This window comes from Streptomyces fractus (genome assembly GCF_049844455.1).
Classification (GTDB): domain Bacteria; phylum Actinomycetota; class Actinomycetes; order Streptomycetales; family Streptomycetaceae; genus Streptomyces; species Streptomyces fractus.
Genome location: NZ_JBMYHI010000002.1, coordinates 5,003,700 through 5,060,439, shown reverse-complemented (window position 1 = coordinate 5,060,439; position 56,740 = coordinate 5,003,700). Strand labels below are relative to the sequence as shown.

General features: G+C 71.2%; 49 protein-coding genes and 1 tRNA gene (2 of these 50 only partly in view). 18 read left to right on the top strand and 32 right to left on the bottom strand.

Translation table 11 applies throughout. From position 1 onward, the window contains the following. The 3 genes from ACP4E5_RS24865 to topA form a co-directional block, all read right to left on the bottom strand. Positions 1-509 carry the 5' portion of a DNA polymerase III subunit delta' gene (locus tag ACP4E5_RS24865; RefSeq protein WP_425832244.1) on the bottom strand. 697 nt of this gene lie to the left of the window's left edge, so the window shows 509 of its 1,206 coding nt (coding positions 1-509); it begins with the start codon at positions 507-509; its stop codon lies off the left edge, out of view. Positions 510-642: 133 nt separating this feature from the next. After that, positions 643-3,759 carry a dTMP kinase gene (gene tmk / locus ACP4E5_RS24860; protein WP_425832242.1) on the bottom strand — a complete coding sequence of 1,039 codons (3,117 nt, stop codon included), beginning with the start codon at positions 3,757-3,759 and terminating at the stop codon, positions 643-645. A 104-nt stretch (positions 3,760-3,863) separates the two neighbouring features. Next, positions 3,864-6,695, bottom strand: a complete 2,832-nt coding sequence (topA, locus tag ACP4E5_RS24855; RefSeq protein WP_425832240.1) for a type I DNA topoisomerase — start codon at positions 6,693-6,695, stop codon at positions 3,864-3,866. 388 nt (positions 6,696-7,083) lie between these two features. Here topA and ACP4E5_RS24850 point away from each other — a divergent pair, with 388 nt between their 5' ends. Both ACP4E5_RS24850 and ACP4E5_RS24845 read left to right on the top strand, forming a co-directional pair. Continuing rightward, positions 7,084-7,653, top strand: coding sequence for a TM2 domain-containing protein (locus tag ACP4E5_RS24850; RefSeq protein ID WP_425832238.1), 570 nt, complete (start codon positions 7,084-7,086; stop codon positions 7,651-7,653). 3 nt (positions 7,654-7,656) lie between these two features. Further along, entirely contained in the window at positions 7,657-8,073 is a 417-nt protein-coding gene (locus tag ACP4E5_RS24845; protein WP_425832236.1) for a DUF2752 domain-containing protein, read from the top strand. 31 nt (positions 8,074-8,104) lie between these two features. On the opposite strand, the gene ACP4E5_RS24840 is transcribed toward ACP4E5_RS24845, so the two are convergent. The 6 genes from ACP4E5_RS24840 to bldG all read right to left on the bottom strand — a co-directional run bounded on the left by ACP4E5_RS24840 (position 8,105) and on the right by bldG (position 14,609). Beyond that, on the bottom strand, positions 8,105-8,302 hold the full coding sequence (locus tag ACP4E5_RS24840; RefSeq protein ID WP_425832234.1) for a hypothetical protein: 198 nt from the start codon (positions 8,300-8,302) through the stop codon (positions 8,105-8,107). A 131-nt stretch (positions 8,303-8,433) separates the two neighbouring features. Then, positions 8,434-9,966: a DUF7059 domain-containing protein gene (locus ACP4E5_RS24835; RefSeq protein ID WP_425832232.1), complete on the bottom strand. Its 1,533-nt coding sequence runs from the start codon at positions 9,964-9,966 to the stop codon at positions 8,434-8,436. 192 nt (positions 9,967-10,158) lie between these two features. Beyond that, positions 10,159-10,740: a small secreted protein gene (locus ACP4E5_RS24830; protein WP_327662774.1), complete on the bottom strand. Its 582-nt coding sequence runs from the start codon at positions 10,738-10,740 to the stop codon at positions 10,159-10,161. A 252-nt stretch (positions 10,741-10,992) separates the two neighbouring features. Further along, a complete protein-coding gene (locus tag ACP4E5_RS24825; protein ID WP_425832230.1) occupies positions 10,993-13,404 on the bottom strand; it encodes a sodium-translocating pyrophosphatase in 2,412 nt (803 codons plus the stop codon). A gap of 313 nt (positions 13,405-13,717) precedes the next feature. Then, the gene (locus tag ACP4E5_RS24820; protein ID WP_425832228.1) at positions 13,718-14,152 is read right to left on the bottom strand and encodes an ATP-binding protein; all 435 of its coding nucleotides are present in this window, start codon (positions 14,150-14,152) and stop codon (positions 13,718-13,720) included. A 115-nt stretch (positions 14,153-14,267) separates the two neighbouring features. Next, positions 14,268-14,609 (bottom strand): anti-sigma factor antagonist BldG, encoded by a 342-nt coding sequence (gene bldG / locus ACP4E5_RS24815; protein ID WP_003975386.1) that lies wholly within the window; start codon positions 14,607-14,609, stop codon positions 14,268-14,270. 82 nt (positions 14,610-14,691) lie between these two features. On the opposite strand from bldG, the gene ACP4E5_RS24810 reads away from it, so the two are divergent. Then, complete coding sequence (locus ACP4E5_RS24810; RefSeq protein ID WP_425832223.1) at positions 14,692-17,166, top strand: DEAD/DEAH box helicase; 2,475 nt, start codon at positions 14,692-14,694, stop codon at positions 17,164-17,166. Between the two features lie 103 nt (positions 17,167-17,269). On the opposite strand, the gene ACP4E5_RS24805 is transcribed toward ACP4E5_RS24810, so the two are convergent. From ACP4E5_RS24805 to ssd, 7 genes are all read right to left on the bottom strand, one after another. Further along, complete coding sequence (locus ACP4E5_RS24805) at positions 17,270-17,659, bottom strand: Rv3654c family TadE-like protein (protein ID WP_425832221.1); 390 nt, start codon at positions 17,657-17,659, stop codon at positions 17,270-17,272. Next, positions 17,656-18,021 carry a TadE family type IV pilus minor pilin gene (locus ACP4E5_RS24800; RefSeq protein WP_425832219.1) on the bottom strand — a complete coding sequence of 122 codons (366 nt, stop codon included), beginning with the start codon at positions 18,019-18,021 and terminating at the stop codon, positions 17,656-17,658. The genes ACP4E5_RS24805 and ACP4E5_RS24800 overlap by 4 nt, the downstream gene beginning before the upstream one ends. After that, positions 18,008-18,244: a DUF4244 domain-containing protein gene (locus tag ACP4E5_RS24795; protein WP_425832217.1), complete on the bottom strand. Its 237-nt coding sequence runs from the start codon at positions 18,242-18,244 to the stop codon at positions 18,008-18,010. Before ACP4E5_RS24795 ends, ACP4E5_RS24800 begins: the two co-directional genes overlap by 14 nt. A gap of 60 nt (positions 18,245-18,304) precedes the next feature. Then, entirely contained in the window at positions 18,305-19,087 is a 783-nt protein-coding gene (locus tag ACP4E5_RS24790) for a type II secretion system F family protein (protein WP_425832215.1), read from the bottom strand. A 5-nt stretch (positions 19,088-19,092) separates the two neighbouring features. Then, positions 19,093-19,779 (bottom strand): type II secretion system F family protein, encoded by a 687-nt coding sequence (locus ACP4E5_RS24785; protein ID WP_425832213.1) that lies wholly within the window; start codon positions 19,777-19,779, stop codon positions 19,093-19,095. Positions 19,780-20,034: 255 nt separating this feature from the next. Further along, positions 20,035-21,198 carry a TadA family conjugal transfer-associated ATPase gene (locus tag ACP4E5_RS24780; RefSeq protein WP_425832211.1) on the bottom strand — a complete coding sequence of 388 codons (1,164 nt, stop codon included), beginning with the start codon at positions 21,196-21,198 and terminating at the stop codon, positions 20,035-20,037. 76 nt (positions 21,199-21,274) lie between these two features. Beyond that, entirely contained in the window at positions 21,275-22,351 is a 1,077-nt protein-coding gene (gene ssd / locus ACP4E5_RS24775; protein WP_425832209.1) for a septum site-determining protein Ssd, read from the bottom strand. Between the two features lie 566 nt (positions 22,352-22,917). On the opposite strand from ssd, the gene ACP4E5_RS24770 reads away from it, so the two are divergent. Then, positions 22,918-23,769 (top strand): HAD family hydrolase, encoded by an 852-nt coding sequence (locus ACP4E5_RS24770; protein WP_425832207.1) that lies wholly within the window; start codon positions 22,918-22,920, stop codon positions 23,767-23,769. Between the two features lie 345 nt (positions 23,770-24,114). Here the strand turns inward: ACP4E5_RS24770 and ACP4E5_RS24765 are convergent, their stop codons facing one another. Further along, entirely contained in the window at positions 24,115-24,939 is an 825-nt protein-coding gene (locus ACP4E5_RS24765; RefSeq protein WP_425832205.1) for a Fic family protein, read from the bottom strand. Between the two features lie 101 nt (positions 24,940-25,040). Here ACP4E5_RS24765 and ACP4E5_RS24760 point away from each other — a divergent pair, with 101 nt between their 5' ends. Further along, complete coding sequence (locus ACP4E5_RS24760; protein WP_425832203.1) at positions 25,041-26,021, top strand: ATP-binding protein; 981 nt, start codon at positions 25,041-25,043, stop codon at positions 26,019-26,021. A 173-nt stretch (positions 26,022-26,194) separates the two neighbouring features. On the opposite strand, the gene ACP4E5_RS24755 is transcribed toward ACP4E5_RS24760, so the two are convergent. Next, positions 26,195-27,502, bottom strand: a complete 1,308-nt coding sequence (locus tag ACP4E5_RS24755) for a polysaccharide deacetylase family protein (RefSeq protein WP_425832201.1) — start codon at positions 27,500-27,502, stop codon at positions 26,195-26,197. A 337-nt stretch (positions 27,503-27,839) separates the two neighbouring features. Here ACP4E5_RS24755 and ACP4E5_RS24750 point away from each other — a divergent pair, with 337 nt between their 5' ends. The 5 genes from ACP4E5_RS24750 to ACP4E5_RS24730 all read left to right on the top strand — a co-directional run bounded on the left by ACP4E5_RS24750 (position 27,840) and on the right by ACP4E5_RS24730 (position 35,491). Beyond that, on the top strand, positions 27,840-30,221 hold the full coding sequence (locus ACP4E5_RS24750) for a bifunctional SulP family inorganic anion transporter/carbonic anhydrase (RefSeq protein WP_425832199.1): 2,382 nt from the start codon (positions 27,840-27,842) through the stop codon (positions 30,219-30,221). Positions 30,222-30,407: 186 nt separating this feature from the next. Further along, positions 30,408-32,366, top strand: a complete 1,959-nt coding sequence (acs, locus tag ACP4E5_RS24745) for an acetate--CoA ligase (protein WP_425832197.1) — start codon at positions 30,408-30,410, stop codon at positions 32,364-32,366. Positions 32,367-32,563: 197 nt separating this feature from the next. Further along, the gene (nhaA, locus tag ACP4E5_RS24740; protein WP_425832195.1) at positions 32,564-33,967 is read left to right on the top strand and encodes a Na+/H+ antiporter NhaA; all 1,404 of its coding nucleotides are present in this window, start codon (positions 32,564-32,566) and stop codon (positions 33,965-33,967) included. Positions 33,968-34,031: 64 nt separating this feature from the next. Continuing rightward, a complete protein-coding gene (locus ACP4E5_RS24735; RefSeq protein ID WP_425832193.1) occupies positions 34,032-34,541 on the top strand; it encodes a phage holin family protein in 510 nt (169 codons plus the stop codon). After that, the gene (locus ACP4E5_RS24730) at positions 34,538-35,491 is read left to right on the top strand and encodes an alpha/beta fold hydrolase (protein ID WP_425832191.1); all 954 of its coding nucleotides are present in this window, start codon (positions 34,538-34,540) and stop codon (positions 35,489-35,491) included. The genes ACP4E5_RS24735 and ACP4E5_RS24730 overlap by 4 nt, the downstream gene beginning before the upstream one ends. A gap of 350 nt (positions 35,492-35,841) precedes the next feature. On the opposite strand, the gene ACP4E5_RS24725 is transcribed toward ACP4E5_RS24730, so the two are convergent. The 3 genes from ACP4E5_RS24725 to nth all read right to left on the bottom strand — a co-directional run bounded on the left by ACP4E5_RS24725 (position 35,842) and on the right by nth (position 38,819). Further along, a complete protein-coding gene (locus ACP4E5_RS24725) occupies positions 35,842-37,041 on the bottom strand; it encodes a MarP family serine protease (protein ID WP_425832189.1) in 1,200 nt (399 codons plus the stop codon). Positions 37,042-37,113: 72 nt separating this feature from the next. Beyond that, entirely contained in the window at positions 37,114-37,884 is a 771-nt protein-coding gene (locus ACP4E5_RS24720) for an NUDIX hydrolase (protein ID WP_425832187.1), read from the bottom strand. 77 nt (positions 37,885-37,961) lie between these two features. Then, positions 37,962-38,819, bottom strand: coding sequence for an endonuclease III (gene nth / locus ACP4E5_RS24715; RefSeq protein WP_425832185.1), 858 nt, complete (start codon positions 38,817-38,819; stop codon positions 37,962-37,964). A gap of 431 nt (positions 38,820-39,250) precedes the next feature. On the opposite strand from nth, the gene ACP4E5_RS24710 reads away from it, so the two are divergent. Continuing rightward, on the top strand, positions 39,251-39,925 hold the full coding sequence (locus tag ACP4E5_RS24710) for a Crp/Fnr family transcriptional regulator (RefSeq protein WP_425832183.1): 675 nt from the start codon (positions 39,251-39,253) through the stop codon (positions 39,923-39,925). 109 nt (positions 39,926-40,034) lie between these two features. Beyond that, positions 40,035-40,928, top strand: a complete 894-nt coding sequence (locus ACP4E5_RS24705; protein WP_425832181.1) for a sigma-70 family RNA polymerase sigma factor — start codon at positions 40,035-40,037, stop codon at positions 40,926-40,928. A gap of 40 nt (positions 40,929-40,968) precedes the next feature. On the opposite strand, the gene ACP4E5_RS24700 is transcribed toward ACP4E5_RS24705, so the two are convergent. From ACP4E5_RS24700 to sp36, 4 genes are all read right to left on the bottom strand, one after another. Further along, complete coding sequence (locus tag ACP4E5_RS24700) at positions 40,969-41,799, bottom strand: MBL fold metallo-hydrolase (protein ID WP_425832179.1); 831 nt, start codon at positions 41,797-41,799, stop codon at positions 40,969-40,971. Then, a complete protein-coding gene (locus ACP4E5_RS24695) occupies positions 41,796-42,686 on the bottom strand; it encodes an NUDIX hydrolase (protein WP_425832177.1) in 891 nt (296 codons plus the stop codon). The genes ACP4E5_RS24700 and ACP4E5_RS24695 overlap by 4 nt, the downstream gene beginning before the upstream one ends. Positions 42,687-42,779: 93 nt before the next feature. Next, positions 42,780-43,250, bottom strand: a complete 471-nt coding sequence (locus ACP4E5_RS24690) for a RidA family protein (RefSeq protein ID WP_425832175.1) — start codon at positions 43,248-43,250, stop codon at positions 42,780-42,782. After that, entirely contained in the window at positions 43,247-43,411 is a 165-nt protein-coding gene (sp36, locus tag ACP4E5_RS24685; RefSeq protein ID WP_107498797.1) for a Sp36 family protein, read from the bottom strand. Before sp36 ends, ACP4E5_RS24690 begins: the two co-directional genes overlap by 4 nt. Before the next feature lie 85 nt (positions 43,412-43,496). Here sp36 and bagA point away from each other — a divergent pair, with 85 nt between their 5' ends. Both bagA and bagB read left to right on the top strand, forming a co-directional pair. Then, positions 43,497-44,510, top strand: a complete 1,014-nt coding sequence (bagA, locus tag ACP4E5_RS24680; RefSeq protein WP_425832173.1) for an ATPase BagA — start codon at positions 43,497-43,499, stop codon at positions 44,508-44,510. Continuing rightward, positions 44,507-45,766: an ATPase BagB gene (gene bagB / locus ACP4E5_RS24675; RefSeq protein ID WP_425832171.1), complete on the top strand. Its 1,260-nt coding sequence runs from the start codon at positions 44,507-44,509 to the stop codon at positions 45,764-45,766. The genes bagA and bagB overlap by 4 nt, the downstream gene beginning before the upstream one ends. A gap of 89 nt (positions 45,767-45,855) precedes the next feature. On the opposite strand, the gene ACP4E5_RS24670 is transcribed toward bagB, so the two are convergent. Further along, positions 45,856-46,200, bottom strand: a complete 345-nt coding sequence (locus tag ACP4E5_RS24670) for a WhiB family transcriptional regulator (RefSeq protein ID WP_425832169.1) — start codon at positions 46,198-46,200, stop codon at positions 45,856-45,858. Positions 46,201-46,650: 450 nt separating this feature from the next. On the opposite strand from ACP4E5_RS24670, the gene ACP4E5_RS24665 reads away from it, so the two are divergent. Further along, complete coding sequence (locus ACP4E5_RS24665) at positions 46,651-48,894, top strand: transglycosylase domain-containing protein (protein ID WP_425832167.1); 2,244 nt, start codon at positions 46,651-46,653, stop codon at positions 48,892-48,894. A gap of 138 nt (positions 48,895-49,032) precedes the next feature. On the opposite strand, the gene ACP4E5_RS24660 is transcribed toward ACP4E5_RS24665, so the two are convergent. Further along, entirely contained in the window at positions 49,033-49,497 is a 465-nt protein-coding gene (locus ACP4E5_RS24660; RefSeq protein WP_425832165.1) for a GatB/YqeY domain-containing protein, read from the bottom strand. A gap of 77 nt (positions 49,498-49,574) precedes the next feature. Here ACP4E5_RS24660 and ACP4E5_RS24655 point away from each other — a divergent pair, with 77 nt between their 5' ends. Further along, a complete protein-coding gene (locus tag ACP4E5_RS24655; RefSeq protein WP_425832163.1) occupies positions 49,575-50,540 on the top strand; it encodes a metallophosphoesterase in 966 nt (321 codons plus the stop codon). A gap of 111 nt (positions 50,541-50,651) precedes the next feature. Next, a tRNA-Pro gene (locus ACP4E5_RS24650) sits at positions 50,652-50,725 on the top strand. Positions 50,726-50,807: 82 nt separating this feature from the next. Here ACP4E5_RS24650 and ACP4E5_RS24645 read toward each other — a convergent pair. Both ACP4E5_RS24645 and ACP4E5_RS24640 read right to left on the bottom strand, forming a co-directional pair. Beyond that, positions 50,808-51,554, bottom strand: a complete 747-nt coding sequence (locus ACP4E5_RS24645; RefSeq protein WP_425832161.1) for a bestrophin-like domain — start codon at positions 51,552-51,554, stop codon at positions 50,808-50,810. Between the two features lie 37 nt (positions 51,555-51,591). Then, the gene (locus ACP4E5_RS24640) at positions 51,592-52,842 is read right to left on the bottom strand and encodes a hypothetical protein (RefSeq protein WP_425832159.1); all 1,251 of its coding nucleotides are present in this window, start codon (positions 52,840-52,842) and stop codon (positions 51,592-51,594) included. A gap of 292 nt (positions 52,843-53,134) precedes the next feature. Between ACP4E5_RS24640 and ACP4E5_RS24635 the strand changes: the two genes are divergently transcribed. Beyond that, on the top strand, positions 53,135-54,607 hold the full coding sequence (locus tag ACP4E5_RS24635; protein WP_425832157.1) for a GDSL-type esterase/lipase family protein: 1,473 nt from the start codon (positions 53,135-53,137) through the stop codon (positions 54,605-54,607). 32 nt (positions 54,608-54,639) lie between these two features. Here ACP4E5_RS24635 and ACP4E5_RS24630 read toward each other — a convergent pair whose 3' ends face one another. The 3 genes from ACP4E5_RS24630 to ACP4E5_RS24620 all read right to left on the bottom strand — a co-directional run. Continuing rightward, entirely contained in the window at positions 54,640-55,452 is an 813-nt protein-coding gene (locus ACP4E5_RS24630) for a bestrophin-like domain (protein WP_425832155.1), read from the bottom strand. A gap of 111 nt (positions 55,453-55,563) precedes the next feature. Then, positions 55,564-56,295, bottom strand: a complete 732-nt coding sequence (locus tag ACP4E5_RS24625) for a response regulator (protein WP_425832153.1) — start codon at positions 56,293-56,295, stop codon at positions 55,564-55,566. 42 nt (positions 56,296-56,337) lie between these two features. Then, positions 56,338-56,740 carry the 3' portion of a sensor histidine kinase gene (locus ACP4E5_RS24620; protein ID WP_425832151.1) on the bottom strand. It continues 923 nt past the right edge of the window, so 403 of the gene's 1,326 nt are visible here — the last part of the coding sequence; the start codon falls outside the window, past its right edge — the gene reads right to left on this strand; its stop codon occupies positions 56,338-56,340.

The window sequence follows — 56,740 nt, the reverse complement described above, 5'->3', positions numbered from 1 at the left end:
ACCGAAGGCGCGCACAGCAGCCACACCGTGCGCGGCGCGGGCTCCTCCACCGCCTTCAGGACCGCGTTCGCCGACTTCTCGTTGAGCCGCTCGGCGTCCTCCACGAGGATCACCTGCCAGCGGCCGACCGCCGGTGCCGTGTACGACTTGCGGACGGTGTCGCGCATGTCCTTGACGAGGATCTCCGCGCCGACCGCGGCCACCGTCGACACGTCCGCGTGCGTGCCGAGCAGCGCGGTGTGGCAGCCGTCGCAGAAGCCGCAGCCGGGGGCGCCGCCGAGCGCCCGGTCCGGGCTGACGCACTGGAGCGCCGCGGCGAACGCGCGGGCCGCGGTCTCCCGGCCCGCTCCCGGCGGACCGGTGAACAGCCAGGCGTGGGTCATCTTCGACGCGGCCGGCGGCGGCGTGTTCGCGGCGGCGGCCGTCACCAGGGCGTCCGCGTCCCGCGCGGCCGCGCTCAGCTCCGCGATCACCCGGTCCTGACCCACCAGGTCGTCCCACACGGCCATGCGGTCACCGTCCCTTGCTCCTGCCGATCCCAGCGCACCCATTGTGCCGGTCGCCACTGACATCACCGGAACCGTGCCCGGGCCTCGGGGCTCCGCCCCGGACCCCGCGCCTCAAGCGCCGGCGGGGCTTGATCTACCGGCGCCGACCGCCCCGGTCGTCCTCGTCCTCACGCCCGCCGAGCAGCTCGTCCGCCAGCGACGGCAGGTCGTCCAGCGGCGTCTCCTCCGCCCAGTCGGGCCGGGGCCGCCGCGGCCTGCCGTTCTCGTCGACCTGGGGCAGCTCCGCCGTGCGCTCGTTGGGCCCGTCCGGGCCGGAACCTGCGGGCCGCTCGTCGCGGAAGTAGCCGCTCGGCACCCGGTCCGCGGGACCGGACACCTGCGGAAGGACCGCCGTCTCGTCCGCCGCGCCGGGCGCGGGAGGCTGCGGCAGCTGCGTCGTCTCCTCGGCGTCCGCCGCGTCACTCACCTGCGGCAGCACCGTGGTCTCGTCCGCGTCCCGCACCTGCGGAAGCACCGTGGTCTCCTCGGCGTCGGGCCGCACGATCGGCGTCGGCACCGTCGTCTCGTTGTCCACAGGGGCGTCCGCCGGGGCGTCGTCCGGCGCCTCGCTCGGCAGCTCGACCTTGCGGAGGTTCGCGGTCGGCGCGCCCGCACTGCGCTGCGCCTGCTCCGCGGCCTGCGCCGCGAGCCGCCGCGCCTCCTCCGCGCGCAGCAGCGCCTCTTCGGCCTTGCGCTGCTTCTCCAGGCGCCGCTCCTCGGCCTCGGCCCGCAGCCGCGCCTCGTCCTCGGCCTGCTTACGCAGCCGCTCCTGCTCCGCGGCGCGTGCCTCCTGCTCGGCCTTGAGGCGGGCCCGCTCCTCCTCGGCCCTGCGGCGCTCCTCCTCGGCGCGCTGCCGGGCCTCCTCGGCCTGCCGCTCGGCCTCCAGGCGCTGCGCCTCCTCCAGCTCGCGGCGCTTGCGCTCCTCCTCCTCGGCGCGCAGCTTGGCGAGCTGCTCCTGGCGCTCGCGCTCCAGGCGCTCCTCCTCCGCCTTGCGGGCGGCCTCTTCCTCGGCCTTGCGGCGCGCCTCTTCCTCGGCGGCCTTCCGGGCCTCCTCCTGCGCCTTGATCTCGGCCTCGGAGAGCGGGAGGAGTACGTCGAGGCGGTGCCGGATGACGGTCGAGACGGACTCGGGCTCCTGCCCGGCGTCGACCACCAGGTAGCGACCGGGGTCGCCCGCGGCCAGCGTCAGGAAACCGGAGCGCACGCGCGTGTGGAACTCCAGCGGCTCCGACTCGAGCCGGTCGGGCGCCTCCGTGAACCGCTCGCGCGCGGCCTCCGGGTCGACGTCGAGCAGCACGGTCAGGTTCGGTACGAGGCCGCTCGTGGCCCAGCGGTTGATGCGGGCGACCTCGGTCGGCGACAGGTCACGACCGGCGCCCTGGTAGGCGACGGACGAGTCGATGTACCGGTCGGAGATGACCACGGCGCCGCGCTCCAGGGCGGGCCGGACGACCGTGTCGACGTGCTCCGCGCGGTCGGCGGCGTAGAGCAGCGCCTCGGCCCGGTGGGAGAGACCCGCGGACGACACGTCCAGCAGGATGGACCGGAGCCGCTTGCCGACCGGCGTCGCGCCCGGCTCGCGCGTGACGACGACCTCGTGGCCCTTGCCGCGGATCCACTCCGCGAGCGCCTCGACCTGCGTCGACTTGCCGGCGCCGTCCCCGCCCTCCAGGGCGATGAAGAAGCCGGTCGCGGCCGGGGCCTGCACCGGGTCGTTCCCGCCGCGCAGCGCGTCCCGCAGGTCGTGCCGCAGCGGCACCCCGCTGCGGTCGTCGGCCTTGGCCAGCACGAGCGCGGCGACGGGCAGCAGCAGCGCGCCCACGAGCATCAGCGTGAACGCGGCGCCCCCGTGCGCGAAGACGAACTTTCCGCTCTCCAGGTGATGCGGCCCGATGAGCGCGGCGAGGACCGGCGCCAGCAGCGCGCCGAGCGCGACACACACGCGTACGACGGCCTGCAGGTGCTCGGTGGTGCGCGCCCGCCGGTTGTCCTCGGTCTCCTGGTCGAGCAGCGTGTGCCCGGTGTTGGCCGCGATGCCCGCGGTGACGCCGGCGAGCGTCACGACGAGGATCACGGTCGTCACGTCGGGCACCAGGCCCGCCACGAGCAGGCCGACGCCCGTGAGCGCGATGGCGAGGGCGAAGAGGCGGCGCCGCGAGAGCGGCGGCAGCACCTTGGGCGCGACGCGGATACCGACGACGGTGCCACCGGACAGGCCGAGCACGAGCAGGCCGAACGTGACCGGGCCACCGCCCAGGTCCTTGGCGTGCAGCACGGACACGGCGACCGCCGCCGCGATCGCCCCGGCGACGCAGGAGCAGGCGAGCACGAGCAGCCGGATCGCGCCCGTGCGCCCCTTGTCCACGCCCGTGCCGGTGCTGGGCCTGCGCAGCCCCTCGAGCGGCGACCGCGCGCGCGGGGTCTGCGTATCGGGCAGCTCCAGGAAGAACACGACCGACAGGGAGGCGGCGAAGAGCCCCGCCCCCACGTAGGACGACAGCGCCACCTGGTGCGAGGCGAACCAGTCCACGCCCGCGCCGAGCAGGTTCTGCACCAGGGTCACGACGACGAGGCCGGCCGCGCCCAGCGGCACGGCGACGAATCCGGTGCGCAGCGACAGCCGCCGCAGCGCGTCCGTGTGATCGGGCAGCGGCCGCACCGCCGCGCCCTCCAGCGGGGGCGGGGGCAGCAGCGCGGGCGCCGCGCTCGCCTTGGCGACGGTCCAGAACCGCTCGGCGACACCGCCGACGAAAGCCGTCACGAGGAGCATCGCCAGCGCGTTGTCCGGCGTCCAGTCGGCCCACAGCGGGGCGACGATGAGCAGCGCGGCCCGCAGTCCGTCGGCGCCGACCATGGTCCAGCGCCGGTCGAGCGGACCGCCGGGCGTCGTCAGCGAGGTCAGCGGCCCGAGCAGGACGGCGCCGAACAGCAGCGTCGACAGGATGCGCGCACCGAACACGGCGGCGACGGCGAAGGCCACGCCCCGGTATCCGCCGCCGAACGACTCCTCGGGGATGGCCGTCTGTACGGCGAGCACCACGAGTACGAGGAGCCCGATCACGTCGCCGACTCCGCCGACGAGTTGCGCCGACCACAGTCGCTTCAACTGCGGTACGCGCAACAGTGCGCGCACCGCTCGCTCTCGGGAGTCCGCTACCAGGGCGTCGTCGGGGGCCGTGTTCTGGTCCGTTGGCTGCTCGGCACGGGTCATTCGTCCAGCCTATAGGGACCCGCTGACACACCGAAGGCGTGTTCCCGCTGAGAACGCCTCCCCGCGTGAGACGCGGGGAGGCGGTCATTCCGCTGAGCGGTCGGCTACTCCGCCGGAGCCGTCTTCTTGGCGGCCGTCTTCGCGGTCGTCGTCTTCTTGGCCGCGGTCTTCTTCGCCGTGGTCGTCTTCTTGGCGGCCGTCTTCTTCGCCGTCGTCTTCTTCGCGGCGGTCTTCTTGGCGGGCGCCTTCTTGGCCGCGGTCTTCTTCTTGGCCGGGCCCTTCGCCCGCTTCTCGGCGAGCAGTTCGAACCCGCGCTCCGCCGTGATGTCCTCCACGGAGTCCGCCGAGCGCAGCGTCGCGTTGGTCTCGCCATCGGTGACGTACGGGCCGAAGCGGCCGTCCTTCACCACGACGGGCTTCTCGCTGACCGGGTCGGTGCCGAGCTCCTTCAGCGGCGGCTTGGCGGCCGCGCGCCCGCGCTGCTTCGGCTTGGAGTAGATCTCCAGGGCCTCTTCCAGCGTGATGTTGAAGAGCTGCTCCTCGGTCTCCAGGGAGCGCGAGTCCGTGCCCTTCTTCAGGTACGGGCCGTACCGGCCGTTCTGCGCGGTGATGTCGACGCCCTCGGCGTCCTGGCCGACGACGCGCGGCAGCGACATCAGCTTCAGGGCGTCGGCCAGCGTCACCGTGTCGAGCGCCATGGACTTGAAGAGCGAGGCGGTCCGCGGCTTCACCGCGTTCTTGCCCGTCTTCGGGGTGCCCTCGGGGAGCACCTCGGTGACGTACGGGCCGTAGCGGCCGTCCTTGGCGATGATCTGGCGCCCGGTCTCCGGGTCGGAACCCAGTTCGAAGTCGCCGCTCGGCTTGGCGAGCAGCTCCTCGGCGTACTCCACCGACAGCTCGTCGGGCGCGAGGTCCTCGGGGACGTCGGCGCGCTGGTGGTTCTCGGAGTCGCGCTCGCCGCGCTCGATGTACGGGCCGTAGCGGCCGACGCGCAGCACGATGTCGTTACCCACGGGGAACGACGAGACCTCGCGGGCGTCGATCGCGCCCAGGTCGGTCACGAGCTCCTTGAGGCCGCCGAGGTGGTCCCCGTCGCCGTTCCCGGCGTCGGCGGCGCCGCCCTGGCCGTCCGAACCCTCACCGAAGTAGAAGCGCCGCAGCCACGGCACGGCCTGCGCCTCGCCACGCGCGATGCGGTCGAGGTCGTCCTCCATGGAGGCGGTGAAGCTGTAGTCGACCAGCCGGCCGAAGTGCTTCTCCAACAGGTTGACGACGGCGAACGACAAGAAGGAGGGCACGAGCGCCGTCCCCTTCTTGAAGACGTAACCGCGGTCCAGGATGGTCCCGATGATGGACGCGTACGTGGACGGGCGGCCGATCTCGCGCTCTTCGAGCTCCTTGACGAGCGAGGCCTCGGTGTAGCGCGCCGGCGGCTTCGTGGCGTGGCCGTCGACCGAGATCTCCTCGGCGGACAGGCCGTCGCCCTCGGCGACCTGCGGCAGCCGGCGCTCGCGGTCGTCCAGCTCCGCGTTCGGGTCGTCGGCGCCCTCCACGTAGGCCTTCAGGAAGCCGTGGAAGGTGATCGTCTTGCCGGACGCGCTGAACTCGGCGTCGCGGCCGTCGGCGGACGTGCCACCGATCTTGACCGTGACGCTGTTGCCGACCGCGTCCTTCATCTGGGAGGCGACGGTGCGCTTCCAGATCAGCTCGTACAGCTTGAACTGGTCGCCGGTCAGGCCGGTCTCGGCGGGCGTGCGGAAGCGGTCGCCGGAGGGGCGGATCGCCTCGTGCGCCTCCTGCGCGTTCTTGACCTTGCCGGCGTACGTACGCGGCTTGTCCGGCAGGTAGTCGCTGCCGTACAGCTGCGTGACCTGCGAACGGGCGGCCGCGACGGCCGTGTCCGACAGCGTCGTCGAGTCCGTACGCATATAGGTGATGAAGCCGTTCTCGTACAGCTTCTGGGCGACCTGCATGGTCGCCTTCGCGCCGAAGCCCAGCTTGCGCGAGGCCTCCTGCTGCAACGTCGTCGTCCGGAACGGGGCGTACGGCGAGCGGCGGTACGGCTTGGACTCGACGGAACGCACGGAGAACTGCGTGTTCTCCAGGGCGGCGGCGAGCGCCCGGGCGTTCGACTCGTCCAGGTGCAGCGTGTTCGTCGAACCGGACTTCACCTGACCCAGGGAGTCGAAGTCGCGGCCCTGCGCGATGCGCTTGCCGTCGACCGCGCTCAGGCGGGCGGTCAGCGAGGACGGGTCGGAGGAGTCACCGGCGCGGCCCGTCGCGAACGTGCCGGTCAGGTCCCAGTACTCGGCCGAGCGGAAGGCGATGCGGTCGCGCTCGCGCTCGACGACGAGGCGGGTGGCGACGGACTGGACGCGGCCCGCCGACAGGCGCGGCATGACCTTCTTCCACAGGACCGGCGAGACCTCGTAGCCGTAGAGACGGTCGAGGATGCGGCGGGTCTCCTGGGCGTCGACCAGCTTCTTGTTCAGCTCGCGGGGGTTCGCGACGGCGGCGCGGATCGCGTCCTTGGTGATCTCGTGGAAGACCATCCGGTGGACCGGGATCTTCGGCTTGAGGACTTCCTGGAGGTGCCACGCGATGGCCTCGCCCTCGCGGTCCTCATCGGTGGCGAGGAAGAGCTCGTCGGACTCCTTCATGAGGTCCTTGAGCTTCTTGACCTGCGCCTTCTTGTCGCTGTTCACGACATAGATGGGCTGGAAGTCGTGCTCGACGTCCACCCCGAGGCGGCGGACCTCGCCGGTGTACTTGTCCGGGACCTCGGCCGCGCCGTTGGGGAGGTCGCGGATGTGCCCGACGCTCGCTTCGACGACGTATCCGGGGCCGAGATAGCCCTTGATCGTCTTCGCCTTGGCGGGCGACTCGACGATGACGAGTCGGCGGCCGCCCTGTGCGGTCTCGCTGGTCGGGGACAACTTCGCTCTTCTCTCCGGTCGGCGGTTCGGGGCCGTATCGATGGCTTTCTCCCGCGGGATCGTGCCGTTTCCACGGCACTGCTGCGGAGTGTGACGGTACCTCCCGCCGGTGTGTCAAACGGGAAAAGCACGCAGCAGCCACTCGGAACGGTAACCCGACTCTTCGTGATCCTGCCCCCGGACCGGCGAGCGGACGCCTGGACTCCGGGGCCAAGGGGCCGCGGCTGGTGTGCCGGGTTCCTGTGGCGAACGTCCCCATTACGCAGCGGTCCCGTGCCCTCGGACTCGCCCGTTTATCCCTTCCTGACAAGATGGCGCGTGGCTGGGGGAGCCCGCGGGGAGCCCTCGGCTCGTCCCCCACGGCACCACTATCCAGGAGCTTCCCGACATGTCCGAGAACAATCCGTACGGCCAGCCCCCCAAGGATCCCTCGGGCGGCAATCCGTACAACCAGCCTCCGTCGGACCAGCCGGGCCAGCAGGGCGCGAGCCCGTACGGCTACCCGCAGCAGGGCTCGCAGCCCGGCTACGGCACGCCGCCCCCTGGTCAGCCCGGTCAGCCCAGCTACGGCTACCCCTACCCCGGCTCCGCCCCGGCCGGCGGCGGCGCGTACCCGCCCTCGCCGGGCCCCGGCATGGGTGGTCCGCACATGGGCGCCCCGCACATGGGTCCCGGCATGGGCATGCCCTACGACCCGGCCGCGCCCTACGGCTACGACCCGTACGGCCGCCCGTACTCGGACAAGACGAAGCTCGCCGCGGGTCTCCTCGGTATCTTCCTCGGCGCGTTCGGCGCGGGCCGCTTCTACACCGGGCACACCGGCATGGCCGTCGCCATGCTCATCGTGTCGATCGTGACCTGCGGACTCGGCCATATCTGGGGCCTGATCGACGGCATCATGATGCTCGCCGGCGGCAACGCCACCGACTCCCAGGGCCGCCTGCTGCGGGACTCCTGACCGATGCCCCGCGCCGCGTCACCCACCGCTCGCCTCAGGAGCGCGCTCGGCGCCCCCGCGGCGGCCCCGCTCGGGGTGCTCGCGGCGGGGGCCGTCGCCGCGCTGTATCTGTACGGCACGGACCCGCACCAGCCGGGCCACGTCCTGCCGGGCTGCCCCTTCCGGTTCGCCACGGGCCTGCTCTGCCCGGCGTGCGGCGGGACGCGGATGGTCTACGACCTGATGCACGGTCAGTACGTCAGGGCCTGGCACGACAACGCCGCGCTGCTGCTCGCCGCCCCCTTCGTCCTTGCCCTGCTGGGGTGTTGGACGTACGCGGGGCTGCGCGGCCGCCGCTGGTCACCGCCGATCGGCGGTCGCGGCGCGGCCGCGATCGTGACCGGGGCGCTGGCCTGGGCGGTGCTGCGCAACGTGCTCTGAGCTGCGCCCTCGTGGGGCCGGGCGGCCGGGTCTAGACCTGGCCGAAGCACCACACGGCGAGCGCCAGCGACCCCGCCCCGGCCACCGCCGCGAGCACGGCGGACGTCACAGGGCGCGCCCCGTGTGCCACCGGCTCGCGGTGCGCCGTGCGCGCCCCGGTCCACGCCAGCAGGCCCGCCCCGAACAACCCGAACACCGCGCCTGCGAACACCGCGGGAACACTCTCCATCGCCCTGCCTCCCCCACCTACGCACCGATTCCGGTACTCACCGGTACTCAGGCGGGCGACGCTTGCACCGGTGGCCGAACCCCGGGTGAACTCCCGGGCGCCACAAGGAGAAGAGGAGTGGTCGGCCGGTTTCAGTCGACGGGCGTGAACGGTTCCAGGAACCCCTGCTCGACCAGCGTGCGGATCTGCGCGGGCGTGCGGTCGCGCAGCGACACCGGGTCCTCGCCCATGAGTTGGGCGATGGCGTCCAGGATCGTCCCGGCGCTCAGCGTCCCGTCGCAGACGCCCGCGAACCCGGCGCCGACCGTGTCCACCTTCGTCGCGCGGCGCATCCCCCGCCCCTGCCGCAGCACGACGTGCTCCGGGTCCTCGGCGCCCGGCAGCCCGACCTGCTCCTGCACGACCTCCCCGGACAGCTTGAAGTGCGCCCCGAGCAGCGCCGCGTCGTCGTGCGCCCGCAGCCAGTCGACCCGCTCGAAGTGCGCGCGCACGGTGTCGCCGAGCGGCTGCTCGACGGGGTGCGGCCACTCCTCGACGACGATCGAGGGCTCGTCGGAAGCGGAACCGGTCTTCCTGAGCGTGATCCAGCCGAAGCCGACGGCCCGCACCTTGCGCGCCTCGAACTCGTCGAGCCACGCGTCGTACCGCGCCGCGTACGCGGCCGGATCGCCCCGGTGGTCACCGGCGTCACGCAGCCACAACTCGGCGTACTGCGCGACGTCCTGAACCTCGCGCTGCACGATCCAGGCGTCACAGCCGCGCGGCACCCAGGAGCGCAGCCGCTCGGCCCACTCCTCCCCCTCCACGTGCTGCCAGTTGGCCAGGAACTGGGCGTACCCCCCGTCGTTCAGGTGCTCCCCTGCCCCTTGAACGACCGAGCGGCACAGATCGTCCCCGCTCATGCCGCCGTCGCGGTAGGTGAGCCGAGCTCCCGGCGAGATCACGAACGGCGGGTTGGAGACGACCAGGTCGTACGTCTCGTCGCCCACGGGCTCGTACAGCGACCCCTCCCGCAGCTCGGCCTGCTGAGCGCCCGACAGCGCGAGGGTCAGCGCGGTCATGTGCAGCGCGCGCGGGTTGAGGTCGGTCGCGGTGACCCGCGTGGCGTGGCGCGCCGCGTGCAGCGCCTGGATCCCGGATCCGGTGCCGAGGTCGAGGGCCGAGCGAACGGGCGTACGCACGGTGATCCCGGCGAGCGTGGTGGACGCCCCGCCGACGCCGAGCACGACGCCTTCCTCGCTGCTGCCGATGCCTCCGGCGCCACCGACGGCGCACCCGAGGTCGGACACGATGAACCAGTCCTCGCCCTCGGGGCCGCCGTACGGGCGTACGTCGACGCTCGCCGCGACCTCGTCGCCCCCGACGGCCCGCAGCCAGCCGCTCTCCAGGCACGCGTCGAGCGGCAGCACGTCGGCCACGCGCTCGCGCGGCGCGGGCTGCTGCAACAAGAAGAGCCGCACGAGCGTCTCCAGGGGCCGCTCGCCACGGGTGGCCCGCAGGGCGGGCACGGTCTCGCTGCGCGCGAGCGCCGCGTAGGCGGACGCCCCGAGCAGTTCGAGCAGCCCATCGGCGGTGAACTCGGCAGAAACCAGAGCGTCACGCAGATCCTGAGCGACATCGGCACGGTCAACGGCGGGCAGCGATACAAAACCGGAAGAACTCACACCCCCATTGTGACGCTCCCACGCCTGTGGGCAGGCGTTCCGCACGGTGAATGGGGTCTCCCCTGCTCGAGCGAAGCCGAGAGCTTGGGGAAGGGTGGGCACAGCCCACGGTTCAGCGCCACGCAAACACGACAACGCCCCCGGCGCCGCGCAGAAGAGCGCAACCCCGGGGGCGCGAAACGAAGCCGGAACCTAGGACCCCGACGGCGTAGCGGAAGCGCTCTTGCAGCTCTCCTGCTTCGCCATCGCCTTGCCCACGTCCCCCTCCTCGAGGTTCTTGAGCGCGTCGCTGCCGTCCTGGCTCAGCGTGTCCAACTGGCCGGCGATGTCCTTCAGCCCATCCGCGAACTTCGCCTGGTCGCCCGTGTCGAGCTTGTCGACCTTCTTCTTCAGGTCGGCGTACGACGTCGAGATCTTGTCCAGTTCCTTGACGGCGTTCTGCTGCTTCTTGTCACCGCCGTCGACCGGCGGGGCCCCGGCCTTGTCGACCGCGTCACCGATCGCCTTGTACGCGTCGGACATGTCCTGGAACGCCTGCGAGTCGGTCTTCTGGACCTGCTCGGGTTCGCTGTTGTCCGAGGTCTCCTTCTGGATCGCGGTGTTCGCGGCCTCGATCTTCTTGGCCTGCGGCTGGACCTTGTCGCAGACCTGCTTGGCCCAGGAGTCGAGCTTCTCGTTGCTGTCGTCGCTGCAGCCCGACAACGCCAGTACCAGTACCGCACCGCCGGACAGTGCGGCAGCAAGCTTCTTGTTCACCGGATTGGTCCCTTCCATGGCTCTCGGCCCCGGAACTTACACGCCACGCACACGACAATCGCACGCCGGGTGTCCCATACGACCACTTTATTGGCCTTTAACAGCCATTTGCACCAAGAGAGATAAGGCTCACGGAAACCGGAAGGGCCCGCCTCGCAGACGTAAGAAAACTACGCCAGAACACACCGATGGGCGGACAGCCCGTCAAAAGACGCTGTCCGCCCACCTGTTGTCGCACTGACGCGCGATCAGGTCACGTACGCGGGTTCCTCACGTACGTGTCGAGGAGACCACGGCAGGATCCGACTGCTCCGGCACCCGTCCGGCCCCTTCCGCACCCTCGTCCTCGTCCCCGCCGACCGCGATGCCGCGCCGCTTGGACATGTACACGGCACCGACGATCACGGCGAGCGCCACGACGGCGGCCGCGATCCGCACGCCCACGCTCGCGTCGTCCCCGTAGCTGAATTTGACGATCGCGGGCGCGATGAGCAGCGCCACGAGGTTCATCACCTTCAGGAGCGGGTTGATGGCGGGGCCCGCGGTGTCCTTGAACGGGTCGCCGACCGTGTCGCCGATGATCGTCGCCTCGTGCGCCTCGCTGCCCTTGCCGCCGTGGTGCCCGTCCTCGACGAGCTTCTTGGCGTTGTCCCACGCGCCGCCGGAGTTGGCGAGGAAGACGGCCATCAGCGTGCCCGTCCCGATCGCCCCCGCGAGATACGCGCCGAGGGCACCGACGCCGAGCGTGAAGCCGACCGCGATGGGCGCGAGGACGGCGAGCAGGCCGGGCGTGGCGAGCTCCCGCAGCGCGTCCTTCGTGCAGATGTCGACCACACGCCCGTACTCCGGCTTCTCCGTGTAGTCCATGATCCCGGGGTGCTCGCGGAACTGCCTGCGCACCTCGTAGACCACCGAACCGGCCGACCGTGAGACGGCGTTGATGGCGAGCCCGGAGAAGAGGAACACGACCGCGGCCCCGGCGATGAGCCCCACCAGGTTGTTGGGCTGCGAGATGTCCATCACCAGGTTCATCGGCGCGCCCGAGCCGACCTTCTCGCCGACGTCCGAGGCCGCGGTACTGATCGCGTCCCGGTACGAGCCGAACAGCGCGGCGGCCGCCAGTACGGCGGTCGCGATGGCGATGCCCTTGGTGATGGCCTTGGTGGTGTTGCCGACGGCGTCCAGGTCGGTGAGCACCTGCGCGCCCGCGCCCTCGACGTCACCGGACATCTCGGCGATGCCCTGCGCGTTGTCGGAGACCGGGCCGAAGGTGTCCATGGCGACGATGACGCCGACGGTGGTGAGCAGCCCCGTGCCGGCCAGGGCGACCGCGAACAGGGCGAGCATGATCGACGTACCGCCGAGCAGGAACGCGCCGTACACGCCGAGCCCGATCAGCACCGCCGTGTAGACGGCCGACTCCAGGCCGATGGAGATACCGGCGAGCACCACGGTGGCGGCTCCGGTCAGCGAGGACTTGCCGATGTCCTTGACCGGGCGCCGGCTCGTCTCCGTGAAGTACCCGGTGAGCTGCTGGATGAGGGCGGCGAGCACGATGCCGATCGCCACGGCGACGACCGCGAGGATCCGAGGGTCGCCCGCCTTGCCGCTGATGGCCGCGTCCGTGACTCCGTCCAGGTCGCCGTACGAACCCGGCAGATAGGTGTAGACGGCGATGGCCACGAGCACGATCGAGATCGCCGCGGAGATGAAGAACCCGCGGTTGATGGCGCTCATCCCGGAGCGGTCGGCCCGGCGTGGCGCGACGGCGAAGATGCCGATCATCGCCGTGATGACACCGATCGCGGGCACGATCAGCGGGAACGCCAGGCCGGCGTCACCGAAGGCCGCCTTGCCGAGGATCAGCGCGGCGACCAGCGTGACGGCGTACGACTCGAAGAGGTCGGCGGCCATTCCCGCGCAGTCTCCGACGTTGTCGCCCACGTTGTCGGCGATGGTCGCGGCATTGCGCGGATCGTCCTCCGGAATGCCCTGCTCGACCTTGCCGACCAGGTCGGCGCCGACGTCGGCGGCCTTGGTGAAGATGCCGCCCCCGACACGCATGAACATCGCGATCAGCGCCGCCCCGAGCCCGAATCCCTCCAGGACCTTGGGCGCGTCGGCCGCGTAGACGAGCACGACACAGGAGGCGCCGAGCAGGCCGAGCCCCACCGTGAACATGCCGACGACGCCGCCCGTACGGAAAGCGATCTTCATGGCTTTGTGCGAGACCGCGGTGAGATCCTTTTCGGGCTCGCCTTCCGCCGGGGTCGCTTCTCGCGCGGCCGCGGCGACGCGCACATTGCTGCGCACCGCGAGCCACATTCCGATATAGCCGGTGACGGCCGAGAACACCGCGCCGATCAAGAAGAAGATCGACCGGCCGGCCCGCTGATTCCAGTCGTCCGCCGGAAGCAGCATGAGCAGGAAGAACACCACGACGGCGAATACGCCGAGGGTCCGCAGTTGTCGGCCCAGATAGGCTTTCGCGCCTTCCTGGACCGCGCCGGCGATCTCCTTCATCGAGTCCGTGCCCTCGCCGGCCGCGAGCACCTGGCGCACCAGGACTCCGGCGACGGCGAGCGCCGCGAGCGCGACGACGGCGATGACGACGACGATCAATCTGTTGTCGTCGGTCAGAACTGCGGCTGCGAACGTAGCAGGGGTAGAGGGCTCCGCCATTCGTCCTCCTTGACGCTTGGACTGAGCTCAAGATGTGGACGGATTGTAGGGAGCGGACCCTGATCAAAACAGGGCGCGGCAAACGGAATTGTTTCCTACCCAGCAAATGTTCGGCGAACCTCAAGGCGAACGTGAATGCGGAATCGCTAACACCCTGAGGGCATTAGCGGAGATCATTAATTGACCGATCCCTTGATCGACCTCAGGAAACGCCGTAGGAGTCCCTCGGGAATCCCTCAGTAAGCACGGAAGAGGCCCTGTCCACCGGAAGGTGAACAGGGCCTCCAAAAGATCTCCGGCCGCGCGCGGAGCGCTACGGCAGCGTCGCCGGCAGGGTCGGCCAACTCATCCGAATGAGTCCGCCGTCGGTGTCCGCGGTGACTTCGACATCGTCCACGAGGCCGCTGATGACGGCGAGACCCATCTCGTCCTCACCCTCGGCCTCCAGGTCGTCGGCGGAGCCCGCGCCTCCGGCCGCGGCCGACGGGGGAACCGTGCGCGGCGCCTCGTCACCGACCTCGATGGAGAACTGCTTCTCCTCCTCGATCAGGGCCACCCGCACCGGCGCCGAGATGCCGCTGCTCTGGTGCAGCCCGACGGCACGGCTGCAGGCCTCACCGACGGCGAGCCTGACCTCGTCGAGCACGGCCTCGTCCACGCCCGACCTGCGCGCCACGGCGGCCGCCACCAGACGGGCCGTCCTGACGTGCTCGGGCAGAGGGCTGAAGCGGAGTTCGACAGTGGCCATGCATCCCCCTCGGACAGACGGGCCCACGGTTGTACGAGCGTGCTCCCGGGGACCGGCCGGCCTCGGCCGCCCGATCCCCTTGTCTCCACCGGTGTCACCACCGGCATCAACCGGATCAGTCGGTCGCCGCGACGGCTTCCTCGACCGAGGTGTGGATCGGGAACACCTTGGTCAGTCCGGTGATACGGAAGATCTTGAGAATGCGCTCCTGGTTGCACACCAGGCGCAGCGAGCCCTCATGGGCACGCACGCGCTTCAGGCCGCCGACCAGTACGCCGAGCCCGGTGGAGTCGAGGAAGTCCACGCCCTCCATGTCGACGACAAGGTGGAAACTGCCGTCGTTCACCAGCTCGACCAGCTGCTCGCGCAGCTTGGGCGCGGTATATACATCGATTTCGCCACCGACCTCGACGACCGTACGATCGCCGACGGTACGGGTCGACAGGGACAGGTCCACGGATCCTCCAGCACCTTGCTATCGAGCGGTCGCCCCTCGGGGATACCTCGGCTTGATCCCCCGGGACGGTTCGCCAGCCGCGATGGCATTCAATCACTTACCGGCAGGCGTGCACGACGCCTTGAGAGCATTGTCCGTCACGCCAGTGACACACTCGGTGCCGATGGCCAAGAATCACCGATCCGAACGACCCTCGGCATCCGCCCCAGACCGCCCCTCTCCCGGTGCGGTCCTGGACCGGCTCGCCTCGGGTCCGAGCAGGGCTGCGCGCATCACCCATACGGAGCACTTGCCCCCTCGCCCCGGCCGTCATGCAGTCTGGCCCGATCGGATCCGGGCCGAGGTCATCGCGGCCGTGCAGACCGCCGGAATCGCGCACCCCTGGGCCCACCAGGCACTCGCGGCGGAGCACGCCCTGGACGGCGATTCGGTCGTCGTCGCCACCGGCACGGCCTCCGGGAAATCGCTCGCCTATCTGGTCCCGGTCCTGTCGACCCTGCTCGACGGATCCGAGGCGCCGAACGGGCGCGGCGCGACCACGCTCTACCTCGCCCCGACGAAGGCGCTCGCGGCGGACCAGTGCCGATCGGTGAAGGAACTTTCACAACCTCTCGGTACGGCGATTCGCCCCGCGGTCTACGACGGCGACACCCCGTTCGAGGAACGCGAGTGGGTACGCCAGTACGGAAACTACGTCCTCACCAACCCGGACATGCTGCACCGGGGCATCCTGCCCTCGCACCCGCGCTGGTCCTCCTTCCTCAAGGCCCTCAAGTACGTCGTGATCGACGAGTGCCACACCTACCGCGGTGTCTTCGGCTCGCACGTGGCGCAGATCCTGCGCAGACTGCGCCGCATATGTGCCCGCTACGGATCCGACCCCGTCTTCCTGCTGGCCTCGGCCACCTCGGCCGAACCGGCCCTCTCCGCCCAGCGGTTGACGGGTCTGCCGGTCCTCGAGGTCGCGGACGACGCCTCGCCGCGCGGCGAACTGGTCTTCGCGCTCTGGGAACCCCCGTTGACGGAGATGCAGGGCGAGAAGGGCGCACCGGTGCGGCGCACGGCGACCGCCGAGACGGCGGACCTCCTGACGGACCTCGCCATCCAGGGCGTGCGCTCGGTCGCCTTCGTACGCTCCCGGCGTGGCGCCGAGCTGATCTCGGTGATCGCGCAGGAGCGGCTCGCCGAGGTCGACCGCTCGCTCGCCCGCCGGGTCGCGGCCTACCGCGGCGGCTATCTCTCCGAGGAACGCCGGGCCCTCGAAGCGGCCCTGCACTCCGGTGAACTCCTCGGCCTCGCGGCCACCACCGCCCTCGAACTCGGCATCGACGTCTCGGGGTTGGACGCGGTACTGATCTCCGGCTACCCCGGTACGCGGGCATCGCTGTGGCAGCAGGCGGGCCGTGCGGGCCGCTCGGGACAGGGCGCGCTCGCCGTCCTCGTCGCCCGCGACGACCCCCTGGACACGTATCTGGTCCACCACCCCGAGGCTCTCTTCGATCAGCCGGTCGAGTCGACGGTCCTCGACCCCGACAACCCGTACGTCCTGGCGCCGCACCTGTGCGCTGCGGCGGCGGAAATCCCGCTGACCGAACCGGATTTGGAGCTGTTCGGCCCGGCGACCGCGGATCTGCTGCCGCAGCTGGAGGCGGCGAAGCTGCTGCGGCGCCGCTCCGCCACGAAGGCCTGGCACTGGACGCGCCGCGAGTCCGCCGCGGACCTGGCCGACATCCGAGGCGAGGGCGGCGCCCCCGTACAGGTCGTCGAGGCCGGCACGGGCCGGCTGCTCGGCACGGTCGACGCGGGCTCCGCCCACACCTCGGTCCACGACGGCGCGGTCCACCTCCACCAGGGCCGCACGTACGTGGTGAAGAAGCTGGACCTCGACGACAACGTCGCCCTGGTCGAGACGGCGAACCCCACCTACTCGACCACCGCCCGCGACACCACGGCCATCTCCATCCTGGAGACCGACGTCGAAGTCCCTTGGGGCGACGGCAGGTTGTGCTACGGCTCGGTCGAGGTGACGAACCAGGTCGTCGGCTACCTCCGCCGCCGCCTCATCACCGGCGAGGTCCTCGGCGAGACCAAGCTCGACCTCCCTCCTCGTACGCTGCGCACCCGCGCGGTGTGGTGGACGGTCACGGAGGACCAGCTGGACGCGGCCCGCGTGAACCCCGAGATCCTCGGCGGCGCCCTGCACGCCGCCGAACACGCCTCCATCGGCCTCCTCCCCCTCTTCGCCACGTGCGACCGCTGGGACATCGGCGGCGTCTCGGTCCCGCTCCACCCGGACACGCTCCTGCCCACGGTCTTCGTCTACGACGGTCATCCCGGCGGCGCGGGCTTCGCCGAACGCGCCTTCCACACCGCCCACGAGTGGCTGACCGCCACGCGCGAGGCCATCGCCGCCTGCGAGTGCGACGCCGGTTGCCCGTCCTGCATCCAGTCCCCCAAGTGCGGCAACGGCAACGATCCCTTGCACAAGCGGGGAGCAGTGCGGCTGCTTTCGGTGCTGCTGAAGGGGGGCGGCGGGGCAGGTGGCGTAGGCAGGTAGGTGGGGTAGGTGGCGTAGGCGGGGCACGTGGTGTGCACGCCTGTCCGGGCCGTTGCCGGGCGACCAGTCCTACGCCGCGGGGCTCCGCCCCGGACCCCGCGCCTCAATCGCCGGCGGGGCTCGATCTGCCCTGCCGGGCATCCGTCACGGCGGCCTCCGGCCCCGCCCGTGCCCGTACCTCCGAGCGGAACGTCCCGTGCCCCGCCGCCGCGGTCACCTCCGACACCTCCCCGCGCACCGTGCACCGCACCACGCCCGCCGCCTGCGCCCGCGCCACCCGCGCCGCCAGCGCGCACGCCTTCGCTCCCCCTTCCGTCCAGTGGTCCGCCGCGGCAAGCGCCGCCAGGTCGGCCGCAGAGCCCGCACGGTGCCGTGCCTCAACCGCCTGCCCCATGGCCAGCACCGCCCCGAACACCACGCCCACCGCGGCCATCGCCATCGCGACCCACACGGTCGCCGACCCGCGGTCCCGCCCTCTCGCTCTCCTGCTCATGTCCGCGCCACCGCCTCCTCCTCCGCCGCCGCCACGGCCTGCGCGCTCAGTTCCACCCCGAGCGGCCCCGGCCCCACGGACCTCGCCCGCACCGTCACCCGCACCAGATCGCCCTCCCGGCCCACCTCGACCCGGGCACCCGGCGGCGCGGCCTCACGGGCCGCGGCCACCGCGGCGCCCCGGGGCTCCTGCCGGGCCACCGCCCTGGCCCCGGCCCGCGCGGCGTCCACGCACCTGATCTGCGCCGACGCCGCGAGCACCACCCAGACCAGCGCCATCGTGAACGCCACGAGCACCGGCAGCACCACGGCCGCCTCCGCCGTCACAAACCCCCGGTCGCGGCGGGGCTCAGAACGAGCCATGGAGCGCCTTCGCCACCAAGGACTGCAGCGCCGCCTGCACCACGTCGCTCGTCACCACCTGGTACAGCACCCCGGCGAAACCCACCGCCGCGATCAGCCCCACCGCGTACTCGGCACTGACCATCCCGGCGTCCCGCCGCCCGGACCGCACCGACCTCGCCCATCGGACAACACCTCCGCGCACCCACTCGCGCCAAACCCGCCCCATACGCATTCCACTCATGCCAACTCCCTTTCAGCACACCGCTATTCACTCGAAACGCCATAGCCGGAACACCCCGCCTCACCTCCCTCCCAACACCCCGCCTCCCAGCCCGATCACCACCGGCACCACCCCGACCACCAAGAACGCGGGCAGGAAGCACAGACCCACGGGCGCCGTGATCGCCACCGCGGCCCGGCGCGCCACCGTCGTCGCCCGGCGCCCCCGCTCGGCCCGGCACTCCGCGGCGAACCGCGCCACCGGCGCCGCCGCCGGAGCCCCGGACTCGCCCGCCCGCTCCAACAGCCGGACGAGCTCATCGGCGCCCGGCACGGCCGCCAACTCCTTCCACGCCACACCCAGTTCGCCCCCGAGCCGGACCTGAGCCGCACCCCGCTCGAGCCCCCGCCCGACGGGTCCGCCAAGCGCCTCCCCGACGGCCCGCGCCGCCTCCACAGGACCGGCGCCCGCCGCAAGACACGACGCCAACAGGTCGGATGCCAAAGGCAGTTGGCGTACGGCGGCGCCCCTCGCGCTCGCCCCCGCACCGGCTCTCGCGCCCTCCTCCCGGCCACGCCACCAACGCCACACCCCCACCCCGCAGGCCGCCCCGATCACGACCCCGGCCACCCCGCCCACCAGCACGAACCCGGCACACGCCGCCCCTGCGACCGGCACCCACCGCCGCACCCCGGCCGGCAGACCCACGGACCGCCGCGCCGATTCCGCCGCCGCCACTTCGAGCACGAGCCGCACCCGCCGCCGCAGCGCCCGCTCTTCCCGCCGCGCCGCGACCTCCCGCACCAGCCACATCACCATCACCGCGGCACACAGCACCGCCCCCAGCCTGTGGACAACGTTCATCGCCCTCACCCCTCCGCCCCTCGCACGATCCGCATCGCCCACCACACCCCGGCGGCCTCCAACGCCCCGCCCATCACCAGGCAGCCGATCCCCGGCCACGTGTGCAGCAGCACCCGCAGCGGCCGCGCCCCCATGCCCGCCCCGAGCAACAGCGCGAAGACGGGCAGCCCGGCGAGCATCACCGTGGTCGACGTGGGGCCCGCCAACTGGGCTCTGAAATCGGCCCGTTGATCCCGCTCCGCCCGCAGCGCGTCGGCGAGCCGCTCAAGACCGGACGCGAGCCCCGCGCCCCGGTCCACCGCCACCCGCCAGCACGCCGCCAGCCCGTTCAACCCCTCGGCCCCCGGTTCCCGCGCCGCCGCTCTCAGGGCCCCGGGCACATCCCCGCCGAACCGGGCCGCCGCCACCACGGCCGCACTCCCCGCGCCGGTCAACGCCCGCGACCCCCGCACCGCCACCACCAGCGCGTCGCCCGGCTGCCGCCCTGCCCGCACCTCACCCGCCAACAGCCCGCACAACCGGATCACCGCCTCCCCGCGCCGCCCCTTTCCCCGCCGCGCCGCCCCGGCCCCACGCAACCGCCCCACTCCGGGCACGGCACACACACCGAGCACGACCGGCAGCACGGAGGCGCCGGCGATCCCGACCACCACCCCGCCGACCGCACACCACCATTCGGGCCGCCCCCTCACCCAGGCCCACCACCGCTCCCCCAACCCCATCCACCCGGACACCACCCCGGGCCCCGCCCCAACCCCCATCACCCTCCGGGCCCTCCTCACCTCCAACTCCCGCACCTGCACCGCCCACACCACGACCACCGCCCCCAACACGGCCACCACCCCACCGAATCCACCACCAGTCACACCCACACACCCCTCTCCACCGACTCACACACCTCGCACCCCACACCCACGCGTCCTACTCGCCCCCCAGAGTCAGCCCCCTCACCCCAACCGCACCCCCAGCAACCCCCCGAGCCGCGCCCACCCCGCCCCCTCCACGAAGCCCCGCTCGCCCCACTCCAGCGCCGGTACCGCCCGGACCCAGCCCTCCGCGTCCCGCTCCAGCACCTGGACCTGGGCGATGCGTCGCCGTCCGGCCCGGTCCCGTACGAGGTGCAGTACCACGGACACCGCCGCCGCCAACTGGCTGTGCAGTGCCGCCCGGTCGAGGCCCGCCGCCGTTCCCAGCGCCTCGAGGCGTACCGGGACGTCGCTCGCCGCGTTGGCGTGGACCGTGCAGGAACCGCCTTCGTGGCCCGTGTTCAGGGCCGCCAGCAGCGAGACCACCTCGGCGCCGCGCACCTCGCCCACCACGAGCCGGTCGGGGCGCATCCGCAGTGCCTGACGGACCAGGTCGTCGAGGCCGACGGCCCCCGCGCCCTCCTGGTTGGCGGGGCGCGATTCGAGCCGGACGACATGGGGGTGGTCCGGCCGCAGCTCGGCGGAGTCCTCGGCCAGGACGATCCGCTCCCCCGGCCCCACGAGGCCGAGCAGCGCGCTCAGCAGCGTCGTCTTGCCCGTGCCCGTACCGCCGCTGATCAGGAAGGACAGGCGCGCGTCGAGCAACGCCCGCAGCACCCTGTCGCCGCCCGGAGGCACCGTCCCCGCCGCCGTCAGCTCCTCCAGGGTGAACGCCCGGGGTCGCACGACCCGCAGGGACAGACAGGTGCAGCCCGCCGCGATCGGTGGCAGCACCGCGTGCAGCCGGGTCCCGTCGGGCAGCCGGGCGTCCACCCACGGCCGCGCGTCGTCGAGGCGGCGCCCCACGACGGCCGCGAGCCGCTGCGCCAGCCGCCGTACGTCCGCGGCGCTCTCGAAGGCCACGTCGGCGGGTTCCAGGCCGCCTCCCCGGTCGACCCACACCTTGTCCGGCGCCGACACCAGGACATCCGTCACCGAGGGGTCCGCGAGCAGCGGCTCCAACGGCCCCGCACCCACCAGCTCCGACCTCAACCTGCCTGCCGCGCCCAGCACTTCGGCGTCGCCCAGGATCCGCCCCTGCGCCCGCAACGCCTCGGCCACGCGCGCGGGCGTCGCCTCCGACCCGTTCTCCGCGAGCCACTGCCGTACGCCGTCCAGCATCCGCGCCCCGACCACCGCGCTCATGACACCACCCCTCCTCGCACCCACTGCTCGACCGTCCACACACCGACCGCTCCGGCCGCCACCACGTCCTCCCGATTCACGCCGCGTCGCCCTCCACCGCCGCCACCGGCATCCGCTCCCAGAACGCCCCGCAGAACCGCCCCAGCGGCCCGCCCTTCAACACCGCGGTGTCCGCGGGCAGTTCACCGGCGAACGGCAGCCCGACGAGCCGCGCCACCTCGTCCGCCGCGAGGCCTCCCGCCCCTCCCGCGGGCGCCGCCACCACCCGCAGGTCCCGCAGCACCATCCCCGCCGCGCCCGCCATCCGACGCGCAGCCGCCACGGCCCGCAGCTCCGGTGGCACCACGAGCAGCCCCAGGTCGAGCTGGGCGAGTGCCTCCACGGATCCGGCGTCGACCCGGCGCGGCAGGTCCACCACGACGACGCCGCCCCTGCGCCGCCCGGCCGCGATCACCGCACGCACCGCCTCCGAGGGCACCGTCGCGAGATCGCCGCGGTCCCAACTGAGCACCCGCAGATCGTGCAGCCGGGGCAGCGACTCCTCCAGGGCCGCGCTACCGACCCGGCCCCGCGACTCGGCGAAGGCGGGCCAGCGCAGCCCGTCCACCGCCTCGCCGCCGAGCAGCACATCGAGCCCACCGCCGAGCGGGTCCGCGTCGACCAGGAGCGTGCGCCGCCCCGCCCGGGCGGATGCCACGGCGAGCGCACAGGCGAGCGTGGAGGCTCCGGCCCCGCCGCGGCCGCCGAGCACCCCGACGGTCAGGGCGGGCCGCCCGACTCCCTCGACGACATCGGCGATCCGGTCCATCAGCCACTGCTCGCCGTCCGGCAGGACAAGCACGTGGTCGGCGCCGATCTCCACGGCCCGCCGCCACACCCCGGAATCGTCCTGATCACGCCCAACCAAGATCACGCCGCGCCGTCGGGACACCCCGCGCAGCCGCCGCGCGGCATCGTCCCCGACCAGCACGAGCGGCGCCGATTCCCAGCCGCCCCAGCCCTCTCTGCCCGCCGGCGCGCCGTGCCCGACCTCGGGCCGTACGCCCGCCGCCGCGCACAGACGCAGCAGGTCGTCCAGCAGCTCCACGTCCTCCGTAACGATCAACGGGGCGCGTCGCACGTCCCGCGCGTCGCACTCGATGACTCCCGCCATGGTCCGGTCCCCCTCTCGCCGCGCTCGCCCGCCCATGCGGACGATCCGTTCCACACGTGAAGTCGGCGGTGTCCAAGGCTCCGAATACCGCCCATCCGCCACGGCACGGCCATAACAAACCGGCCATGAACACGGACCCGAACTTCGCGTGCGGAATCACCGTGCAGCGATCCCGGAAAACGTGGGGATCTTGGTCAATAACTGTGGACGCGAGAAGGCTTGTGAATATCCCAGTCACCCATACCGGTGACACCTTGAACGAGGCATGGAACTCTCCACAGAGCAGCCCGACGGTCACGCAGCGTGACGGGCCCCGGGTGTGCCGACGGCGGCGTGCGAGCCTTTGAAACCCGCCGTTCGGGCATGAAAAAAGGACCCGAAAACGGGTCCGGACATGCGACGACCCCCGCCGGGGGAGAGCGGGGGTCGTCCCCACGGTCCGACTCGGGGGGGAGGAGCCAGACCGGGTTAGCACGGTCGCGAACGATCCGTGACTTCCATGGTGTACCCGAGAGCCTTCTCAAGCAAACCCACGCGCCACAGCTTACGCCGAATGGTTGGCGCCTATGCTCGGCCTCGTGGAAAACCACTCCTTGCCTCACTCCACGCCCCGTACAGCGGCGTTCTTTGACCTGGACAAGACGGTCATCGCTAAGTCGAGCACACTCACCTTCAGCAAGTCGTTCTACCAAGGCGGGCTGATCAACCGGAGGGCCGTACTGCGCACCGCGTACGCCCAGTTCGTCTTCCTCGCGGGCGGCGCCGACCACGATCAGATGGAGCGGATGCGCGAGTACCTCTCGGCGCTCTGCCGCGGCTGGAACGTGCAACAGGTGAAGGAGATCGTCGCCGAGACCCTGCACGACCTGATCGACCCGATCATCTACGACGAGGCGGCGTCCCTCATCGAGGAACACCACACCGCCGGACGCGATGTGGTGATCGTCTCCACATCCGGCGCCGAGGTCGTCGAGCCGATCGGTGAGCTCCTCGGCGCGGACCGGGTGATCGCCACCCGCATGGTCGTGGGCGACGACGGCTGCTTCACGGGCGAGGTGGAGTACTACGCGTACGGGCCCACGAAGGCGGAGGCCATCAAGGAGCTGGCGCGCACCGAGGGGTACGACCTCGCGCGCTGCCACGCGTACAGCGACTCGGCGACGGATCTGCCGATGCTCAGCTCGGTCGGGCATCCGCACGCCGTCAATCCGGACCGGGCGCTGCGCCGCGAGGCCCTCGCGCGTGAGTGGCCGATCCTCGACTTCCACAAGCCGGTCCGGCTCAAGCAGCGCCTGCCCCATCTGTCCGCGCCCTCGCGGCCGGCGCTGCTCGCGGCGGCCGGGGTCGGCGCGGCGGCGGTCACGGCAGGACTGGTCTGGTACGCGAGCCGGCGTCGCGCGACATCAGGCGCCCATTGACGCCACCTGGCATCGCCGGTTCGCCCTATTTGAACCTAAAAGTAAAGAAGTGCGGCCAGGGCTTCCGCTTCCCTCAGGGGAGGAGTACAAAGGATTCAACGGCCCGCGAGACCAAGGACATCCGAGAGGAACACCTTCAACCGCAACAGGCCCCACGGACCGATGCATGAACACCGGGCACCCACGCGACGTCGACCCGTCGATTACGGGCCAGCCGCACCAGGCGACGGGCAATGAACCCGACCTGATGGGCAATATTCCGAGGACGCTTGGTAACCCTGTGGACATGCCAGCGGCGGTACGAGTCTTCGTACCGCCGCAACCCTTTTCTCGGGCTCTTTCCCGCTACGCGGCGCCCCGCTGCAGCGCCTCACAGACGGCCGTCGACTCCCTGACGCCCAGCTCCACGGCCTTGCCGCAGTGGTTGATCCAGGCCGCCATTCCCTCCGGCGTACCGGAGACATAGCCGTCGAGTGCGGCCGCGTAGGCCGCACGGCCGAGTTCGGCGTGCCCCAGCTCCGCCGGGCAGACGGACTTCGGGTCGAGGCCGCTGCCCACCAGAACGATGCGCTCGGCGGCGCGCGCGACCAGACCGTTGTGCGAGCCGAAGGGGCGCAGGGCCAGCAGCTCGCCGTGCACGATGGCGGCGTTCACCAGGGCCGGGGCCGCGCTCTCGGCGATGATCAGCTGCGAGAGTCCCTCCAGTCGGCCCGCCACCTCCTCGGCGTCCGGCACCGGGAGCTCGACGAGCGGCTCGTCGACCGGCTCGCCCGCGAGCCGCGGCCGGCCCACCGCGTCGCTCTTGTCGGCCGCCGCGACCAGGTGGAGGCGCGCGAGCACGCGCAGGGGCGACTGCCGCCAGATGGAGAGAAGTTGACCCGCCTCGGCGGTCAGCCGCAGGGCCGCGCCGACCGTGGGCGCCTCCTTGTCGCCGTCGCCGCCACTGAAGTCGGTGCGCCTGCGCACCTCTTCGAGCGGCCAGTCGGCACCGTAGAGCGCCGCGCTTCCGCGCGCTCCGCGCAGCGCGGCCTCGGACGTGACCTCGTTGCTGCGACGCCGCATGACCCGGTGCCCGTAGACCCGGTCCACAGCCTTGCGCACGGAGTCCACGGAATCGGCCACGCCCGGCAGGTCGGCCAGGGCGGCGAGGGGGTCGGCTGTCGTACTCATGAGTACGACCCTACGGGCCACACGGCGCCGCCCCACGAAGGAGTGGTCTTCTTCACGCCACATCGACACGGACAGCGACCGTACCGATACCCTTCGTGAACATGAAGATCGCTTTCGTGGGGAAGGGCGGCAGTGGCAAGACCACGCTGTCCTCACTGTTCATCCGCCACCTCGCCGGCACCGGCTCCCCGGTCATCGCCGTCGACGCGGACATCAATCAGCACCTCGGGGCCGCGCTCGGGCTCGACGAGGGCGTCGCGGGCGAGCTGCCCGCGCTGGGGGCCCGGCTCCCCCTGATCAAGGACTATCTGCGCGGTTCGAACCCGCGGATCTCCTCGGCCGACACGATGATCAAGACCACGCCGCCCGGTGAGGGCTCGCGGCTGCTCAGGGTGCGCGAGAACAATCCGGTGTACGACGCCTGCGCCCGCGACGTGGAACTCGACGGCCAGGCCGTGCGTTTGATGGTCACCGGGCCGTTCACCGAGGCCGACCTCGGTGTCGCCTGTTACCACTCCAAGACCGGAGCGGTGGAGCTGTGCCTGAACCACCTCGTCGACGGCCGGGGGGAGTACGTGGTGGTCGACATGACCGCGGGCTCCGACTCCTTCGCCTCGGGCATGTTCACCCGCTTCGACATGACGTTCCTGGTCGCCGAGCCGACCCGCAAGGGTGTCTCGGTCTACCGCCAGTACAAGGAGTACGCGCGGGACTTCGGTATCGACCTGAGGGTGGTGGGCAACAAGGTGCGGGACGCGGACGACCTGGAGTTCCTGCGCTCCGAGGTCGGCGAGGACCTGCTCGTCACCGTCGGGCACTCGGACTGGGTGCGTGCCATGGAGAAGGGCCGCCCGCCGCGTTTCGAGCTCCTGGAGGGGCCCAACAAGGCGTCCCTGCAAGCACTCCAGGACGCGGCCGACGCCACGTACGAGGCCCGCGACTGGGAGCGCTACACGCGCCAGATGGTCCACTTCCACCTGAAGAACGCCCAGAGCTGGGGCAACGAGAAGACCGGGGCCGACCTGGAATCCCAGGTCGACCCCGGCTTCGTTCTCCGGGAGAGCGTCACGGCGACTGCCTGACACCGCCACCACGGACGGCGGACGGAGTCCCGACGCAGCCCTCCGAAGCCCGCGAAGCGGCGCGAGGAGGGCAGAAGAAGGGGTCCGGGGCCGACCTGGAATCCCAGGTCGACCCCGGCTTCGTTCTCCGGGAGAGCGCCACGGCGACCGCCTGAGCAAGTGCCGTGCCGGGGCTACGACTTGGCGGCCGGGGCTCCCGGTACCCCCTTCGGGGCCGGGGCGCCCTTGCCGCCGAGGTAGGAGGCCCAGCCCTGCTTCGGGACCTCGCCGACTCCGAGGCCCCCGAGCTTCTTCAGGGTCTTCGGGTCCTGGGCGTCGAGCCAGTCGGCGAGCTGCCGGAAGGAGACGCAGCGGACGTCGGGCTTCTTGCAGACCCGCTCGACCGTCTCGTCCACGGCGCGCATGTAGGTGCCGCCGTTCCAGGACTCGAAGTGGTTGCCGATGACGAGCGGCGCGCGGTTGCCCTTGTAGGCGCGGTCGAAGCCGGCGAGCAGGCTGTCGCGCATCTGGTCACCCCAGTACTCGCGCTTCGCCGGGTCGCCCTGGGTCGCCGTGCCGGACTGGTTGACCATGAAGTTGTAGTCCATGGTCAACTGCTCGTAGGAGTGCCCCTTGAACGGGACGAGTTGCATCGACAGGTCCCACAGGCCGTTCTTCTTCTTGGGCCAGACCTGGTTGTTGACGCCGCTGGTGTCGTAGCGGAAGCCGAGCTCGCTCGCGGCGCGCGTGAAGTTCTCCTTGCCTTCGAGGCAGGGGGTGCGGGCTCCGATGAGCTCCTTGTCGTAGTCGAAGGGCAGCGGCGCGGACCGGTTCAGGCCCGAGTTCGTCTTCCAGCCCTTCACGAACGACTTGGCCTGCTGGATCTCGCTCTTCCACTCGGCCACCGACCACTGGCCGACCCCGCCGCCCTTGCCGCAGAAGTGGCCGTTGAAGTGGGTGCCGATCTCGTTGCCCTCGAGCCAGGCGCCGCGCAGTTGCTCGACGGTGTCCTTGATTCCCTTGGCGTCGTTGAAACCGATGTCCGAGCGGCCCGCCGAGTGTTGCGGCGCGTGGTACTTGTCCGCCTTGTCCTCCGGGAGCATGTACACGCCGCTCAGGAAGTACGTCATGGTCGCGTTGTTCTCCTTCGCGACCTTGCGGTAGTGCGAGAACAGCTTCTGGCTGTCCTCCCCCGCGCCGTCCCAGGAGAAGACCACGAACTGCGGCGGCTTCTGCCCGGGTCTGAGGCGCTCGGCCCGTGGCAGGTTCGGCTGCCGCCCGGTGTACGCGGTCGAGCCGTCGCCGATGAGCCGGATCGCGCTGCCCGGCTTGGCCTTCTTCGGACCGGGGGCGCCCTGGTGGGGCTTGGTCTTCTGGGAGCGGTGCTCGCCGGATCCGCCGGTTTCCCCGGTGGCGCATCCGGCGAGTGCCGCGGCGCACGCCGCGACGGCGGTGATGCCCGCGGCGAGCCGCCTGGCGGCAGTCCTGTGGGTGGCGGCCATCTTCCGCCCACCTTCTTCCTGGAGTCGGCTTGTATGGCGGTGAAATGAGAGAAACGCCCGTTACGTACGGACATCGCCGACACCGTGGCACGAGAGCCGAACGGCATTAGTCCGACAAGCCGACCAGGATTCTTATTCACTACTGAGCGTGAAAAACTGACCCATTTGCCCCTTTAATCCGGCCGCAACCTTTACTCTGCATTACGATTCGTTTACCGAGCGTTGATTTCATCCCGCCGCTGCACGCCGTGAACCACGGCCGCGATCGACCCCACCCACCGCTCAGGGGTCACCCCACATTCCGCGACCGCGCTGCACCCCGGAGGAGACGGGAACCATGTCAGCCTGCGTACCCACCCGCACCAGCGACTCCGACCGGACGGGCGAGCCCTCGGGCGCCGCCCGGACCGCACACAGTCCGCCACCCAAGCCCCGCCGCTTCCGCATCGCGGGAGCCGACCTCTCCGCGTCCGTCGCGGTCTTCCTCATCGCCCTGCCGCTGTCCCTCGGCATCGCCCTCGCGACCGGCGCGCCCCTGGAGTCGGGGCTCGTCGCCGCCGCCGTCGGCGGCATCGTCGCCGGCTGCGTCGGCGGAGCGCCGCTCCAGGTCAGCGGGCCCGCCGCGGGCCTCACCGTCGTCACCGCCGAGCTGATCCAGCGCTACGGATGGCGGACCACTTGCGCCGTCACCGTCCTCGCCGGCCTCGTCCAACTCGGCCTCGGCTGCCTACGGGTGGCCCGCACCGCCCTCGCCGTCAGCCCCGCCGTCGTCCACGGCATGCTCGCCGGCATCGGTGTCACCATCGCCGTCGCCCAGCTGCACATCGTGCTCGGCGGCACCCCCGAGAGCTCCGTGCTCGCCAACGTGGCGTCCCTGCCCCAGCAGTTGGCGCATGCCCAGCCCGCCGCCCTGGGCGTCAGCGCGCTCACGCTGACCGTGCTGCTCGCCTGGCCGCGCATCCCGGGGCGGATCGGCCGCCTCGCGCGCAAGGTACCGGCCGCGCTCATCGCCGTGACCGCCGCGAGCGTGACCGCCGCGCTGCTCGGGCTCAGCCTGCCCGAGGTCGATCTGCCGTCCTGGAGCAGCCACGCGCTCGCCGGGCTTCCGGACGGGCCCGTGCTCGGCATCGTCGCCGCCGTCCTGACGACCACGCTGGTGTGCAGTGTGCAGTCGCTGCTCGGGGCGGTCGCCGTGGACAAGATGAGCGCCAAGCGCTCGGACCTGCCGCCCTCGATGCGCCGCTCGAACCTGGACCGCGAGCTGCTCGCCCAGGGCGCGTCGAACATCGTGTCCGGATCGCTCGGCGGGCTGCCCGTCGCGGGCGTCGCGGTGCGCAGCACGGCGAACATCAACGCGGGCGCCGTGAGCGGGAACTCCTCGATCCTGCACGGCGTTTGGGTAGTAGCCGCCACACTGCTCCTGGTCCCCGTCCTGGAGCTGATCCCGCTCGCCGCGCTCGCCGCCCTGGTGATGGCGGTCGGCATCCAGATGGTGTCGCTGAACCACATCCGCACGGTCACCCGCCACCGTGAGGTCCTGGTGTACGCGGTCACCACCCTCGGCGTCGTCGTCTTCGGCGTGCTCCAAGGCGTGGGGCTCGGGGTCGCGGTCGCCGTCGGCGTCGCGCTGCACCGCCTCGCGCGCACCCGCATCACGCACGAGGTGGACTCCCGAGGCGTCCACCACGTCCGCGTACGGGGGCAGTTGACGTTCCTGGCGGTGCCCCGGCTCAGCCGGACCCTGCACCAGGTGCCGCACGGAGCGGGCTGTGTCGTGGAGCTGGACGGGTCGTTCATGGACCACGCCGCGTACGAGGCGTTGCAGGACTGGCAGAAGTCGCACACCACACAGGGCGGCAGGGTCGAGGTGGCCGGGCGGGGCGGGGCCAGGATCGCCGAGCCCGCGCGCGCGAGCCACACCTGCTGCCGGCCCTGGACGCCGTGGCGCAACCACCACTGCGACGACCGGCCCGCGCACGCCCCGGCGGCGGAGCCCGCGACCGCCGAGCCGCGCCGAGTCGGCGGGCATCAACTGGCCAGCGGGATCAGCGCGTTCCAGCGCAATACGGCGCCGCTGGTGCGCGAGGAGCTGGCGCGGCTCGCACGCGAGGGGCAGCAGCCCACGCAGCTGTTCCTGACGTGCGCCGACTCCCGGCTCGTCACGTCGATGATCACGTCGAGCGGTCCCGGCGACCTCTTCGTCGTACGGAACGTGGGCAACCTCGTGCCGCTGCCCGGCGCCGAGAGCGGGGACGACTCGGTGGCGGCCGCCATCGAGTACGCCGTGGACGTGCTCAAGGTGCAGTCGATCACCGTGTGCGGGCACTCCGGATGCGGGGCGATGCAGGCGCTGTTGAGCAGCCCCCCGAGCGGCCACGGGGCGCTCACCCCGCTCAAGCGCTGGCTGCGGCACGGCATGCCGAGCCTTGAGCGGATGTCCGACGCGGGGCTGCCGTGGGCGCGGCTCGCGGGGCGGGCGCCCGCCGACGCGGCCGAGCAGCTCTGCCTCACCAATGTCGTACAGCAGTTGGAGCACCTGCGGGAGCACGAGTGCGTGGCGCGCGCCCTGGAGCGGGGCGCGCTCGAACTGCACGGCATGTACTTCCATGTCGGGGAGGCGCAGGCGTATCTGCTCGCCGAGACCGACCCGGTCTTCGGACAGGTCGCGGCCACCGCACTCGACGACAGCCTCGGCGAAGGAAGCGCCACGCGGGCCTGAACCAACCCTTTCCCGGCTCCGTGCAACAGATGAGACCGTAGGGCTCCCGACCAGGTCGGGAGCCCTACGCGTACAGGTCTAAACCAATTCACGGACCCCCCTTGTCACCAGGGGTCGCGGTCTGATGAGCTGTGGCCTGGGACACAACGGTCGCCTCCGACACAAACACTGCATGGGAGAAGCGTCGTGAGCAACGAAAGCCTGGCCAACCTCTTGAAAGAGGAGCGACGCTTCGCGCCGCCCGCTGACCTGGCCGCGAACGCCAACGTCACGGCCGAGGCGTACGAGCAGGCCAAGGCTGACCGGCTCGGTTTCTGGGCCGAGCAGGCCCGCCGCCTCACTTGGGACACCGAGCCGACCGAGACCCTCGACTGGTCGAACCCGCCGTTCGCCAAGTGGTTCAAGGACGGCAAGCTCAACGTCGCGTACAACTGCGTCGACCGCCACGTGGAAGCGGGGAACGGCGACCGCGTCGCGATCCACTTCGAGGGCGAGCCCGGCGACAACCGCGCGATCACCTACGCCGAGCTCAAGGACGAGGTCAGCCGGGCCGCGAACGCCCTGACAGAGCTGGGAGTTCGGACCGGGGACCGGGTCGCGGTCTACCTGCCGATGATCCCGGAAGCCGTCATCTCGATGCTCGCCTGCGCGCGCATCGGCGCCGCGCACTCCGTCGTCTTCGGCGGCTTCTCGGCCGACGCCATCGCCAAGCGCATCGAGGACGCCGACGCCAAGGTCGTCATCACCTCCGACGGCGGCTACCGGCGCGGCAAGCCGTCCGCGCTCAAGCCGGCCGTCGACGAGGCGGTCAGCCGCGTGGACGGCGTCGAGAAGGTCCTCGTCGTGCGCCGCACCGAGCAGGAAGTGGAGTGGACCGAGGGCCGCGACGTCTGGTGGCACGACCTCGTCGGCCGCCAGTCCGCCGAGCACACGCCCGAGGCCTTCGACGCCGAGCAGCCGCTCTTCATCCTGTACACGTCGGGTACGACGGGTAAGCCGAAGGGCATCCTGCACACCTCCGGCGGCTACCTGACGCAGGCCAGCTACACGCACCACGCCGTCTTCGACCTCAAGCCGGAGACCGACGTCTACTGGTGCACCGCCGACATCGGCTGGGTCACCGGCCACTCGTACATCACGTACGGCCCGCTCTCGAACGGCGCGACGCAGGTCATCTACGAGGGCACCCCGGACACCCCGCACCAGGGCCGCATCTCCGAGATCGTGCAGAAGTACGGCGTCACGATCCTCTACACGGCGCCCACCCTCATCCGTACGTTCATGAAGTGGGGCGACGACATCCCCGCGAAGTACGACCTGAGCAGCCTGCGCGTGCTCGGTTCCGTGGGCGAGCCGATCAACCCCGAGGCCTGGGTCTGGTACCGGAAGAACTTCGGCGCCGACAAGTGCCCCGTCGTGGACACCTGGTGGCAGACCGAGACCGGCGCGATCATGATCTCGCCGCTGCCGGGCGTCACCGAGGCCAAGCCGGGCTCCGCCCAGCGCGCGCTGCCCGGCATCTCCGCGACCGTCCTCGACGACGAGGGCAACGAGGTGCCGAACGGCGGCGGTGGCTACCTGGCCCTCACCGAGCCGTGGCCCTCCATGCTGCGCACCATCTGGGGCGACGACCAGCGGTTCATCGACACGTACTGGTCCCGCTTCGAGGGCACGTACTTCGCCGGTGACGGCGCCAAGAAGGACGAGGACGGCGACATCTGGCTGCTCGGCCGGGTCGACGACGTCATGCTCGTCTCCGGGCACAACATCTCGACGACCGAGGTCGAGTCGGCGCTCGTCTCGCACCCTGCCGTCGCCGAGGCCGCCGTGGTCGGCGCCGCCGACGAGACGACCGGTCAGGCGATCGTCGCCTTCGTGATCCTGCGCGGCAGCGCGAACGCGGAGGACGAGTCGCTGGTGGCGGACCTCCGCGCCCACGTGGGCACCGCTCTCGGCCCGATCGCCAAGCCCAAGCGGATCCTCCCGGTCGCCGAGCTGCCCAAGACGCGCTCCGGCAAGATCATGCGCCGCCTGCTGCGCGACGTCGCGGAGAACCGGGCGGTGGGCGACGTCACGACGCTCGCCGACTCCTCCGTGATGGACCTGATCCAGGCGGAGCTGCCCTCGGCGTCGAGCGAGGACTGATCCGCGTACGCACCACGGGGACGGGCATCCGGCGAGCGCGCCGGGTGCCCGTTTCGTACGTAAAGTGATGATCACCAAGCAGGCCGGGGCACCCTGTAGGGTAAAAGTCGCGTCAACGACGCGACAAAGATCCAACAGGTGCGCCGGGAAGTCTGGTCGGCAATGCAGTCAGCCGTACCCGACCGGAGGTCTCCCCCGTGAGCGCGCCCAAGAACAAGCAGGACCGCAAGGCACTCGGCCGGCTGTCGCTGCCCGAGCGGACGTACGTCGCCGACGCACTGCGCACCGAGACCGTCGGCGGTGTCCTGCTCCTCGTCGCCGCGATCGCGGCGCTCGTCTGGTCCAACCTCCCGGCCCTGCACCACAGCTACGAGGCCGTCAGCGACTTCCACCTGGGGCCCGGCGCGCTCGGCCTCAACCTCTCCATCGAGCACTGGGCCGCCGACGGACTGCTCGCCGTCTTCTTCTTCGTCGCCGGCATCGAGCTCAAGCGCGAGCTCGTCGCGGGTGATCTGCGCGACCCCAAGGCCGCCGCGCTGCCGGTCGTCGCCGCGCTCTGCGGCATGGCGATGCCCGCGATCGTCTACGTGGTCGTCAACGCGTTCGGCGGCGGCTCGATGGACGGCTGGGCCGTGCCGACGGCCACCGACATCGCCTTCGCGCTCGCCGTCCTCGCCGTCATCGGCACGTCGCTGCCGAGCGCCCTGCGCGCGTTCCTGCTGACCCTCGCGGTCGTCGACGACCTCTTCGCGATCCTGATCATCGCGATCTTCTTCACGGACGACCTGAACTTCCTCGCGCTCGGCGGCGCCTTCCTCGGCCTCGCCGTCTTCTGGCTGCTGCTCAGGAAGCGGGTGCGCGGCTGGTACATCTACGTACCGCTCGCCCTGGTCGTCTGGGGGCTGATGTACAACAGCGGCGTCCACGCCACCATCGCCGGTGTCGCCATGGGCCTGATGCTGCGCTGCCACCGGGAGGAGGGCGAGGAGCAGTCGCCCGGCGAGCACATCGAGCACCTGGTGCGGCCGATCTCCGCGGGACTCGCGGTGCCGCTGTTCGCTCTGTTCAGCGCCGGTGTCGCGGTGTCGGGCGGGGCCATCGGCGATGTGTTCACCAAGCCGGAGACGCTGGGTGTGGTGCTCGGCCTCGTCGTCGGCAAGGCGCTCGGGATCTTCGGCGGTACGTGGCTGACCGCCCGGTTCACCAAGGCCTCCCTCTCCGAGGAACTGGCCTGGCCCGACGTGTTCGCCGTGGCCTCGCTCGCCGGCATCGGCTTCACGGTCTCGCTGCTCATCGGGGAACTCGCCTTCACCGACGACCCGTTGCTGACCGACGAGGTCAAGGCGTCCGTGCTGATCGGCTCGGTGATCGCGGCGGTGATCTCGGGCGTGCTGCTGAAGATCCGGAACGCCAAGTACCGGGCCCTGTGGGAGGCGGAGGAGCGCGACGACGACCTCTCCGGGGTCCCGGACATCTACGAGGTGGGCGATCCGGAGTACCACCTTCGGATGGCCGACATCTACGAGCGGAAGGCCGCGGAACACCGCAGGCTTGCGCAAGTGGCGTCCGGGGCAGGCGGCGAGGACGAGCGTCCGGCATGATCTGACGGAGAATCCGCGCAGTACGCGCATACGAAGCAGCCACAGAAGAACAGGGGAGTACGCGATGAGCGCACCCGACGACAACCCGGTCGGCGCCGAACGCAGCGTCGGTCAGCTGTTCGCATCGGCGACGGCCGAGATGTCCGCGCTGGTGCACGACGAGATCGCCCTTGCGAAGGCGCAGCTGAAGAAGGACGTGAAGCGCGGCGCGACCAGTGGTGGCGCGTTCATGGCGGGAGTGGTCGTCCTGACCTTCTCGCTGCCCATGCTCAGCTTCGCGCTCGCGTACGGGATCAACGCGTGGACCGGCGGGTTCAACGGCGACGGCGGCTGGAACATGGCCTGGTGCTTCCTGCTGTCCTTCGCCGCGAGCGTGGTCATCTTCCTGCTGCTCGCGCTCATCGGCGTCGTCTTCGCCAAGAAGGCCAAGCAGGGCAAGGGCCCGCAGAAGACCGCCGCCTCGTTCAAGGAGACGGCAGGCGTACTGCAGCACGCCAAGCCGCACCCCCGTGAGGTGACCGCGGACGGCCATGACACGAAGGCCATCGAGGCTGTGGCACGCTCGTCTTCATGACGGACCCTGCCACTCCTTCGGCCCAGCCGCCCGCGTCCTTCGTGCGCCTCGACGTTCCCGGCGGGCACAAGGTGACCCACCGGGACGTCGCGGCGAACGGCGCGCGCTTCCACATCGCCGAGATGGGCGACGGGCCGCTGGTCCTGCTCCTGCACGGCTTCCCGCAGTTCTGGTGGACGTGGCGGCACCAGCTCGGCGCGCTCGCCGACGCGGGCTTCAGGGCCGTGGCGATGGACCTGCGAGGGGTGGGCGGCAGCGACCGTACGCCGCGGGGTTACGACCCGGCGAACCTCGCGCTCGACATCACGGGAGTGGTGCGCTCGCTCGGCGAGCCCGACGCGGCGCTCGTGGGGCACGACCTCGGCGGCTATCTCGCCTGGACCGCGGCCGTGATGCGGCCGAAGCTGGTGCGCCGGCTCGTGGTCTCCTCGATGCCGCATCCGCGCCGGTGGCGCTCGGCGATGCTGGCGGACTACCGGCAGTCGCGCTCGGGATCGTACGTCTGGGGGTTCCAGCGCCCGTGGCTGCCCGAGCGTCAACTCCTCGCGAACGACGGCGAATTGGTGGGCAAGCTGGTCCGGGACTGGTCGGGGCCGCACCAGCCCGACGACGCGACCGTGCTGACGTACCGGCAGGCCATGTGCATCCCGTCAACCGCGCACTGCTCGATCGAGCCGTACCGGTGGATGGTGCGCTCCCTCGCGCGCCCCGACGGGATCCAGTTCAACCGGCGGATGAAGCGCCCCGTGCGGGTGCCGACGCTGCATGTGCACGGCTCCCTCGACCCGGTGATGCGCACACGCAGCGCGGCGGGCTCCGGCGAGTACGTGGAGGCCCCCTACCGCTGGCGCCTCTTCGACGGCCTCGGACACTTCCCGCATGAAGAGGATCCGGCGGCGTTCTCCAAGGAATTGGTCAACTGGCTGAAGGATCCCGAACCGGACCGGTAGGCCCTGTTTTGTTGAGGGAATGCCAGGGGGAACGCCTGTGCTTCGAACGGCCAATTGCCCGGCGCATACGCCATTTTGGGGAGTGTGAGGGCGGTTACCGACCATGAGGCAGGGGCACACGTCGGGGTATGGGCTGGACGCACGACTACAGTGACGCAGCACGCAATCGCCGCCCAGCGATGACGCTGGGCTCTCCCCGGAGAGGAGCGCCGGACGGCTGGTCGGCGCACGATCCCCGGCTGGGCATTCCTCGTATTCTGCGGCGCCGGGCCCGGTGGGTGTCCGCGCGGATCCGGCACGGCGGGCGGGGCTGAACGCCCCTTCCCCGCCCGGGTTCCACGGCCGGCCGGCTACAGCGCGCAGGCGTCCGTGTCGACCTGCTGGCCGGCCGCGCGGCCGCGCGCGATGTCGGTGCTGATCTCGTCGCCGGACAGCGCGTAACCCGTCTGCGAGTCGTCGAGCGACTTGGCGAACACGACGCCGTAGACCCTGCCGTCCGGGGTGAGCAGCGGTCCGCCGGAGTTGCCCTGACGGACCGTCGCGAACAGCGAGTACACGTCGCGACGCACGGTGCCGCGGTGGTAGATGTCCGGGCCGTTCGCCGTGATGCGGCCGCGTACGCGCGCGGGGCGCACGTCGTACGCGCCGTTCTCCGGGAAGCCCGCGACGATCGCGCCGCCGCCGCGCTGCGCGTCGGTCGCCGCGAACTGGAGCGGGGGCGCCTTCAGGGCGGGCACGTCCAGGACCGCGATGTCGCGCTTCCAGTCGTAGAGCACGACCTTCGCGTCGTACTTCACGCCCTCGCCGCCTATCTGGACGGTGGGTTCGTCGACACCGCCGACCACATGCGCGTTCGTCATCACGCGGCGGTCGGAGAAGACGAAGCCGGTGCCTTCGAGGACCTTGCCGCAACTGGGCGCCTGGCCCACGACCTTGACGATGGACCGCTGCGCGTTCAGCGCCACCTGGCTGTTCGCGAGCGCCGGGTCCGGCGGCTTCACGTCGGCGATCGGCTCGTTCGCGAACGGGCTGAAGACCTGCGGGAACCCGTTCTGCGCGAGGGTCGAGGAGAAGTCCGCGAACCAGGTGTCCGCCTGCGTGGGCAGCGCCTGCGAGACGCCCAGCAGCACCTTCGAGTTGCGTACTTCCTTGCCGAGCGTGGGCAGCGTGGTGCCGGCGAGGGCGGAACCTATCAGCCAGGCGACCAGGAGCATCGCCGCCACGTTGACCACCGCGCCGCCCGACGCGTCGAGCGCGCGTGCCGGGGACCAAGTGATGTACCTGCGCAGCTTGTTGCCCAAGTGCGTGGTGAAGGCCTGTCCGACGGAGGCGCAGACGATCACGACGACCACGGCGACGACCGCGGCGGTCGTGGTGACCTCCGCGTCACTGGTGATCGCGTCCCACAGGAGGGGCAGCGCATAGATCGCGACGAGGCCGCCGCCGAGGAACCCGATCACCGACAGGATGCCGACGACGAAACCCTGGCGGTAGCCGACGATCGCGAACCAGGCGCCCGCGGCGAGCAGCAGGAAGTCCAGCACGTTCACCGATTCACGCCCCGCCTTGCATCTCGCCCCGCCCCTGTCGGCCTGTGCTCGTGATTCACGGCGCCCACCCTGTCACGACCGCCAATCGAGTGGGACCGTCTTTGATCGGTCCCAGGGGCGCTCCCACCCCGCGTAGTGCAGCAGCCGGTCGATCACGCCCGCGGTGAACCCCCAGACGAGAGCCGATTCCACCAGGAAGGCGGGGCCCTTGTGGCCGCTCGGGTGGACCGTCGTCGCCCGGTTCTCCGGGTCCGTGAGGTCCACCACCGGGACCGTGAAGACACGCGCCGTCTCCGCCGGGTCGACCGCCGCGACGGGTGACGGCACCCGCCACCATCCCAGTACGGGCGTGACGACGAAGCTGCTCACCGGGATGTACAGCTTCGGCAGCACGCCGAAGAGCTGGACGCCGCCCGGGTCGAGGCCTGTCTCCTCCCACGCCTCCCGCAGGGCGGCGTGCAGCGGCCCGTCGGTGAGCGGGTCGCCGTCCTGCGGGTCGAGGGCGCCGCCGGGGAACGAGGGCTGGCCCGCATGGGATCTGAGCGAGCCCGAGCGCTCCATCAGCAACAGCTCGGGCCCACGCTCCCCCTCGCCGAACAGGATCAGCACGGCGGACTGCCGGCCCGCCCCGCTCTCCGGCGGCAGGAAGCGGCTGAGCTGCTCACCGCGGACGGTGGCCGCGGCGTGTGCCACGGGGTCCAGCCAGGCGGGCAGGCCCTCGGTGCGGAGCGTCACGTCGGAGGGGGGCGGGCCGCCCTGCCCGTGCGCCCCCGCCGTGCCGTGCGACCCCGCCGTCTCCTTCGCCCCGCCGCTCATCCCACCGATCTCGCTCACGTGCTTCATCGCCGCCCCCTCGCGGTGTGCTGGGCCAAGGGCCCTCCTGACGGATTGACGGATCTTGCCGGTGTCACCGGGGTCCGTCACACCTCCCGTCCGGCCAGGGGCGGCGCCGGGAGGCCGCCCGCGTCCAGGTAGGACTGCGGGGGCTTGAGGCGCTGGCCGGGGAAGCCGCCCTTCTCGTACTTGAGCAGCTTCTCCGCCTTCTGCGGGTCCGTCTCGCCCTCCCCGTACGCCGGGCAGAGCGGGGCGATCGGGCAGGCGCCGCAGGCCGGCTTGCGGGCGTGGCAGATGCGCCTGCCGTGGAAGATCACGTGGTGACTGAGCTGCGTCCAGTCGCTCTTCGGGAAGAGCGCGCCGACGGCCGCCTCGACCTTGTCGGGATCCGTCTCGTCGGTCCACTTCCAGCGGCGCACCAGGCGGCCGAAGTGCGTGTCGACGGTGATGCCGGGCCTCCCGAACGCGTTCCCGAGCACCACGAAGGCCGTCTTGCGGCCCACGCCGGGCAGCTTGACCAGGTCTTCGAGGCGGCCGGGCACCTCGCCGCCGAAGTCCTCGCTCAGCGCCTTGGCCAGGCCCATGATCGAGCGCGTCTTGGCGCGGAAGAAGCCGGTCGGCCGGATCAGCTCCTCGACCTCCTCCGGGTTGGCCGCGGCCAGGTCCTCGGGGGTCGGGTACTTCGCGAACAGGGCCGGCGTCGTCTGGTTGACCCGCAGGTCCGTCGTCTGGGCCGACATCACCGTGGCCACCAGGAGCTGGAAGGGGTTCTCGAAGTCCAGCTCCGGGTGGGCGTACGGGTACACCTCCGCGAGCTCCCGGTTGATCTTCCGGGCACGCCGGACGAGCGCCGTGTGCGTCTCCGGGCGTGCGGTCGTCTTCTTCGCGGCGGACTTCTTCGCGGCGGTCGTCTTGGCTGCCGTCTTCTTAGCGGGCGCGGACATCGACTACGCGGCCTTCCCCTGTACGGATACGGACTTGAGTACGGGCGCGGCCCCGGTCACGCTCACCGGGGACGCCGTCAGCTCCCTGGTCACGGCCTCGGGGGCACCTTTCTGCGCCTGTTCGCCCACAGCGGAATCGAGATCGCCCGCCACCGTCACGACCCCCTTCGCCTGCGCTCTCACCGGCATTTTGAACACTCGGCCAGCCTAAAGCCCGGCACTGACATCCGCCCCGAAGCCACCGGATCGCTCCACGATTGGCCCCCTCCCCCTCGGGTTGTGGCGCGGGTGCGGCAGACTTGTGTACGAGTGACTGATCACACTGTTTGGACCGTCCGGCAAAATGGGCAGTGGAAATGATCGACAACCGGGGCGATCCGGTCGATTCGATCGGGTCCACTCCCGATGCAGGCGACATAGGAGAGAAACTCGTGGACGACGTTCTGCGGCGCGCCCCGCTCTTCGCGGCGCTCGATGACGAGCAGGCCGCGGAGCTCCGCGCCTCCATGAGTGAGGTGACCCTCGCTCGCGGCGATGCCCTGTTCCACGAGGGCGACCCCGGAGACCGCATGTACGTGGTCACCGAGGGCAAGGTGAAGCTCCACCGCACTTCCCCCGACGGGCGCGAGAACATGCTCGCCGTCCTGGGCCCCGGCGAGCTGATCGGCGAGCTGTCGCTGTTCGACCCGGGCCCGCGCACCGCCACGGCCAGCGCCCTCACCGAGGTCAAGCTGCTCGGCCTCGGCCACGGCGACCTTCAGCCCTGGCTGAACGCCCGGCCCGAGGTCTCCACGGCGCTGCTGCGTGCCGTCGCCCGGCGCCTGCGCAAGACCAACGACCAGATGTCCGACCTGGTCTTCTCCGACGTGCCCGGCCGTGTGGCCCGTGCGCTCCTCGACCTGTCGCGCCGCTTCGGCGTGCAGTCCGAGGAAGGCATCCACGTCGTGCACGACCTGACGCAGGAAGAGCTGGCCCAGCTGGTCGGCGCCTCCCGCGAGACGGTCAACAAGGCGCTCGCGGACTTCGCGGGCCGCGGCTGGCTCCGCCTGGAGGCCCGCGCCGTGATCCTCCTGGACGTGGAGCGCCTCGCGAAGCGCTCGCGCTGACACCACACGCTCAACGCAGACGGGTCCCGCCACACCTCGTGGCGGGACCCGTCTCCGTAGAGGCACAAAGCGGGACCCGACTACGTAGACACGCACTGGGGAGCCCTACATGACACAGCCGTCCGATCTCGTCACCCGTTTCGAGGCAGAGCGCGGGCGGCTGCGTTCCGTGGCGTACCGGATGCTCGGTTCGCTGAGCGAGGCGGAGGACGCCGTCCAGGAGGGGTGGCTGCGGCTGCAGCGCGCCGACACGGACGACGTACGGAACCTGAGCGGCTGGCTGACCACCGTCGTCGGGCGGATCTGCCTGGACATGCTGCGCACCCGTACGGCGCGCCGTGAGGAGCCCTTCGAGAGCGAGACGCTCGGGCCCGCCGAGATCCGCGTCCCTGACCCGGTGATCCGTCCCGCCGACCCCGTCCACGAGGCCGAACTCGCGGACTCCGTGGGGCTCGCGCTGCTCGTCGTCCTGGACACCCTCGCGCCCGCCGAACGTCTGGCGTTCGTGCTGCACGACATGTTCGCGGTGCCGTTCGAGGAGCTCGCCCCCATCGTGGAGCGCACGCCCGCGGCGACCCGGCAGCTGGCGAGCAGGGCGCGGCGCCGGGTGCAGGACGCGCACGTCCCCCAGGACACCCCGCTGGCGCGCCAGCGCGAGGTCGTCGACGCCTGGCTCGCCGCCACGCGCGTGGGCGACTTCGAGGCGCTGCTCGAACTCCTCGACCCGGACGTCCTGTTGCGGGTCGACGCGGGCAGCGGCACCGCGTCCGGGCTGCTGCGCGGGAGCCTGGCGGTGGCCAAGCAGGCCGCGTTCTACGGGAAGCTGGCGCAGGCGGCGTACCCGGCGTTCGTCGGCGACGGCCTCGGCATCGTGCAGGCGCCCCGCGGCCAGGTCGTCGCGCTGCTCGCCTTCACGTTCCGGGACGGCAAGGTCGTCGGCGTCGACATCATCGCGGACCCGCCGCGCCTCGCCGCGCTGGACGTCACGTGGCCGTCCGCCTGAAGCCGTACGGGACGAAGACGTACCGGGCCAGGAAGCCGTACTAGATCAACCCGTGTTCGCGCAGATAGTCGAGCTGGGCCCGCACGCTCAGCTCGGCCGCAGGCCACAGCGACCGGTCCACGTCCGCGTACACGTGCGTCACGACGTCGGGCGCGGACACGTACCCGCTCTCGACGGCCGTCTCCACCTGGGCGAGCCGGTTCGCCCGGTGCGCCAGGTAGAACTCGACGGCGGCCTGGGCGTCCTCGAGGACCGGGCCGTGTCCCGGCAGCACCGTGTGCACCCCGTCGTCGACCGTCAGGGAACGCAGCCGGCGCAGCGAGTCCAGGTAGTCGCCGAGGCGCCCGTCCGGATGGGCGACCACGGTCGTGCCGCGCCCGAGGATCGTGTCGCCCGTCAACACGGCCTGGTCGGCCGGGAGATGGAAGCACAGCGAGTCCGCGGTGTGCCCCGGGGTCGGTACGACACGCAGCTCCAGGCCGCCCGTGGTGATCACGTCACCGGCGGCCAGGCCCTCGCCGCCGAGCCGCAGCGCCGGGTCGAGCGCCCGCACCTTCGTCCCGGTCAACTCGGCGAAACGGCCCGCCCCTTCGGCATGGTCCGGGTGCCCGTGCGTGAGGAGGGTGAGCGCGACCCGCTTGCCCGCCTTCTCGGCGATGTCCACCACGGCGTGCAGGTGCGCGTCGTCCAGCGGGCCGGGGTCGATGACGACGGCGAGGTCGCTGTCCGGTTCGGCGACGATCCAGGTGTTGGTGCCGTCGAGGGTCATCGCGGACGGGTTGGGCGCCAGGACGTTGACCGCGCGGGCGGTGGCGGGGCCCGAGAGGACCCCGCCGCGCGGCTGGCCGGGCAGGGCCGCGGCTTCGGTCATGAGGAGGATCCACCGTTCCTGTCGCTGTTCCCGGCCGGAATGTGCTTGGTGAACTCGTCGTGCCCCGGCCAGGACAGCACCAGTTCGTCCTTCTCCATGCGCGCCTGGGCGAGTACGGGGGTGAGATCGCGCCCCGCCGCCCCGTCCAGGGCCTCGCCCACGCGCGCGTACTCGGCGAGCGTGCGCAGCGTCGCGATCGTCGGCGGCATCATCGTCAGCTCGCCCCGGTCGTACTCCGCCGCGGCCCGCCCCGGCATGATCCACACCGTGCGGTCGGCTTCGGAGGAGTCGTCGCTGGTGCGCTGGCCCGCCGGGAGCGCGGCCACGAAGAACCACGTGTCGTAGCGGCGCGGTTCGAACTCGGGGGTGATCCAGCGGGCCCACGCGCCGAGGAGGTCGGAGCGCAGCACCAGGCCGCGGTTCTCCAGGAATTCGGCGAAGGACACGTCCCGGTCGATCAGCGCCTGCCGGTCGGCCTGCCACTGCTCGCCCGTCGTGTCGTCGACGACGGTGTCCGGGGTCGGCCCGGCGAGCAGCACGCCCGCCTCCTCGAACGTCTCCCGCACGGCGGCGCAGACGATCGCCTGGGCCTCCCGCTCCGGCACCCCGAGCCGCGCGGCCCACTCCGCGCGCGTGGGGCCCGCCCAACGGACCAGCCGGTCGTCGTCGCGCGGGTCGACGCCGCCGCCCGGATACGCGTAGGCGCCCGCCGCGAACTTCATCGACGTACGTCTGCGGAGCATGTGCACCTCGGGGCCACCGGGCGAGGCGTCTCTGAGCAGCATCACGGTGGCCGCGCGGCGCGGTGTCGCGGGCGTGAGCGTGCCGTCGGTGAGGGCACGGATGCGTTCCGGCCACTCGGGGGGATACCACTGCCCATTTGCCATGGCCGGAGGCTAACCGCTGACGGCCGGATGTTCGAGAGGCCGCCCGAACCAAGATCGGACGGCCTCTCGACCACGTACGCGTACGTCAGTGGCTCACGCCTCCGTGAGCTCCACCTGGATCTCGACCTCGACCGGCGCGTCCAGCGGCAGCACGGCCACGCCCACGGCGCTGCGCGCGTGCACGCCCTTGTCGCCGAGGACCTCGCCGAGCAGCTCGCTCGCGCCGTTGATGACGCCGGGCTGGCCGGTGAAGTCGGTGGCGGAGGCCACGAAACCGACGACCTTCACGACACGCGCGATGCGGTCCAGGTCACCGGCGACGGACTTCACGGCCGCCAGTGCGTTCAGCGCGCAGGTACGGGCCAGGTCCTTCGCCTGCTCGTCGGTGACCTCGTCGCCGACCTTGCCGGTCAGCGGCAGCTTGCCGTCGACCATGGGCAACTGCCCGGCCGTGTACACGTACACACCGGACCGAACGGCCGGCTGGTACGCGGCGACCGGAGGAACGACGGGCGGCAGGGTCAGGCCCAGCTCGGTGAGCCGCGCCTCCACCTGCCCGCTCATGCGGCCTTCTCCCGCTTCAGGTACGCCACCAGCTGCTCGGGGTTGTTCGGCCCCGGCACGACCTGGACCAGCTCCCAGCCGTCCTCGCCCCAGGTGTCCAGGATCTGCTTCGTCGCGTGCACGAGGAGCGGCACGGTCGCGTATTCCCACTTCTTTGCCATGGGCCCGACTGTATCCGCCGGACATGGCCGAAGCGTTCCGGAGGCTGCTGCGTGGATGTCGGACCTACTGGTTAGGCTCGAATACGTGAGCAGGCTCCAGGTCGTCAGCGGCAAGGGCGGGACCGGAAAGACCACGGTCGCCGCCGCGCTCGCGCTCGCCCTCGCGACAGAGGGCAAGCGCACTCTCCTCGTGGAGGTGGAGGGCAGACAGGGCATCGCACAACTCTTCGAGACGGAGGCGCTCCCCTACGAGGAGCGGAAGATCGCCGTCGCGCCCGGTGGCGGGGAGGTGTTCGCGCTGGCCATCGATCCCGAACTGGCGCTTCTGGACTACCTCCAGATGTTCTACAAGCTGGGCGGCGCGGGCCGCGCCCTCAAGAAGCTGGGCGCGATCGACTTCGCGACCACCATCGCGCCGGGCCTGCGGGACGTACTCCTGACGGGCAAGGCCTGCGAGGCCGTGCGCAGAAAGGACAAGCAGGGGCGCTACATCTACGACTACGTGGTGATGGACGCGCCGCCCACCGGCCGCATCACCCGGTTCCTGAACGTGAACGACGAGGTGGCCGGGCTCGCCAAGATGGGCCCGATACACAACCAGGCGCAGGCGGTGATGCGGGTCCTCAAGTCCCGTGAGACCGCGGTGCACTTGGTGACCCTTCTCGAGGAGATGCCGGTGCAGGAGACCCTCGACGGGGTCGCCGAACTGCGCGCAGCGAAGCTCCCGGTCGGACGGATCATGGTGAACATGGTGCGACCCGCGCTTCTCGGGGAACCCGCCCTGGCGCTGACCCGTGACGGCGAGGTCCGGCCGGCGGTCACCGAGGCCCTGACGACCGCCGGGCTCGGCAGTGCCAAGCGGCTCGTCGGCCCGCTGCTCGCGCAGGCCGGAGAGTACGCCGAGCGCTACGCCCTGGAGCGCGCGCAGCGCGACCAGCTCGCCGAGGCGGGCCTGCCGCTGCACGAGCTGCCGCTGCTCACCGAGGGCCTCGACCTCTCCGGGCTCTACACGCTCGCCGAAGAGCTGCGGCAGCAAGGGATACAGGGAACCGCACCAGGGATACAGGGAACCGCATCGAGGACGGGACGCCATTCATGACGCTGACCCCTGAGGGCACGCTCGACGTGGACCCGCTGCTCGACGACCCGCAGACCCGCATCGTGGTGTGCTGCGGCAGCGGCGGCGTGGGCAAGACCACCACGGCCGCCGCCCTCGGGCTCCGCGCCGCCGAGCGCGGCCGCAAGGTCGTCGTCCTCACCATCGACCCGGCCCGCAGGCTCGCCCAGTCCATGGGGATCGACTCGCTGGACAACACCCCGCGCCGCGTGAAGGACATCGCCCCCACCGACGGGATCGAGGGCGGCGAGCTGCACGCGATGATGCTCGACATGAAGCGCACCTTCGACGAGATCGTCGAGGCGCACGCGGACGAGGAGCGCGCGAAGGCGATCCTGGGCAACCCGTTCTACCAGTCGCTCTCGGCGGGCTTCGCGGGCACGCAGGAGTACATGGCGATGGAGAAGCTGGGCCAGCTGCGCTCGCGCGACGAGTGGGACCTGATCGTCGTCGACACCCCGCCCTCGCGCTCCGCGCTCGACTTCCTCGACGCGCCCAAGCGGCTCGGCTCGTTCCTCGACGGAAAGCTGATCCGGCTGCTCACGGCCCCGGCCAAGATCGGCGGGCGGGCGGGGATGAAGTTCCTGAACGTCGGCATGTCGATGATGACCGGCACGCTCGGCAAGCTGCTCGGCGGTCAACTCCTGCGCGACGTGCAGACGTTCGTGGCCGCGATGGACACGACGTTCGGCGGTTTCCGCACCCGCGCGGACGCCACGTACAAGCTGTTGCAGGCGCCCGGCACCGCGTTCCTCGTGGTCGCCGCGCCCGAGCGGGACGCGCTGCGCGAGGCCGCGTACTTCGTGGAGCGCCTGGCCGCGGAGAAGATGCCGCTGGCCGGGCTCGTACTGAACCGGGTGCACGGCAGCGGTGCGGGCCGGCTCTCGGCCGAGCGCGCCCTCGCCGCCGCAGAAAATCTTGACGAGCGCCGCATTGTCGATCAGACGGGCGGGAAGGAAGAGGGTCGTGCCACTCCCGAGGCACCCCCCGAGACGTCCGAGGCCGACCCCACGGCCGACCCCAGCATCGAGCAACTGACCGCGGGACTGCTGCGGTTGCACGCGGAGCGCATGCGGATGGTCGCGCGCGAACAGCGCACGCGTGACCGCTTCACGGCACTGCATCCCGAGGTCGCCGTGACCGAGGTCGCGGCCCTGCCCGGTGACGTGCACGACCTGGCAGGCCTCAGGGACATCGGAGAACGGCTCGCGGCCGGTGGCACTCCGGCCGGAGCATGAGCCGTACGTCCGTGATCTGATCCGTGATCTGACGGATCGTGACCCGGCGGATCGTGATCTGACGGAACGGATGGTGGTGCGCGCGCCGGCTATCCGACGACCGCGTACCTCTCGTACGTCTCGTCGTTCTCCAGTTCCACGGGCAGCAGGCCCGCGCCGCGCTCGTACTCCGTACGCGCCGTCTCAAGCAGCGTGCGCCATGAGGTGACGGTCGGACGCCTGCGCAGCAACGCGCGGCGCTCCCGCTCCGTCATGCCACCCCACACGCCGAACTCGACGCGATTGTCCAGCGCGTCCGCCAGGCACTCGGTCCGCACGGGACATCCCGTGCACACCGCCTTCGCCCGGTTCTGCGCTGCTCCTTGAACGAACAGTTCGTCCGGATCGGTAGTGCGGCAGGCCGCCTGCGCACTCCAGTCGACTACCCAGCCCATACCGGCGCCGTCCTCTCCCGAATCGAGGCTCCCCCACGGCGGCAGCGGCATATTCACCGCCGCCAGTTGAGGACGTTACGGAAGGTGGGCACAGCGCAACACCCCCTTCGGGCCCAATCTTGAATGGTCCGAACGGACTATGCGTAAGCGGCAGATCACCCGACGGAGTGACCGGAGGACATGCGTAATAACCCCGGCAAACCAGGACAGTTCACTTGAGTCACATCGGGCGTCGAGTGACACACAAGGCGGATTCGGACACCCCTTGTGCCCTACGCGAAGCTCCGCGAAAGGGTGCGGGAATGACTACAAGAGGCACTTCATACGTACCGGGAACGATTCGGGGTCGTCCCGCATCTTGATACGAGACCGCACTGCTGTGACAGTTGAGTGCAGCTTAGGCCAAGGCATATACGCCTGTCCGGAGAATCGACACGTAGGCTGCCCCGTATGGGAAAGAAGCGCTCGGGCGGTGGCGGCGGCCTTTCGCCGGCCCAACAGGCCGCCAAGTTCCTCGGAGTCAGCGTGCTCGCCGGAGCCGTGCTGGCGGGGATCGCCCTGCCCGCGGCAGGCGCGCTCGGCCTCGCGGCCAAGGGCTCGGTCGAGGGATTCGACGAGATCCCGGCGACGTTGAAGACCCCGCCGCTGAGCCAGCGCACCACGATCCTGGACAACGAGGGCGGGAAGATCGCGACGGTCTACTCGCGCGACCGCACGGTCGTGAAGCTCGACGACATCTCGCCGTACATGCAGAAGGCGATCGTCGCGATCGAGGACTCGCGGTTCTACGAGCACGGCGCCGTCGACGCCAAGGGCATCCTGCGCGCGATCAACGCCAACGCGCAGAACGGCGGCGTCTCGCAGGGCGCCTCCACCCTCACCCAGCAGTACGTGAAGAACGTCTTCATGGAAGAGGCGGGCGACGACCCGACCAAGCTGGCGCAGGCGACTCAGCAGACCATCGGCCGCAAGGTCAAGGAGCTGAAGTACGCGATCCAGGTGGAGAACGAGGTCGGCAAGAAGAAGATCCTCAACAACTACCTGAACATCACGTACTTCGGGCAGCAGGCCTACGGCGTCGAGGCCGCGGCCCAGCGCTACTTCTCCAAGCCGGCCAAGGACCTGAACATCCAGGAGTCGGCGATGCTCGCCGGCATCGTGCAGTCCCCCAGCCGCTACGACCCCGTCAACGACGAGGCCGAGGCGAAGAAGCGGCGCAACGTCGTGCTCCAGCGGATGGCCGAGACGCACGACATCACGCAGGCCGAGGCCGACAAGGCCAAGAAGACGCCGATCGGCCTGAAGGTCAGCCGGCCGCAGAACGGCTGCATCACGGCCGGCAGGGGCGCGGCGTTCTTCTGCAACTACGTCAGGAACGTCTTCCTCAACGACCCGGCCTTCGGCAAGACGTCCGAGGAGCGCGCCAAGGTCTGGAACCGCGGCGGCCTGACGGTGAAGACGACGCTCGACCCGCAGACGCAGGACTCCGTGGAGGAGTCGATAAAGCGTCACGTCTACCAGTCCGACAAGGTCGACGCGGCGGGCGCTTTCGTCGAGCCGGGCACCGGCAAGGTCCTCGGCATGGGCCAGTCGAAGCCGTACGGATCCGACGCCAGTAAGAACGAGTCGGAGATGAACTACTCGGTCAACTACCGGGACGGCGGCTCCAACCTCGGCTTCCCGACGGGTTCGACGTTCAAGCCGTTCGTGGCGGCCGCGGCCCTGGAGAAGGGGACGCCGGTGACGAAGCAGTACCCGGCGCCGTACGAGATGCCGTACCCGAGCAGCGTCCAGACGTGCAGCGGCAAGCCGTGGGTCAACGACGGCGGCTACAAGCTGAGCAACGAGAACGAGTCGGAGGTCGGCCCGTACCGCCTCAAGGAGGCGATGGCCAAGTCCATCAACACGTACTTCGTGCAGATGATCGGCGACATCGGCATGTGCCCGGTCGTGAAGATGACCGACAAGCTGGGCGTGGTGCAGGGCAACGGCAAGAAGGTCGACGAGGTGCCCTCGTCGATGACCCTCGGCTCGACCGGCCTCTCGCCGCTGACGATGGCCTCCGCGTACGCGGCGTTCGCCAACCGCGGCACATACTGCACGCCCGTCGCCATCGAGTCGATCACCGACCCCAACGGCAAGGCGCTCGCCGTGCCGAAGTCGAAGTGCTCGCGCGCGATGTCGGAGAAGACCGCGGACAAGATCAATACACTGCTCAGCGGCGTGATCGACTCCGGTACGGGCAAGACGGCCGGCCTCACCGGCCGGGACAACGCGGGTAAGACCGGTACCACCGACGGCCGCAAGAACGCCTGGTTCGCGGGCTACACGCCGAACCTGTCGGGCGCCGTCTGGGTCGGCAGTGCCTCGCAGGCCGTCGAGATGACCAACATCACCATCGGCGGCCAGTACCACTCGAAGGTCTTCGGCGCCGACACCCCGGGTCCGATCTGGCGGGACGCGATGACCGGCGCGCTGTCCGGCAAGGACGCGCCCACCTTCAACAAGGTGAACATCCCGGACCCGGACAAGAAGAAGGACAAGGGCAAGGACAAGGGCAAGAGGCCCGGTTCCGGGGACGACGGGGGCAACGGTGACGCCAACCCGCTGCCCGACATCTCGATCCCGCCGGACCTCATCGGTGGGAACGGCAACGGGCACGGGAACGGACACGGGGGTCGTGGGGGCCGATAAGGCCTCGGACCGGACCGCGTGGCACGACGACGGAGAGGGCGCACCCCGTGCGGGGTGCGCCCTCTCCGTCGTCACGTAGTCGTTCAGTCAGTAGTCGTTCAGTCAGGGGCCGGCAGTAGTGGCCGACCGTAGGTGCGCTCAGCCCGCCAGGAGGCGCTTGACCGTGCCGGCCACGCGGCCGCCCTCGGCCCGGTCCGCGACCTTCGGCTTCACGATCTTCATGACCTGGCCCATGGCCTTCGGCCCTTCCGCGCCGGCCGCCTTCGCCTCCTCGACCGCCTGCGCGACGATCTGCTCAAGCTCGGCGTCGGTCAGCTGCTGCGGCAGGTACTCGGCGAGCAGCTCGCCCTCCGCCACCTCACGGGCCGCGGACTCGGCGCGGCCCGCCTTCTCGAAGGCCTCGGCCGCCTCGCGGCGCTTCTTCGCCTCCTTGGCGATCACCTTCTGCACCTCGTCGTCGCTCAGCTCACGCTTCTCCGTGCCCGCGACTTCCTGATTGGTGATCGCGGAGAGGGTCAGCCGGAGGGTCGAGGAGCGCAGCTCATCGCGCTCCCTGATCGCGGCGTTGAGGTCGTCCTGCAGCTTCGACTTGAGCGTGGTCATGACTTGATTGTCGCAGGTGCCCGCGCCCCAACGCCCGCCGATTTCCGCTGCGGTGCGGGTCTGACACGATGGGGCTCATGCGCGCTCGATACGGGACTCCCCTGAAGACTTCGCTGAAGACCCCCCTGAAGGTGACGGCCGGCATCGCGGCGGCGGGTGCCGCCGGGCTGATCTACTCGGCGGGCTTCGAGGCCCGCTCCTTCCGCCTGCGACGGGTCACGATCCCCGTACTGCCTGCGGGAATGCGCCCGATGCGGGTCCTCCAGGTCTCCGACATCCACATGGTGAGCGGGCAGAACAAGAAGCGGCGCTGGCTCCAGTCGCTGGCCGGTCTGCGCCCCGACTTCGTCATCAACACGGGCGACAACCTGTCCGACACGGAGGGCGTCCCCGAGGTCCTCGACGCGCTCGGCCCGCTGATGGAGTTCCCCGGCGCGTACGTCTTCGGGTCCAACGACTACTACGGCCCCAAGCTGCTCAACCCGGCCCGCTACCTGAAGCAGCAGCTCTCGGGCAAGCACGGCCTGAACGGCAACGCTCCCGTCGTCGGCGCCATCCACAACCCGTGGGAGGACCTGCGCGACGGCTTCGACGCGGCGGGCTGGCTGAACCTCACGAACACGCGGGGCTCGCTGAAGGTGGCGGGCGTGGAGATCGGCCTCACCGGCCTGGACGACCCGCACATCAAGCGCGACCGGTACGCGGAGGTGGCCGGCGGCCCCGTGGCGGGCCCGGACTTCTCGATGGGCGTGGTGCACGCCCCGTACCTGCGCGCCCTGGACGCCTTCACCGCGGACGGCTACCCCCTGGTCCTCGCGGGCCACACGCACGGCGGCCAGCTCTGCATCCCCTTCTACGGGGCCCTCGTCACCAACTGCGACCTGGACACGGACCGCGTGAAGGGCCTGTCCACGCACGAGGCGGAGGGCAACACGTCCTACCTCCACGTCTCGGCGGGCTGCGGCACCAACCGCTACACCCCGGTCCGCTTCGCCTGCCCGCCCGAGGCGACCCTCCTGACGCTGGCGCCGTCGGCCCTCTGAGGCCCTGCGCACAGGACCGCCGAAAACCGGATTTCGTCTCAGGCCGACAGTCCGCTAAAGTAAACGACGTCGCCGCGACCTGCAGAACAGCAGAGACCGGAACAACGACATCGGGGTGTGGCGCAGCTTGGCAGCGCGCTTCGTTCGGGACGAAGAGGTCGTGGGTTCAAATCCCGCCACCCCGACAGCCAAAACAGCAGGTCAGGCCCGGTTCTCCTTTTCGGAGAACCGGGCCTGATTTGTGTTGAGGGTCCAGCTGGGTGTGGATCAGGTTCGGAAGTTGCGGGTGAAGGCTTCCGGGTCGACGGCGAACAGGCCGCTGAACGGGCTGTTGAGCTGGTAGATGAGGAGCACCGTGAACGTGATGAGGGCGGACAGGCCCATCACCATCACGACGTGGGTGAAGCTGCGTTTGACGCCGAACATGAACATGAAGGCGATGGTGAGCACGCCGCCGACGATCAGGCCGAACCAGATCACCGGGGAGAGGCGTTCCTCCGTGTCGGCCTCGCGACCGCGACGGGCCTCGTCCAGGGCGCTCAGCTGGGCCAACGTCTCCAGTCCCGTGGCCTGTTGGGCGGGTGTGGCGTCGGCCGGGACCTGGCCCGCCGCGCGGACCCGTTCGAGGACGCGCCAGCCCGCCGGGTCCGGGTCGGCGCCACGTGCCATGGCGGGCCACTCGGTGTCCGTGACGTTGCGGACGTACGCCTCGATGTCCTCGCGCATCCGGGCCGCCCGTTCCTCGGGAAGGCCCGCTGCGAGCAGGTGGATCTGGTGGGCCGCGCTCGCCTCGGTCGCGGTGTGGTCCTCGGCGCTGGAGTGGGTTTCCCAGACCGAGACCAGCGCCAGGCCCAGAACGAGGGCGTAGAGCACGCCGACCATCATGGAGATGTACTCGGCGACGTCCTCGCGGGGTTCGTCGTCCGGGCCGAGCGGCCAGAAGCGGTGTTTGACCAGGACGATCGCGGCGGCGAGCAGCGCGACGCCCAGCACGATGGCGAGGCTTTGGATCATCGGGGGTCCGGTCTCGTTGCGGCGCGGTGGCGGGTGGTCAGTGTCGACGGGAGCCGAGCACGGCGGCCGCGACGGCGGCGGGCAGCAGGACGAGGAACAGCGCCGTCATCAGGCCGAGGCCGGTCGGGGTGTGGTCCGGCCGGACGAAGCGGGAGAGCAGGGTGTGCTGTTCCGGTGTGTGCCCTTGCGGTGTGGGCTGTTCCGGCGTGCGAGGCGGCGGGTGTGCGGCGGTCGGCGGACGTTCCGTCCTCCCGGGCGTCACGGGGTGCACCCCTGGTGGGGCCACTCCCGGCGGGGCCACGCCCAGTGGGGGCGGAGCGAGCGGCATCAGTGCGGCGGCAGGCGGTGCTACGGGGGCGGGTGGCTCCTCCAGCGCCTCGGGCGGTCCGCCCGGCGGCCGGGGCACGGGGGCGGTGGCCTTCGGTGGCCGCCGGGCCGGGGAGTTGCTCGTGGGCTTCGTGGGCGGCGCGGCAGGCAGCGTGAAGTGCGTCTCGGCGCGCGCCACGAGGCGCGGCGCCGCCACGCGTGCGCCCCGGGTGTCCAGCGTGCGCAGCAGATCGCTGCCCTCGGCCCGGCCCCGGCTGAGATACCGGCCGGGGCCACGCCGTACTTCGGCAGTGCACTCGGCCGTCGCCCCCGCGGCGAGCCGGGGCACGACGGGTCGGCGATCGCCGCAGTCGATCCGGTCCGCGGCGAACTCCGGGTCGCTGACGCGGACGTGCTGGAGGGGGCGGTTGCCGGTGTTGGTCACGGCGTAGCGGATGACCGCCCGGTCCGGGCCCGTCACCCGCGCCGACTCGGAGAGCGCCGGCGCGGCGCCCACTCCGGCGTACCCGGAGCGCGCCGACGCGTGTGCGGTGGAGCGCAGATACGGTTGGCGCCCGTCAGCCGTGGCCTTGCCGATCCACGTGCCGGGGCGCGCGGTCCCCGTCGCCGTGCAGCGCGCCGAGCGCTGACCGGTCAGCAGCGGCACCCGGTCACGGCCGCCGGGGCAGCGGATGCGGGCGCCCGGCATCGCGGGATCGCGTACGCGTACGTCGTGGAGGTCGGCGCTGCCGTGGTTGCTGAGGCGGTACGACTTCACGACGGCGGTGCCGGTGCGGATGCCGGGGCTCAGTGCGCCGAGACCCGGCCGCGTGTTCACCGTGACGTCGAGACCGAGATCGACCGTGGCGCCGTCCGCGGCCGAGGGCCCGGCCGCCGACCAGCAGCCCACGGCCAGCAGGCAGCCGACCAGCAGCAGCCTCGATGAGCGTGCGGCCCTTCCGACCCGGCGTCCGATGATCACACCGGCATGCTGGTCGCTGTGGCCCCGCGGGAGACGGCCTGGCGCGCGCACGGGCCCGGTGATCCACCCGAGTGGCCCCGACGATCCTGCCTACCCGGCGGAGCCCCGGGTCCACGGCTGAGGATCGGCGCTGCTCAGGGACGTGGTGCCCGGACGGCGAGCCGCGCCGCCGTCGGCCCGGCACGCCGCGGGCGCTCGCTCATCGGACGCCCGCCCTGGCCCCGCGGCCCCGCAGCCCCACCCGCCCCTCCCTCATCGCGCGCATCCCGCCCCCCATACCTACGCTGATCACGTGGCAGACCCGATCACGGTAGGTGTCTCTCGGATCGCTCGTGGTGTCCGTCGGCGTGCCCATGGCCTCGGTGGTGTCGCGGTGCGGCGCGTCTGGGGGTGGGCCAAGGATGCGGGGGCCATCACGGGTGCGAGCCCGGCCGGGCGGCGGTTCAGTCACTTCGGTGCGGGCGCGAGCATCGCGTTTCCCCCGGGGTGTCTCTTCGGTGAACCGTGGATCTCCATCGGGTCCGGCACGCTCGTCGGGAGCCAGGTGACGATGACGGCCGGACTGCTCCCCGGCCTCGACCTCGGCTCCGACGTGGTCCTGCGCATCGGCCGGGGCTGTGTCGTCGGCCGGGGGTCGCACCTCGTGGCCCACGAGTCCGTGACCGTCGGCGACCAGGTCTTCATCGCGCCGCACGTCTACATCACCGACCAGAACCACCAGTACACCGATCCCCGGCTGCCCATCGGCAGCCAGCCGCCGAGCAACCGGCCGGTGTCCATCGGCGACGGCTGCTGGATCGGCACGGGCGCCGTCATCCTGCCCGGCGCCCGTCTGGGCCGGAACGTCGCCGTGGCCGCCGGAGCGGTGGTGCGCGGCGAGTTCCCCGATCACTGCCTGATCGGGGGTGTGCCCGCCCGTGTGCTGCGGCGGTACGTCCCCGGGTCGGGCTGGCAACGCACACCCGCACACGAGGAGTCCGCCGTGCCCCATGACGCCGTCCCCACCAGCGACCAGGCCGGCCAGAACGGCCACGTCGTCAACATCATGATCGTCGGCGATTCGATCAGTCACGGCAGCAGCGGTGACTGGACCTGGCGCTACCGCCTCTGGAACCACCTGCGCGAGCAGGACGTCGATCTCGACCTCGTCGGCCCGAAGGCCACCCTCGACAACATCCGCACCGCCGAGGTGGGCGACGACGACGACACGTACGCCGACCCCGAGTTCGACCGGGACCACGACGCGCAGTGGGGCCGCCCGTACGTCACCGAGAAGGACGAGATCGAGGCGAAGACGCGCGAGCACGACCCCGCGTACCTGCTGGTGCTCCTCGGCATCAACGATCTGTTCTGGTTCGACGTCCAGCCGGCCCAGTTCGAGGCGAACCTGCGCGAGTTCATCGCGAACGCCCGGCGCGGCCGTCCCGGCCTCGGCATCGCCATGGGCACCGTGCTGCAGTGCCAGAAGGCGGTGGACGAACCGGAGTTCGCCGCGCGCGTCGACGCCTCCAACGCCCGGCTGCGCGCCGTGGCCGCGGAGCTGGACACCGCGGCCGAGCCGGTGGTGGTCGCGGAGACGGCCGCGGAGTTCGTCGCGCCCGAGCACACCTGGGACGGCACGCACCCCAACCCCAACGGCGAGATCCGTATCGCCGCGGCGTTCGCCGACGCCCTCGCCGTCCACTTCGGCATCGGCGCCCCCTACCCGCGGCCCTACCCCGACGTACCGCCCGTGACCCCGCAGGCCAAGGCGAGCATCGACTGATCAGGATCGGGATCGGACCCGGTACCGGGAGATCAGTGCCGGGTGCTTTCCGCTGTGCGGTCGCCCTTCTTGTCGCAGGGGATGTCCGCGAGCTTGGCGTGCGCGAGGAAGTCGCGGGTGGCCTGGCGTTCCACGTCGGCGATGGCCGTGGGCCGCACGTCGATGATGCCGCCGAAGGGGCGGTCGACGTCGCGGATGATGCACAGCGTGGCGGTCAGCAGCACGGTCACCAGGGTGAGCGCGGCGAGCTGCCCCCGGTTGTGCTTGCGCGGCAGGCAGATGCCGAGCGCCGCCACCGTCACCGCCAGCACCGCCAGCAGGAACCAGAGGATGGCGTTGGGGATGCTGGCGGTCGCCTGCGTGAGGCGTTCCTCGCGCTCCTCGGAACGCTTGTGGTCGGCGCTGACGAGCATGCCGAAGACCGGTTCGCCCTCCAGGGCGCGGAAGGTGTGGCGGAGGTCGGTGGACCACACGCTGGGCGCCGACGAGCCCTTTCCGTCGGACATCGCGGGCCACTCCTGGACGCGGACGGCACGGGCATAGCAGACGGAGTCCGCCTGGACGGCCGCCCGCTGCTTCTCGGGGGCGTACTCGGCGGTCTCGACGAGCTGGTCCACGGCGCGCGCCTCGCCGCGCGAGGCCACCTCGGCCTTGCCGTACGAGCCGTTGGCGGTGACCAGGACGAAGGCCAGCAGCAGGACGGTCAGCGTGAGCAGGGGGCCGACGAGATCCTTGACGGCCATGCCCGTGTCGTCGTCCTCGGCCAGCAGCCTCGGCCGCAGATATCGGTTGGCCGCGAGCCCCGCGATCAGGGCGAGCGCGGCGACCACGATGACGATGACCACGGGTGAGTACCTCCGGGAGACAGGAAAGCGGGGCCTCGCGTCGTGGGGCACCGTGATCTTGTCCTGACCGTCCCGCCCTCCGCTGATACGGCGGGCGGGCCCACTCACCCTCTATCGAGCGACAGACTGTCCGCCGGAAAGCGGCGGCGGAGGGCCGGTGAGCAGGCCCTGCCGGGACGCCGTCGCGACCGCCGCCGCCCTGCTGTCCGCGCCGAGCTTGGTGTAGACGGCGCTGAGGGCGCTCTTGACCGTGCTCGGGCTGATGCCCCGGCGGCTGGCGATCTCGCGGTTGGAGAGGCCGGCCGCGACGAGGCGGACCAGGTCGGCCTCGCGGGGTGTCAGCACGGGGACGCTGCCCTGGGGCCCCGGCAGGGCGTGGCGGGCGACGCCGGGGCCGAGGACGGTCTCGCCGCGGGCGACGGCGCGGACCGCGGCGAGCAGCGATTCGGCGGACGCCTCCTTGCCGAGGAATCCGGTGGCGCCGGCCCGCAGCGCGGAGGTCACCGTCTGCGCGGTGACGTAGGCGCTGAGGATGAGGACGGCGGGCGCGGGGTTCAGCGCGCGCAGCTCGCGGACGAGCCGGATGCCGTCGTCGATGCCGGCGCCCAGGTCGAGGTCGACGACGGCGATGTCCGGGGCCTCGGGGCGGCGGGCCGCGCGCAGGGCGTCGGCGGCGTTCGCCGCCTCGGCCACGGGCGACAGGTCGTCGGCCGTGGCGAGCAGGGTGCGCAGGCCGATCCGCAGCGCGGGGTGGTCGTCGACGACGAGGACGCGGGTGGGGCGGGCGCGGCCGTTCCGGGCGGAGGCCGCCGCCTCGGGTATGCCGCTCAGGACGTCACTCATCACGCCGTCCGCTTACGTCACTCACCTGTGCACTCTCTTACGTCACTCATCCACGCCGCCCGCCGTCGGCCCGCGTCGCAGCCCGGCGCTCAGCTCCGTGCCCGAGCCGGGGCGGGACACCACCGTGAACGTGCCGCCGAGGCCCTCGACGCGGTGGCGCAGGGAGCGCAGTCCGTGCCGGTCGTCGGGCACCCGGGCGGGGTCGAAGCCCCGGCCGTCGTCCCTGACGGTCATGGTCACCTCCTGCGGCTCGTACGTCAGCGTGGCGGTGACCTGGTGCGGCCGCGCGTGCCACAGGGCGTTGGACACCGCTTCCTGCGCGAGCCGCAGCAAGGTGTGTTCCACGTCGGGCGGAAGCGGGCCGGGCTCGCCCGAAGTGTAGAACGCGAGCTCCGGGGGGCCTTCGGCGCCGGGGGCGGAGGGGAGCCTGCCGTCCACGTGCCAG

What these genes read in the sequence shown, in the direction of transcription:
- ACP4E5_RS24660 (WP_425832165.1), bottom strand. Translation starts at nt 49,497, where the DNA reads ATGACCACGCTCAAGTCGAAGCTGCAGGACGACCTCAACGCCGCGATC.
- ACP4E5_RS24805 (WP_425832221.1), bottom strand. Translation starts at nt 17,659, where the DNA reads ATGAGCAGGAGAGCGAGAGGGCGGGACCGCGGGTCGGCGACCGTGTGG.
- ACP4E5_RS24655 (WP_425832163.1), top strand. Translation starts at nt 49,575, where the DNA reads ATGCGCGCTCGATACGGGACTCCCCTGAAGACTTCGCTGAAGACCCCC.
- ACP4E5_RS24820 (WP_425832228.1), bottom strand. Translation starts at nt 14,152, where the DNA reads ATGGCCACTGTCGAACTCCGCTTCAGCCCTCTGCCCGAGCACGTCAGG.
- ACP4E5_RS24700 (WP_425832179.1), bottom strand. Translation starts at nt 41,799, where the DNA reads ATGACCGAAGCCGCGGCCCTGCCCGGCCAGCCGCGCGGCGGGGTCCTC.
- nth (WP_425832185.1), bottom strand. Translation starts at nt 38,819, where the DNA reads ATGTCCGCGCCCGCTAAGAAGACGGCAGCCAAGACGACCGCCGCGAAG.
- ACP4E5_RS24845 (WP_425832236.1), top strand. Translation starts at nt 7,657, where the DNA reads ATGCCCCGCGCCGCGTCACCCACCGCTCGCCTCAGGAGCGCGCTCGGC.
- ACP4E5_RS24730 (WP_425832191.1), top strand. Translation starts at nt 34,538, where the DNA reads ATGACGGACCCTGCCACTCCTTCGGCCCAGCCGCCCGCGTCCTTCGTG.
- ACP4E5_RS24830 (WP_327662774.1), bottom strand. Translation starts at nt 10,740, where the DNA reads ATGGAAGGGACCAATCCGGTGAACAAGAAGCTTGCTGCCGCACTGTCC.
- ACP4E5_RS24850 (WP_425832238.1), top strand. Translation starts at nt 7,084, where the DNA reads ATGTCCGAGAACAATCCGTACGGCCAGCCCCCCAAGGATCCCTCGGGC.
- ACP4E5_RS24750 (WP_425832199.1), top strand. Translation starts at nt 27,840, where the DNA reads ATGTCAGCCTGCGTACCCACCCGCACCAGCGACTCCGACCGGACGGGC.
- bagB (WP_425832171.1), top strand. Translation starts at nt 44,507, where the DNA reads ATGACGCTGACCCCTGAGGGCACGCTCGACGTGGACCCGCTGCTCGAC.
- ACP4E5_RS24695 (WP_425832177.1), bottom strand. Translation starts at nt 42,686, where the DNA reads ATGGCAAATGGGCAGTGGTATCCCCCCGAGTGGCCGGAACGCATCCGT.
- ACP4E5_RS24720 (WP_425832187.1), bottom strand. Translation starts at nt 37,884, where the DNA reads ATGAAGCACGTGAGCGAGATCGGTGGGATGAGCGGCGGGGCGAAGGAG.
- ACP4E5_RS24760 (WP_425832203.1), top strand. Translation starts at nt 25,041, where the DNA reads ATGAAGATCGCTTTCGTGGGGAAGGGCGGCAGTGGCAAGACCACGCTG.
- ACP4E5_RS24810 (WP_425832223.1), top strand. Translation starts at nt 14,692, where the DNA reads ATGGCATTCAATCACTTACCGGCAGGCGTGCACGACGCCTTGAGAGCA.
- ACP4E5_RS24670 (WP_425832169.1), bottom strand. Translation starts at nt 46,200, where the DNA reads ATGGGCTGGGTAGTCGACTGGAGTGCGCAGGCGGCCTGCCGCACTACC.
- ACP4E5_RS24770 (WP_425832207.1), top strand. Translation starts at nt 22,918, where the DNA reads ATGCTCGGCCTCGTGGAAAACCACTCCTTGCCTCACTCCACGCCCCGT.
- ACP4E5_RS24735 (WP_425832193.1), top strand. Translation starts at nt 34,032, where the DNA reads ATGAGCGCACCCGACGACAACCCGGTCGGCGCCGAACGCAGCGTCGGT.
- ACP4E5_RS24690 (WP_425832175.1), bottom strand. Translation starts at nt 43,250, where the DNA reads ATGAGCGGGCAGGTGGAGGCGCGGCTCACCGAGCTGGGCCTGACCCTG.
- ACP4E5_RS24645 (WP_425832161.1), bottom strand. Translation starts at nt 51,554, where the DNA reads ATGATCCAAAGCCTCGCCATCGTGCTGGGCGTCGCGCTGCTCGCCGCC.
- ACP4E5_RS24765 (WP_425832205.1), bottom strand. Translation starts at nt 24,939, where the DNA reads ATGAGTACGACAGCCGACCCCCTCGCCGCCCTGGCCGACCTGCCGGGC.
- ACP4E5_RS24705 (WP_425832181.1), top strand. Translation starts at nt 40,035, where the DNA reads ATGACACAGCCGTCCGATCTCGTCACCCGTTTCGAGGCAGAGCGCGGG.
- ACP4E5_RS24825 (WP_425832230.1), bottom strand. Translation starts at nt 13,404, where the DNA reads ATGGCGGAGCCCTCTACCCCTGCTACGTTCGCAGCCGCAGTTCTGACC.
- sp36 (WP_107498797.1), bottom strand. Translation starts at nt 43,411, where the DNA reads ATGGCAAAGAAGTGGGAATACGCGACCGTGCCGCTCCTCGTGCACGCG.
- ACP4E5_RS24755 (WP_425832201.1), bottom strand. Translation starts at nt 27,502, where the DNA reads ATGGCCGCCACCCACAGGACTGCCGCCAGGCGGCTCGCCGCGGGCATC.
- ACP4E5_RS24665 (WP_425832167.1), top strand. Translation starts at nt 46,651, where the DNA reads ATGGGAAAGAAGCGCTCGGGCGGTGGCGGCGGCCTTTCGCCGGCCCAA.
- ACP4E5_RS24625 (WP_425832153.1), bottom strand. Translation starts at nt 56,295, where the DNA reads ATGAGTGACGTCCTGAGCGGCATACCCGAGGCGGCGGCCTCCGCCCGG.
- tmk (WP_425832242.1), bottom strand. Translation starts at nt 3,759, where the DNA reads ATGACCCGTGCCGAGCAGCCAACGGACCAGAACACGGCCCCCGACGAC.
- ACP4E5_RS24780 (WP_425832211.1), bottom strand. Translation starts at nt 21,198, where the DNA reads ATGAGCGCGGTGGTCGGGGCGCGGATGCTGGACGGCGTACGGCAGTGG.
- ACP4E5_RS24840 (WP_425832234.1), bottom strand. Translation starts at nt 8,302, where the DNA reads ATGGAGAGTGTTCCCGCGGTGTTCGCAGGCGCGGTGTTCGGGTTGTTC.
- ACP4E5_RS24800 (WP_425832219.1), bottom strand. Translation starts at nt 18,021, where the DNA reads ATGGCTCGTTCTGAGCCCCGCCGCGACCGGGGGTTTGTGACGGCGGAG.
- ACP4E5_RS24790 (WP_425832215.1), bottom strand. Translation starts at nt 19,087, where the DNA reads ATGAACGTTGTCCACAGGCTGGGGGCGGTGCTGTGTGCCGCGGTGATG.
- ACP4E5_RS24795 (WP_425832217.1), bottom strand. Translation starts at nt 18,244, where the DNA reads ATGAGTGGAATGCGTATGGGGCGGGTTTGGCGCGAGTGGGTGCGCGGA.
- ssd (WP_425832209.1), bottom strand. Translation starts at nt 22,351, where the DNA reads ATGGCGGGAGTCATCGAGTGCGACGCGCGGGACGTGCGACGCGCCCCG.